Annotated in this window: 46 protein-coding genes (1 of these 46 running past the window's edge); 25 read left to right on the forward strand and 21 right to left on the reverse strand. The window is 36.2% G+C overall.

What is annotated here, in order from left to right; genetic code table 11:
• Positions 1–136: 136 nt before the first annotated feature.
• From proC to B6A10_RS09390, 10 genes are all read right to left on the reverse strand, one after another.
• The gene (proC, locus tag B6A10_RS09345; protein ID WP_026714317.1) at positions 137–916 is read right to left on the reverse strand and encodes a pyrroline-5-carboxylate reductase; all 780 of its coding nucleotides are present in this window, start codon (positions 914–916) and stop codon (positions 137–139) included.
• Between the two features lie 12 nt (positions 917–928).
• A complete protein-coding gene (gene mgtE / locus B6A10_RS09350) occupies positions 929–2,278 on the reverse strand; it encodes a magnesium transporter (RefSeq protein ID WP_055094962.1) in 1,350 nt (449 codons plus the stop codon).
• Positions 2,268–3,047: a 16S rRNA (adenine(1518)-N(6)/adenine(1519)-N(6))-dimethyltransferase RsmA gene (gene rsmA / locus B6A10_RS09355; RefSeq protein ID WP_188220672.1), complete on the reverse strand. Its 780-nt coding sequence runs from the start codon at positions 3,045–3,047 to the stop codon at positions 2,268–2,270. Before rsmA ends, mgtE begins: the two co-directional genes overlap by 11 nt.
• A gap of 53 nt (positions 3,048–3,100) precedes the next feature.
• Positions 3,101–3,412 (reverse strand): DUF4286 family protein, encoded by a 312-nt coding sequence (locus B6A10_RS09360; RefSeq protein WP_055094966.1) that lies wholly within the window; start codon positions 3,410–3,412, stop codon positions 3,101–3,103.
• A gap of 66 nt (positions 3,413–3,478) precedes the next feature.
• Positions 3,479–5,287, reverse strand: a complete 1,809-nt coding sequence (locus B6A10_RS09365) for a tetratricopeptide repeat protein (RefSeq protein ID WP_188220673.1) — start codon at positions 5,285–5,287, stop codon at positions 3,479–3,481.
• Between the two features lie 130 nt (positions 5,288–5,417).
• Positions 5,418–6,689, reverse strand: a complete 1,272-nt coding sequence (serS, locus tag B6A10_RS09370; RefSeq protein ID WP_188220674.1) for a serine--tRNA ligase — start codon at positions 6,687–6,689, stop codon at positions 5,418–5,420.
• A 185-nt stretch (positions 6,690–6,874) separates the two neighbouring features.
• On the reverse strand, positions 6,875–8,272 hold the full coding sequence (locus B6A10_RS09375; protein WP_188220675.1) for a sensor histidine kinase: 1,398 nt from the start codon (positions 8,270–8,272) through the stop codon (positions 6,875–6,877).
• Positions 8,273–8,392: 120 nt separating this feature from the next.
• Positions 8,393–8,944, reverse strand: coding sequence for a DMP19 family protein (locus B6A10_RS09380; RefSeq protein ID WP_188220676.1), 552 nt, complete (start codon positions 8,942–8,944; stop codon positions 8,393–8,395).
• Between the two features lie 102 nt (positions 8,945–9,046).
• Positions 9,047–9,220 carry a hypothetical protein gene (locus B6A10_RS09385; protein WP_188220677.1) on the reverse strand — a complete coding sequence of 58 codons (174 nt, stop codon included), beginning with the start codon at positions 9,218–9,220 and terminating at the stop codon, positions 9,047–9,049.
• 249 nt (positions 9,221–9,469) lie between these two features.
• On the reverse strand, positions 9,470–10,378 hold the full coding sequence (locus tag B6A10_RS09390; protein ID WP_188220678.1) for a hypothetical protein: 909 nt from the start codon (positions 10,376–10,378) through the stop codon (positions 9,470–9,472).
• A gap of 253 nt (positions 10,379–10,631) precedes the next feature.
• On the opposite strand from B6A10_RS09390, the gene metG reads away from it, so the two are divergent.
• The 5 genes from metG to B6A10_RS09415 all read left to right on the forward strand — a co-directional run bounded on the left by metG (position 10,632) and on the right by B6A10_RS09415 (position 15,303).
• Complete coding sequence (metG, locus tag B6A10_RS09395) at positions 10,632–12,701, forward strand: methionine--tRNA ligase (protein WP_188220679.1); 2,070 nt, start codon at positions 10,632–10,634, stop codon at positions 12,699–12,701.
• A gap of 138 nt (positions 12,702–12,839) precedes the next feature.
• A complete protein-coding gene (locus B6A10_RS09400) occupies positions 12,840–13,712 on the forward strand; it encodes a DMT family transporter (protein ID WP_188220680.1) in 873 nt (290 codons plus the stop codon).
• A 4-nt stretch (positions 13,713–13,716) separates the two neighbouring features.
• A complete protein-coding gene (locus B6A10_RS09405; protein WP_188220681.1) occupies positions 13,717–14,403 on the forward strand; it encodes an HAD family hydrolase in 687 nt (228 codons plus the stop codon).
• A gap of 116 nt (positions 14,404–14,519) precedes the next feature.
• On the forward strand, positions 14,520–15,038 hold the full coding sequence (locus B6A10_RS09410) for a ferritin (RefSeq protein WP_188220682.1): 519 nt from the start codon (positions 14,520–14,522) through the stop codon (positions 15,036–15,038).
• 79 nt (positions 15,039–15,117) lie between these two features.
• Entirely contained in the window at positions 15,118–15,303 is a 186-nt protein-coding gene (locus B6A10_RS09415) for a hypothetical protein (protein ID WP_188220683.1), read from the forward strand.
• Positions 15,304–15,650: 347 nt separating this feature from the next.
• On the opposite strand, the gene B6A10_RS09420 is transcribed toward B6A10_RS09415, so the two are convergent.
• Positions 15,651–15,986 (reverse strand): single-stranded DNA-binding protein, encoded by a 336-nt coding sequence (locus tag B6A10_RS09420; RefSeq protein WP_188220684.1) that lies wholly within the window; start codon positions 15,984–15,986, stop codon positions 15,651–15,653.
• A 199-nt stretch (positions 15,987–16,185) separates the two neighbouring features.
• Between B6A10_RS09420 and B6A10_RS09425 the strand changes: the two genes are divergently transcribed.
• From B6A10_RS09425 to B6A10_RS09445, 5 genes are all read left to right on the forward strand, one after another.
• Positions 16,186–17,715 carry a carbon-nitrogen hydrolase family protein gene (locus B6A10_RS09425; RefSeq protein ID WP_026714332.1) on the forward strand — a complete coding sequence of 510 codons (1,530 nt, stop codon included), beginning with the start codon at positions 16,186–16,188 and terminating at the stop codon, positions 17,713–17,715.
• A 2-nt stretch (positions 17,716–17,717) separates the two neighbouring features.
• A complete protein-coding gene (locus B6A10_RS09430) occupies positions 17,718–18,065 on the forward strand; it encodes a hypothetical protein (protein ID WP_055094990.1) in 348 nt (115 codons plus the stop codon).
• A 21-nt stretch (positions 18,066–18,086) separates the two neighbouring features.
• Positions 18,087–20,504: a M28 family peptidase gene (locus tag B6A10_RS09435; RefSeq protein WP_188220685.1), complete on the forward strand. Its 2,418-nt coding sequence runs from the start codon at positions 18,087–18,089 to the stop codon at positions 20,502–20,504.
• A 127-nt stretch (positions 20,505–20,631) separates the two neighbouring features.
• A complete protein-coding gene (locus tag B6A10_RS09440; protein ID WP_188220686.1) occupies positions 20,632–22,632 on the forward strand; it encodes a sensor histidine kinase in 2,001 nt (666 codons plus the stop codon).
• Complete coding sequence (locus tag B6A10_RS09445) at positions 22,632–23,396, forward strand: LytR/AlgR family response regulator transcription factor (protein WP_188220687.1); 765 nt, start codon at positions 22,632–22,634, stop codon at positions 23,394–23,396. Before B6A10_RS09440 ends, B6A10_RS09445 begins: the two co-directional genes overlap by 1 nt.
• Positions 23,397–23,455: 59 nt before the next feature.
• Here B6A10_RS09445 and radA read toward each other — a convergent pair whose 3' ends face one another.
• The 4 genes from radA to panC form a co-directional block, all read right to left on the reverse strand.
• Positions 23,456–24,817, reverse strand: a complete 1,362-nt coding sequence (gene radA / locus B6A10_RS09450; RefSeq protein ID WP_188220688.1) for a DNA repair protein RadA — start codon at positions 24,815–24,817, stop codon at positions 23,456–23,458.
• Positions 24,818–24,819: 2 nt separating this feature from the next.
• A complete protein-coding gene (locus tag B6A10_RS09455) occupies positions 24,820–25,965 on the reverse strand; it encodes an alpha/beta hydrolase (protein ID WP_188220689.1) in 1,146 nt (381 codons plus the stop codon).
• Between the two features lie 133 nt (positions 25,966–26,098).
• A complete protein-coding gene (gene panD / locus B6A10_RS09460; RefSeq protein ID WP_055094998.1) occupies positions 26,099–26,449 on the reverse strand; it encodes an aspartate 1-decarboxylase in 351 nt (116 codons plus the stop codon).
• Between the two features lie 14 nt (positions 26,450–26,463).
• Positions 26,464–27,342: a pantoate--beta-alanine ligase gene (panC, locus tag B6A10_RS09465; protein WP_188220690.1), complete on the reverse strand. Its 879-nt coding sequence runs from the start codon at positions 27,340–27,342 to the stop codon at positions 26,464–26,466.
• Positions 27,343–27,421: 79 nt separating this feature from the next.
• Between panC and B6A10_RS09470 the strand changes: the two genes are divergently transcribed.
• The 12 genes from B6A10_RS09470 to B6A10_RS09520 all read left to right on the forward strand — a co-directional run bounded on the left by B6A10_RS09470 (position 27,422) and on the right by B6A10_RS09520 (position 42,057).
• A complete protein-coding gene (locus B6A10_RS09470; protein ID WP_055095002.1) occupies positions 27,422–28,225 on the forward strand; it encodes a glycogen/starch synthase in 804 nt (267 codons plus the stop codon).
• Between the two features lie 23 nt (positions 28,226–28,248).
• Entirely contained in the window at positions 28,249–29,964 is a 1,716-nt protein-coding gene (locus tag B6A10_RS09475; protein ID WP_188220691.1) for a DUF4270 domain-containing protein, read from the forward strand.
• Positions 29,965–29,973: 9 nt separating this feature from the next.
• Entirely contained in the window at positions 29,974–31,818 is a 1,845-nt protein-coding gene (gene glmS / locus B6A10_RS09480; RefSeq protein WP_188220692.1) for a glutamine--fructose-6-phosphate transaminase (isomerizing), read from the forward strand.
• A 218-nt stretch (positions 31,819–32,036) separates the two neighbouring features.
• The gene (locus tag B6A10_RS09485; protein ID WP_188220693.1) at positions 32,037–34,922 is read left to right on the forward strand and encodes a TonB-dependent receptor; all 2,886 of its coding nucleotides are present in this window, start codon (positions 32,037–32,039) and stop codon (positions 34,920–34,922) included.
• Between the two features lie 277 nt (positions 34,923–35,199).
• Positions 35,200–36,711, forward strand: coding sequence for a F0F1 ATP synthase subunit beta (atpD, locus tag B6A10_RS09490; protein WP_026714342.1), 1,512 nt, complete (start codon positions 35,200–35,202; stop codon positions 36,709–36,711).
• 73 nt (positions 36,712–36,784) lie between these two features.
• Positions 36,785–37,066 (forward strand): F0F1 ATP synthase subunit epsilon, encoded by a 282-nt coding sequence (locus tag B6A10_RS09495; RefSeq protein ID WP_055095011.1) that lies wholly within the window; start codon positions 36,785–36,787, stop codon positions 37,064–37,066.
• 63 nt (positions 37,067–37,129) lie between these two features.
• Complete coding sequence (locus B6A10_RS09500) at positions 37,130–38,305, forward strand: aminotransferase class I/II-fold pyridoxal phosphate-dependent enzyme (protein ID WP_188220694.1); 1,176 nt, start codon at positions 37,130–37,132, stop codon at positions 38,303–38,305.
• 41 nt (positions 38,306–38,346) lie between these two features.
• Complete coding sequence (locus B6A10_RS16395) at positions 38,347–38,604, forward strand: GxxExxY protein (protein ID WP_262891626.1); 258 nt, start codon at positions 38,347–38,349, stop codon at positions 38,602–38,604.
• A gap of 20 nt (positions 38,605–38,624) precedes the next feature.
• The gene (locus B6A10_RS16400; RefSeq protein ID WP_262891627.1) at positions 38,625–38,744 is read left to right on the forward strand and encodes a GxxExxY protein; all 120 of its coding nucleotides are present in this window, start codon (positions 38,625–38,627) and stop codon (positions 38,742–38,744) included.
• 38 nt (positions 38,745–38,782) lie between these two features.
• A complete protein-coding gene (gene bioD, locus B6A10_RS09510) occupies positions 38,783–39,400 on the forward strand; it encodes a dethiobiotin synthase (RefSeq protein ID WP_188220695.1) in 618 nt (205 codons plus the stop codon).
• 103 nt (positions 39,401–39,503) lie between these two features.
• Positions 39,504–40,775 carry an adenosylmethionine--8-amino-7-oxononanoate transaminase gene (bioA, locus tag B6A10_RS09515; RefSeq protein ID WP_188220696.1) on the forward strand — a complete coding sequence of 424 codons (1,272 nt, stop codon included), beginning with the start codon at positions 39,504–39,506 and terminating at the stop codon, positions 40,773–40,775.
• Positions 40,776–40,902: 127 nt separating this feature from the next.
• Positions 40,903–42,057, forward strand: a complete 1,155-nt coding sequence (locus B6A10_RS09520; RefSeq protein WP_188220697.1) for a beta-ketoacyl synthase N-terminal-like domain-containing protein — start codon at positions 40,903–40,905, stop codon at positions 42,055–42,057.
• Positions 42,058–42,207: 150 nt separating this feature from the next.
• Here B6A10_RS09520 and B6A10_RS09525 read toward each other — a convergent pair whose 3' ends face one another.
• Entirely contained in the window at positions 42,208–42,684 is a 477-nt protein-coding gene (locus tag B6A10_RS09525) for a regulatory protein RecX (protein WP_188220698.1), read from the reverse strand.
• Between the two features lie 313 nt (positions 42,685–42,997).
• Here B6A10_RS09525 and B6A10_RS09530 point away from each other — a divergent pair, with 313 nt between their 5' ends.
• Positions 42,998–47,350, forward strand: coding sequence for an Ig-like domain-containing protein (locus B6A10_RS09530; protein ID WP_188220699.1), 4,353 nt, complete (start codon positions 42,998–43,000; stop codon positions 47,348–47,350).
• A 266-nt stretch (positions 47,351–47,616) separates the two neighbouring features.
• The gene (locus B6A10_RS09535) at positions 47,617–50,928 is read left to right on the forward strand and encodes a glycine-rich domain-containing protein (protein ID WP_188220700.1); all 3,312 of its coding nucleotides are present in this window, start codon (positions 47,617–47,619) and stop codon (positions 50,926–50,928) included.
• Positions 50,929–50,973: 45 nt separating this feature from the next.
• Here B6A10_RS09535 and bioB read toward each other — a convergent pair whose 3' ends face one another.
• From bioB to B6A10_RS09555, 4 genes are all read right to left on the reverse strand, one after another.
• Positions 50,974–52,059: a biotin synthase BioB gene (gene bioB, locus B6A10_RS09540; RefSeq protein ID WP_188220701.1), complete on the reverse strand. Its 1,086-nt coding sequence runs from the start codon at positions 52,057–52,059 to the stop codon at positions 50,974–50,976.
• A gap of 95 nt (positions 52,060–52,154) precedes the next feature.
• Positions 52,155–52,592: a hypothetical protein gene (locus tag B6A10_RS09545; protein WP_055095030.1), complete on the reverse strand. Its 438-nt coding sequence runs from the start codon at positions 52,590–52,592 to the stop codon at positions 52,155–52,157.
• Positions 52,593–52,667: 75 nt separating this feature from the next.
• Positions 52,668–53,105, reverse strand: a complete 438-nt coding sequence (locus B6A10_RS09550) for a hypothetical protein (protein WP_055095032.1) — start codon at positions 53,103–53,105, stop codon at positions 52,668–52,670.
• 113 nt (positions 53,106–53,218) lie between these two features.
• Positions 53,219–54,148, reverse strand: a complete 930-nt coding sequence (locus B6A10_RS09555) for a bifunctional riboflavin kinase/FAD synthetase (RefSeq protein WP_188220702.1) — start codon at positions 54,146–54,148, stop codon at positions 53,219–53,221.
• Between the two features lie 209 nt (positions 54,149–54,357).
• Here B6A10_RS09555 and B6A10_RS09560 point away from each other — a divergent pair, with 209 nt between their 5' ends.
• The gene (locus B6A10_RS09560) at positions 54,358–57,033 is read left to right on the forward strand and encodes a reprolysin-like metallopeptidase (protein WP_188220703.1); all 2,676 of its coding nucleotides are present in this window, start codon (positions 54,358–54,360) and stop codon (positions 57,031–57,033) included.
• A gap of 43 nt (positions 57,034–57,076) precedes the next feature.
• Here the strand turns inward: B6A10_RS09560 and pth are convergent, their stop codons facing one another.
• Positions 57,077–57,671 carry the 3' portion of an aminoacyl-tRNA hydrolase gene (gene pth, locus B6A10_RS09565; protein WP_188220704.1) on the reverse strand. 32 nt of this gene lie beyond the right edge of the window, so the window shows 595 of its 627 coding nt (coding positions 33–627); its start codon lies beyond the right edge, outside the window; the stop codon is at positions 57,077–57,079.

Raw genomic sequence — 57,671 nt, forward strand, 5'->3', positions numbered from 1 at the left:
ATAAAGCTGAATTTAAAAGGAATGAGCCCGATACAATATCGAGCTCATTATTATCAAAATTAATTATAAATTTGTCTAAACTTTTGGGGGCAGTCTAAATTTACAATTGGTCCTTTTTTATTTTTTTTCTTAAAAATTAAATATCTTTAATTTTCTTAACTGCGGCTTTAATTCCGCGGATTAATGACGAACTAAATCCGTGTGATTCCATTTCGCTTAGTCCGGTAATCGTACATCCCTGGGGCGTTGTTACACGGTCAATTAACTGTTCCGGATGGATTTGTTCTTCCATCACCATTTCGGCAGCTCCTTTAACGGTTTGTGCGGAGATTGCCAAAGCCGTTTTCCAGTCAAACCCAATTTCGATTCCTGCCTGCATTGAAGCTCTGATGTAGCGCAAAGCAAAAGCAGTTCCGCTGGCAGCTAAAACCGTTGCAGCATCCATTAATTTTTCATCAATAACCGGTGCAGTTCCTAATTCCTGAAAAATAGTTACTAATTTCTGACCTTCAGCAGCGTGTTTTTCATTGAAAGTAATACAGGTTGCTGATGCGGCATACTGTGCGGCAATATTTGGCATGATACGAATAGCCTGATGGTCTTCGCCAATTTTTTTCTGTAAAGTTTCCGTGGAAAGTCCCGTTACAGCCGAAGCGATAGTTTTATTGGAAATTACAGGTAAAATTTCAGCTAAAACGGTATCTACCTGATACGGTTTGATAGTTAAAATAATAACATCCGCTTCCTGAATATTGTGTTTGTTATCTGAAGAAACGGTAACGCCTAATTTTTCCAAATAAAGAATGTTGGCGGTATTTCTTCTGGTAACTGTAATTTGGTGTTCGCTGGCATTTTTAGCCATTCCCAGAGCGATGGCAGCACCTAAGTTACCACCTCCGATGATATGTACTTTCATTAAATAATTTGTTTAAATTCCTAAAATCATTTTGGCTACTGCAAAATAAAGGATAATCCCGAAAATGTCATTGGCAGTAGTTATAAAGGGTCCTGTTGCAATAGCAGGATCAATTTTGTTTTTGTGTAGAAAAAGCGGAACTAATGTTCCTAAGGTAGCAGCAAATAAAATTACTACCAACATCGAAATGGAAATCGCCAGACCAACTAAATATTGTTGGTACATAGCCGAATGATAACCTAGCAAAAGCAGGGAAATAATCGTTCCCGAAATCATCGCTACCGAGACTTCTTTGCTAAAATACACACGGCTAAATTCTTTCAGCGAACCATTGGCCAATCCCTGAACTACGATTGCCGATGCCTGAACTCCAATGTTTCCGGCGGTTGCCGAAAGTAGCGGTACAAAAATAATTAAGGTTTCGTACTGTCTGAAAGCATCTTCGTTTCCTTTTAAGACTATCGAAGCAATCAATTCGATGACCATTCCGATAAGAAGCCAAGGCAAACGCGCTTTGGTTAATTCTAAAACGCTGTCATTAGTCTCTACGTCCTGCGTAATACCCGCTGCTAACTGGTAATCTTTCTCAGCTTCCTCTTTAATCACGTCTACGATGTCATCGATGGTAATACGTCCTACGAGACGACCTAATTCGTCTACAACCGGAATGGCCTCTAAGTCGTATTTTTGCATGATACGGGCTACTTCCACATCTTTATCGTCAACTTTTACCCAGTTTAATTTTCGGATATAAACATCACTAATGTGGGTTTTAGTTGAAGTAGTTAATAAGTCTTTTAGTGAAAGTCGGCCTTTTAAGCGGTTTTCATCATCTACCACATAAATCGAATGTACTCTGGAAACATTTTCGGCCTGAATGCGCATTTCTTTCACGCAGGTCAAAACATTCCAGTTTTCGTTTACTTTTACCAACTCTTTTCCCATCAAACCTCCGGCCGTATTCTCGTCGTAACGCAACAAGTCCACAATGTCCTTGGCGTGTTCCACGTCCTGAAGTTCCGAGATTACCTCGGCTTTGATGTCCTGAGAAAGTTCGGCGATAATATCGGCCGCATCATTAGTGTCCAGCTCGTCCAGCTCTTCGGCAATTTCCTTTGGAGAAAGACGGCTTAATATATTTTCACGCAAATCATCTTCCAGTTCCAGAAGAATTTCTGCGGTTTGTTCGCTGTCTAATACTTTAAAAATATAGGTAGCTTCGTCAAAATCAAGTTCGTCCAAAACCTCGGCTATATCAGCATGGTGCATGTCATTCAGCAAGGATTCCAGTTCCTTGTCACGATTGTTTGCAATGTGCTGTTTTAGTTCGAGAATTAAGTCTTTACTGATTTTAAATTCCATCGGCTTCTATTTTTTGAGTAAGTTCGATAAATTGTGCAACATCCAATTGCTCCGGACGGAGGTCAAAGATACTATCTTCTCTTAAATTATCCGATAAATTCAGCGTTTTTAAACTGTTACGTAAAGTTTTGCGGCGTTGTTGAAAAGCCGTTTTAACTACCGTAAAGAATAATTTTTCGCCACAAGGCAAACTAAAATTTTCTTTTCTGCGCATGCGCATTACTCCAGATTTTACTTTTGGCGGCGGATTAAAAACATGTTCGCTAACGGTAAATAGATATTCGGTATCATAAAATGCCTGAGCTAAAACGGATAAAATTCCGTAAGTTTTGCTTCCTTTTTTCTCGCAAATACGTTCGGCAACTTCTTTTTGAAACATGCCTGAGAATTCCGGAATTTGTTCCTTCAAATCCAAGACTCTGAAAACGATTTGGCTCGAAATATTATAGGGGAAGTTACCAATAATAGCAAATTGTTTGTTTTCAAAAACCTCGTTGATATTGTATTTCAGGAAATCTTTAGAAATGATTTTTCCGTGTAATTTTGGATAATGGGCATTTAAATAGTCTACCGATTCGGTGTCAATTTCAATTACATAGGTGTTAATAGGTTTGTCTAATACATATTTAGTCAAAACACCCATTCCCGGACCTATTTCCAGTACATCATCATATCCTTGTAAACTCAAAGTATCGGCAATGTCTTTTGCTATACTTTCGTCTTTTAAGAAATGTTGTCCGAGGTGTTTTTTGGCTTTTACTTTATCCATGTTTGTTGCTTTTTTATACGAAAACAGAAAGAAACTGCTTTCTGAATACTAGATTAGTGTTCTGAAATTAGCTGTAGTTCGGTCTTGAAAGTGAGCATTTTTTCGCCAAAAAGTTTTTGTCCTTCTGCTTGAAAAACAGCCTCATTCTCCTGATAGAATTTTTCTAAAGTAGCCAGACTGTCGGTAGTAAACTGAGCCGAATAAGTAACTCCGCCCATTTCTTCTTCAACTAAAACACGAACCAGTTTGGCATTAGTAAATTTTCCCGTTGCCAGCATTTCCGGAATGTGTTTGTGTTGCATCCAAATCATCCATTGGTCGTGAACGCTTTCGTGTATATTAGTTGTTACGTTGTAAATTATCATTCTCTATTGTTTAATCGTTGATTTGTTTAACCGCTTAATCGAATCAACGATTAACCGATTAAACTTTTATAAGTTTTTATCGCCTCTTAATTCCCGGAATTTTTTTCTGGCTTCTACAAAATAAATGCTGTCCTGATGATTAAAAATAATCTTTTCGTACAGTGATTTGGCTTTTCCGGCGTCGTTTAATTTTTTATTGTAAATCTCCGCCGAAAAAAACAAAGCTTCGTCTATGTAAATTCCGTCACTGTGATTTTCTATAATTGCCTGATATTGGCTTAAAGCCAAATTAAATTCTCCGGTTTTTTCGTAAACTTTCCCCAATCGTAACTGGGTTACTGCTTCGATTTGCTTCGCCTGTTCGGGCATAGCCCTCGAGTCCTGATTTTTAAATGTTTTTAAAATCAACTGAAATTGTGTGATAGCTTCGGTATTTCGGTTTTGATATAACAAATAATCGCCTTTGGCAAAGGCTTTTAAAGCCGTTTGTGTCGAATCGGCAACGGTGTTGTCATTGATCAATAAAAAATATTCCAGCGCATCATTGGCTATCAACTGCGTGTTAGCCGATTTTAATTCTTTAAATTGCTTTAAAGCCCAGTCAAAATCTCCTTTGAAATAACTCGTTTTGGCCGCTTTTAAACTGGCTTCGTGCGCTACGGCATCATTCTTTAAATCCATTTCTATTTGCGAATAATACAACAACGCCTGATTGAATTTTTCTTCGAAAAGGAAAATATCAGCCAGTTCCATTTTGGCTTTTGCCACTTCGTAGCTGTTCAATTGCAAATCCAAAGCTCTTTTTACAATTTCTTTTCCCTGCTCCGGTTTTTTTAAATGAAAAGTCACAAAATGCGCCTGAATCAGCTGCAAAGATAAGGTAAAAGGAGATATTTCAAATTCTTTCAGCAAAGCTTCTATTTCGCCGTTGATAGCGGCGTAATCTTTGTCGGTGGCTTTGTCGATTTTGATTTGTATCAAATAGGTGTGCGCCTGAACCAGTAGTCCTAAATCTTTAGTGTTTTCAAGGATGAAATTCAGAATTTCTCCGGCCACTTCCTGATTTTCTTCTTCAATAGCCAAATTAGCTAAGTTTAAAATGCCGGTCAGTGATTCCGGATTGCGCTTGTATATGGCTTTTTCCTGAATGAATGCTTTTGAGAATTCTTTTTGTTGCACATAAAACCAACTTAAATAACGGTTCCAAAATAAATCCTGACTTTTTTGCACTTTTAGAATCAAGGCTTTTCGCAAAGCATCGCTAAAGGAATTGTCGGCTTCATCGGTCATGAAACGCGATAATTGATTTTGAATTATAATCGAGTTATGAGGATTCGTATAAGCTTCGTCCAAAAAAGTACTAATCATTTTGTCGAAATTGCCCAGTTGTCCGTAAATCAGCCCTTGTTGGTAATTAAAGTTAAAATTGGGTTGTATTTCAGTGGCCGTTTGATAGGCTTTTAAGGCAAATTCTAATTGAACTTTTCGTTCAAAAGAATTGGCAATTCCGTATACTTCATTCGGGTTTTTGCGAATGCGTTCTATGGCTTGTTCGTAAAAATTCTTTGCTTTAATGTCGTTTTTTTGCAATTGGTAATTATAGCCTAATTCGACTAAAAGACTACCCTGATTGTATTTAGTCAATCGGGCTTGAATGGCTTTTTCAGCCAGATCAAATTGTTGTAATTGCTGGTAACAATCAATGGTTCTCAGGAAATATTGGGTGTTTTGGGGAATGTTTTCTAGCAATTCCTCATAGCTGATTTTAGCTTTTTCAAAATCGCCTTTGTCGTAGTAATACTCCGCTAATTGTTCGTTTTGACCAACCGCAAACAGCGAGAATAACAAAGTGATATAAAGAAAGAGCTTTTTCATAACCGAGTAATGGTTTGAAATTAAAATATTAAGATTTCTCTTTTTTAAACCATTAAGAAATTAAGGTTATTAAGCTTAATGTTTCTTAATTTCTTAATGGTTTATTAAGGTTAATTCTGGTTCAACAGAATTAATTGATAATATCAAAACCACAGTAAGGGCGTAAAACCTCTGGGATTACGATTCCTTCCGGAGTTTGGTAGTTTTCTATAATTCCTGCTAAAACTCTAGGCAAAGCCAAAGAACTTCCGTTTAGGGTGTGAGCCAATTGATTTTTACCTTCTTTGTCTTTGAAACGCAATTTCAAACGATTCGCTTGAAAAGTTTCAAAGTTAGAAACCGAAGAAATTTCTAACCAGCGGTCTTGTGCGGTTGAAAATACTTCGAAATCATAGGTCAATGCTGAGGTGAATCCCATATCACCACCGCAAAGGCGCAAAATTCTATATGGTAATTTCAATTCATCTAAAATTCCTTTTACGTGTTCTACCATGCCGTCTAAAGCCTCATAAGATTTTTCAGGATGCTCGATGCGTACAATTTCAACTTTGTCAAATTGATGTAAACGGTTTAGTCCTCTTACGTGCGCTCCGTAAGAACCAGCCTCACGACGGAAACAAGGTGTGTAAGCCGTAGTTAAAACAGGTAAGTCATTTTCGCTTAAAATAACATCTCTGAACAAGTTGGTTACCGGAACTTCAGCCGTTGGGATTAAATATAAATTATCCACGGTTGCATGGTACATTTGTCCTTCTTTGTCAGGTAATTGTCCTGTTCCATATCCTGAAGCTTCGTTTACCAAGTGTGGTACCTGAACCTCATTATAACCTGCAGCTGTATTTTTGTCTAAGAAATAATTGATTAACGCACGTTGTAAACGCGCTCCTTTTCCTTTGTAAACCGGGAAACCAGCACCTGTAATTTTATTTCCTAATTCAAAATCAATGATGTCGTATTTTTTTACCAATTCCCAGTGCGGTTGCGCGTCATCGTGCAAAACAGGGATTTCACCTGCCTGAAAAACATTCAGGTTGTCATCGGCTGATTTTCCTTCTGGAACAATATCTGCCGGAAGGTTTGGTAAAGTATATAGTTTTTCAGTAAGCTCGGCAGCAATAGCATCGGCAGTTTCGGCCAGTTGTTTGCTTTTTTCTTTGTTGCTAACTGTTTTTTCTTTCAAGATGGTGGCTTTGGCTTTTTCGCCGGCTTTCATTAATTCGCCTATGTCCTTGGATAATTTATTAGATTCAGCTAAGATGTTGTCTAATTCTACTTGCGTAGCACGACGACGCTCATCAAGTTCGACCACTTCTTCCACAATGGTTTTGGCATCCAAATTTCTTTTGGCCAAAGCCTGGATTACTTTTTCCTGATTCTCTCTAATAAATGCAATTTGTAACATAGTTGGATTTTTATAACTATAAATTTTCTAATAACGGAAGCAAATTTAAGGAAATGTTTATTAGTAACACGACAAAGTTTGGATTGTAGGCTAACAAATGTGTAAAAAAGAGTTGAAGTCTTTACAATGTTGCCATTGATACTAAGAATGTGGAATCAGAGCGGGCTGTTTTGTTTTTTGAAAAACTACAATTTATGGCTGTCTGGAATGCTGAAAATAAAAGTACTTCCTTTGCCGGGATGGCTTTTAACCCAAATTTGACCGCCGTGTTTTTCGACAAAATCTTTGCAAAGCATCAATCCCAGTCCGGTTCCGGTTTCGTTATTGGTTCCCGAAGTGGTTTGTCTGTGGTTGATGTTAAAAAGCGTTTTGATTTTTTCCGGGGCAATCCCAATGCCGTTGTCCTGTACTGAAAATACAAACTGACGGTTTTCTTTTTGCATCGAAAGACTCACTTCTCCATTGTTTGGGGTGAATTTAATAGCATTGGAAATTAAATTTCTAAAGACTGTTTCGAGCATGTTTTTATCGGCAAAAAGATACTGGTCGGTATCAATTGCAGTATTTAAGGTGATATTTTTATTCTTAGCAATATTGGCTAATAAATTGATACTTTTGTTAGTAATGGTTTTTATTTCCAGGTTTTTAGGATTGAATTCCAGATTTCCGGTTTGCGATTGCGACCAGGTTAGCAGATTGTCTAGTAACGAAAAAGTATTTTTGGATGATTGATGAATGAGTTCAATAAATTCGTTGGTTTCTTCCTGGTTTAATTGATTGTCTTTTTCTAATAATAGTTCGGACAATCCTATAATTCCGTTAAAAGGGCCTCTTAAATCGTGGGCAATGATGGAAAAGAAAGTGTTTTTGTCGTCCAGTAATTTTTTGATTTGATTTTCCTTTTTTTCCTGTAACAAAAGCAAATAACCCACTCCGCTTATCGTCATCATCAGAAATATAATTAAAAAGATGATTTTTTGTGTGTAATCTGTTGAATATAGACTGGTAGAAGTTTTAAATAAAGGATAAAAGATTCTGAAAATAAGTGTTACCAATAAGATAATATAGTTAAAACCAAGAATTCTTCTGAATGTACTGCCATTGGATTCCAATAAAAAAAGTGTTGTGGGAACAATAAGCAGTAAAAATATATTAACCGATGCTAAAGAAACACGGATATTGGCAGGAGCTTTCATAGCAACAGCAATATAAAAGCTTAAAAGTGTTGTAACAAAAAGAATAAATTGGTTTTGAAATGATTTTTTAGATTGGTTTTTTACAATCATTAGCATGGCTACTGATTCTAAATAATAGCCAGAAAAAACCAAAGTATTAGTAACGATAAACTTTATTGGGTTGTAGGAAACAGTATCCACTCGCAAAAAAAAGGCTAGCCAGGCAAATGCTAGTAAAATCTTAGAACAACCAAAAACCAGTAATTGATTATGCGATTGTTTACTCATGAAGGTAAACCGAAAAGTAAAAACAAGAATAGCTAATATGAAATTTCCCCAAAACAAAATTCCCATTGTATTGCGAATGTCTAATACAAATAATTTCGAAAATTGGTAAAATAGCTCCATAAATTAATTCTAGTGCTTTTTAGTATAAAGTTATACAAGTTATACCTACAAAAATAAATTTATTTTGGGAGTAAACTAAAAAACAAGTAACTAATTTTGAGTAAATTGCTTTAAATAGTTTTAGCTTCTTTTGATTTCGCGTTCCAAATAATCTTCCAAAAGTTCAAAAATAGCTTCTACCGGAAGGATTTGAGTGTCTGGATGGTTTTTTAAGAAATTAGCGTTCAATGTCACAAGGTTTTCATCACCTAAAACTTCCGGATTAAAAGCAGTTCCGGTGTTTAGAGCATCTCTTAAAGGATTTACACCTTCTAATTTTCCTTTCAGGAATTTGGCCAATTTGACACTACTCATTAAACGCAATTTTTTACTTTGTTCTTGGAAAAGTTCCAGGTGTTTTTCAGCTCCAATAATTTGGAGACCTTCTTCAATAAGCTCGTTTAATTCCTTATTCCATCCGGAATTGTACACAAACTGAGCAAAATTGCCCTGAATACATAAAGAATGATAATAATCCAGATAGTAACTCATTAAGGCATCTTCGTGAATGTTTTCATCGTCGATTTTTTCTTCGCGCATCAGGTTGACAATCGAAATGTTGGAATTGATAATGTCTTGAGGATTTTCGCTGTTAGCCGCGTTTTCTGAGATTAAAATACTTCCAAATTCCATGAGTTTGTTTTAAGAATGGACTGCAAATTTCGGTTTTTTTGCCACAGATTACACGGATTGCTACTGATTTTTTTGAAGCTGCTATTTTGTTTAACCGCAAATTTATTCAACAGCAGAAGAATTGTTGTTGTCCTTTTGCTGATTCATTTTAGTTACTATAGCTTTCAAACGAATGGCTCTTGCTGCTTTCTCTTCCTGCAATTTAGTTTTTTTTCGATTGAGCAATTTGGTGTGTAAAGCTTTGTTTTTACCGTCTTTTTCAGGTCCTTTGGGCATGGTTTAATATTTGAAATTAAAGAAAAGGTTTTTGAATTTATATTAATGTAATCCGTTGGGTGAAATTAGTTTTTGATGGTGATTTTTCGTCAGTTCAAGTGATTTTCGGTAGAAAATCGTATCGAGAACAAGAAAAATTGCATTAAAAACTGTTCTCGATACATTTTTTGTTTCGTTTCACTACACAAAAAACACTCGAACAGACGTTTTTAATAATTTCACCCAACGGGTTAATGTAATAATATTGAATCATGTAATTTCGTCAAATGGAGGAATGTTTACAAAACGGTCAAAACTTACTCCAACCCCAAATTTTTTAATTTCTATTAGAGGTAATTTATTAAACTCAGCAGAAATTAATTTTGCTTTTTCGGGTCTTAAAACTTTTAAATTCGAAATTTCATTTTCAAAAGGCTCAAAATATTTTTCAAATTTATTCATTATAGCTTGATATAATATTATTCCGCTCTCTTCTTTAGTTTTAAAAAAAGATTTTATTGTCTTTTTTATTATTACTAAATCAACAGGAGGTAGAATGATTGGAATGTGTTCGGGCCATACACAACCAGTATAAAGTTTTCCATCTGTATTGCCCTTTATCATAAAATAACTAGGAATAAAAATATCCTCAATTAAGTTATTTTGAAGTTTTTCTCTATTACTCAAATATCTCCATATAAAGTTTGATTTATCCAATGGATAATATTCAAAATTCATTTCTTCATAATGCTCTCTAATTACTTGCTCATTATGATTAATCCATTGGTTTTTTAAATAATTGGGTTCGAATTTTTCAGGAAAATCTGTGTTTTTGTCATCTTGTGGATTAAGTACCCATAAATTATTTTCTTCAAGAATTTTTTCAAGTATTGGAAAAGTTTCCATGCCAAAAAAATTGGCTCTGAAAAAATTTATTCCAAAGTTGAAATTTAGATTTATAAAGTCATCAAATTTGTCGAAAAGTTGAATATCTGCTTCCTCGGTGTTTGGTTCGTTCCAATCAAACCAAAAGCATACACCTGTTTCTGGATTTTCATAAATCCATTGATGAGGATTATCACTAATGTTGTGTTTTAGATTTTTGGTTAAATATTCTGAAAATAAGTCTTCTGTTAAGCCACTATTTTTGTGCTTGTATAAATATAAATCGTAACTCATTGCTTTAATAAATCTAAAAGAAACTTAATAATGTTTTTAAAATTAAGAAAATAATCTAATAAATGAGATTACTTTTACTTTTGAATATCAAATATTGTGAAAAACTCAAATCCCTAGCCCTGATCGCAGCAACATCCTTTTCTTGCTTTCTTTAAGCAAGAAAAGATAAAGCGAAGAGCAGGAAAATGCTCCAAATAAAATCCGTACGATTTTCAATTGGATTCCTTATTTTTGCGCTCTATAAAATTGAATTATGCTACAAAATCCAGAAAGATATACGATTACGGCTGCTTTGCCATATACAAACGGACCTATTCATATTGGGCATTTGGCGGGTGTTTATGTTCCTGCGGACATTTATTCGCGTTATTTGCGTTTGCAGGGAAGAGATGTTTTGTTTGTTTGCGGAAGCGACGAACACGGGGTTGCCATTTCTATGAAAGCCAAAAAAGAAGGCATTACTCCGCAGGAAGTAATTGACAAATACGATGGAATTATCCGTAAATCTTTTTCTGATTTTGGAATTGCATTTGATAATTATTCCAGAACTTCCTTGCCTGTTCACCATGAAACGGCTTCGGATTTCTTTAAGAAATTATATGACAATGGTGATTTTATCGAAGAGGTAACCGAACAATTGTATGATGCCAAAGCGAATCAGTTTTTGGCTGACCGTTTTGTGACAGGAACTTGTCCTAAATGTGGTAACGAAGAAGCCTATGGCGACCAATGTGAAAAATGTGGTTCGACTTTGAACGCTACCGATTTGATTAACCCAAAATCGACTATTACTGGTGAAACACCTGTGTCGAAATCAACAAAACACTGGTTTTTGCCTTTAGACAGATATGATGCTTTCTTGAGAGAATGGATTTTGGAAGGACATAAAAACGACTGGAAACCAAATGTTTACGGACAAGTAAAATCTTGGATTGATGGCGGTTTGGAGCCTCGTGCGGTAACCCGTGACTTGGATTGGGGAATTGATGTTCCGGTTGAAGGTGCTGAAGGGAAAAAATTATATGTGTGGTTTGATGCGCCTATTGGTTATATTTCTTCTACCAAAGAATGGGCAGCCAGAGAAGGAAAAGATTGGGAGCCGTATTGGAAAAATGAAAACACCAAGTTGGTTCACTTTATTGGGAAAGACAATATTGTTTTTCACTGCGTAATTTTTCCAGCGATGTTGAAAGCGGAGGGAAGTTTTATTTTACCCGACAATGTTCCGGCTAATGAGTTCCTGAATTTAGAAGGAAACAAATTATCGACTTCTAAAAACTGGGCGGTTTGGTTACACGAATATTTGGAAGAATTCCCAGATCAACAGGATGTGTTGCGTTATGCCTTAACTTCTAATGCACCGGAGACAAAAGACAATGATTTTACCTGGAAAGATTTCCAAGCCAGAAATAACAATGAATTGGTCGCAATTTTTGGTAATTTCATCAACCGTGTGGTGGTGTTGACCAATAAATATTACAATGGAATTGTTCCTGCACCTAACGAATTTACTGAAGTAGACGAGCAAACTTTAGCCGAACTACAGGCGTATCCGGAGGTGATTTCAAGTTCACTGGAAAGATATCGTTTCCGTGAAGCTTTGGGCGAAATGATGAATGCAGCTCGTTTAGGAAATAAATATTTAGCTGATGAAGAGCCTTGGAAAGTGATTAAAGACAATCCGGAGCGTGTGCAAACGCAAATGTATGTGGCTTTACAAATCGCTGCTGCTTTGAGCTCGCTTTGTGAGCCTTTCTTACCGTTTACTGCGACTAAATTGAAACGGATTTTGAATGTCACATCGAGCGCAGTCGAGATGAGTTGGAAGTCAATTTCTGAATCAACTGATTTATTAGCAGCAGGACACCAAATTGGGCAAGCAGAATTATTATTTGCTAAAATTGAAGACGAAGCCATTCAAAAACAAATAGATAAATTGGAAGCTACAAAAACAGCCAATCAGGCAGAAAATAAAAAGGCGGAGCCTCAAAAAGATTTGATTCAATATGAGGATTTTGCAAAAATGGATCTTCGTGTTGGAACCATTATTGAAGCCGAAAAAATGCCAAAAGCGAATAAGTTATTGGTCTTGAAAGTAGATACCGGAATTGATGTTCGTACAATTGTTTCGGGAATCGCCGAGAGTTTCAAGCCCGAAGATATTGTTGGAAAAAGAGTTACTGTTCTAGTTAATTTGGCTCCAAGAGCTTTACGTGGTGTAGAAAGTCAGGGAATGATTTTGATGACTAATAATGCTGAAGGCAAACTGGTTTTTGTTAATCCGGATGCTGAAGGTGTGATGAACGGCGAGACTATTAATTAATTGAATACCGCAAATTCGCAAATTTTATTTTAAAGTTTTAAAAGGTAATTTGCGAATTTGCGGTTAAAAATAACTTCAAAGCTTTTGCTTTTATAAACAGATAAGCTACTTTTTAAGCAAAATTATTTTCTTTAGACAATGAAAATTAACAAACCTCAATTTGCTTTATTTGCTGGTATTGTCTGTATTTCCATTTTTCCAATTTTGGTGCGACTGCATTTAACCGGTGGGCTGATTTCGGCGTTTTATCGTATGTTTATTGCGGCTCTTTTATTGTTACCGTATGTTTTTCTTTCAAAGAAATTCCGATTGCCTTCAACCGAATTATTGTTACTTTCCTGTGTTTGCGGAATTATTTTCGCCACCGACATAGCCATTTGGAACATCGCCATTCAAAAATCGAGTGCCACTCAGGCGACTTTGTTGGCGAATCTCTCTCCGGTTTGGGTAGGAATTGGTTCTTTCTTTTTTTTGAAAAATAAGTCTGGGGTCAATTTTTGGCTAGGAACGGCTGTTGCGCTTTTGGGAATGATTGTTTTGGTAGGGTTTGAAACTTTTAGTGAACTCAATTTTGATTTAGCTTTTGTATTGGCTTTGCTGTCAGGAATGTTATATGCAACTTATATTTTGATAAGTAAAAATATATTGGAAAAAGCAGATGTACTTTCCTTTTTGAGTATTGTTTTAATATCGTCCAGTATATTTTTGGCTATTGTTTGTGGCTTTTCCAGAGAAAATTTTGCTGGTTTTTCTAATACCGCCTGGTTAGTTTTATTTGTTCAGGGAGCCGTTTGTCAATTAATGGCCTGGTTGCTGATAAGTTATGCTACACAACATTTACGAGCTACCCGTGTTTCGCTGAGTTTGTTAGGACAGGCAGTGCTGGCCACTTTTCTGGCTTGGTTTTTTTTAGGAGAAACTATGAGTTGGGATAGGATTTTGGGTGCTGTTTTTTTACTTTTAGGTATCCGAATTACTTTTTACAATAAATCTGTTTTGATAAAATCATAAAATTATGTCTTTTAAAGTTATAGCTTTTGATGCCGATGATACGCTGTTTGTAAATGAAACTTATTTTCTGGAAACTGAAGAGAAGTTTTGTGAATTAATGAGTGATTATCTGTCGCATCAGGGGCTTTCTCAGGAACTTTTCCGAATTGAAATTGCCAATTTGAAAATTTACGGATACGGAATCAAAGCCTATATTCTTTCAATGATTGAGGCCGCGATGACGATTTCGGATAATACGATTCCTGTGAGTGTAATTGAAAAAATTATTCAGTACGGTAAAGAATTATTAGAAAAACCTATTGTGCTTTTGGATGGAGTGGAAGAAACTTTGGAAGCTTTATACGGTAAGTACAAACTGGTTGTGGCGACTAAAGGTGATTTGTTAGATCAAAGAAGAAAACTGCATAATTCCGGTTTAGGGAAATATTTTCATCATATTGAAGTGATGTCCGACAAGCAGGAGCAGGATTATCTGGATTTGATAAAGCGTTTGGAAATTAAACCTGCTGAATTTTATATGATTGGGAATTCTTTAAAATCGGATGTTTTGCCGGTTTTAAATATTGGCGGTCATGCGGCTCACGTTCCGTTTCATACTACATGGGCTCACGAGAAAATTGACCATGAAATCAAACATGAAAATTTTAGTGCTTTTGAAAATATAAAGGAGGTTTTGAAAATTATTTCTTAATCAGGTTGCTTTAGGTGATTTTTGTTCTTTATCAAATGAGTTACAATTTGGTTTATGGAGAATTGCTTTATTTTCTTTAACTTTACTCAAAGTCTAATTTTAAAAATACTGAATATATGTTATCAAAAAATATAGAAACTGCCTTAAATAATCAAATTCGAATTGAAGCCGAATCTTCTCAAACCTATTTGTCAATGGCTTGCTGGGCTGAAGTGCATGGATTGGAAGGGATTTCACAATTTATGTATGCACAGTCCGATGAAGAACGTGCTCATATGCTTAAATTGATTAAATATGTAAACGAGCGTGGCGGACATGCTCAGGTTACCGATTTGAAAGCGCCAAAAACGACTTATACCACTTTTAAAGAAATGTTTGAAGCTTTGTACGAACATGAAGTTTTTGTGTCGAATTCGATTAACGAATTGGTGCATATTACGTTTTCTGAAAAAGATTATGCAACGCACAACTTCCTGCAATGGTACGTTTCGGAACAAATTGAAGAAGAAGCTACCGCAAAAACCATTTTGGATAAAATCAACCTGATTGGGGATGACAAAGGAGGTTTGTATTTATTTGATCGCGATATTCAGCAAATCTCGGTAACGAGTTCGGTTGCAATCAATCCGAAATAAAAAAGTTAAAGTTTATTTAGAATATATAAAAATAATATTTTTTGATTTATATTTGCTTCAGTTTTAAACTGCTAGCAAGATGGGCAAAAAAGAAAAGGAAAAAGACAAGAAAAAGAAGAAGAAAGACAAAAAGAAAAAAGAAGCTCTTGTTGTTATTAAGAAGGTAGAAAATTGTAAATCTTCCTGTTGTGAAAAGTTCAAAAAATCGGAAAGTAAGCGTTGTAAACGTTGCCCAATGTACGATTTGATTCAAAAAGTAGCCTAATGTCCAGTCCTGAAAAAGTGATACAGGATTAATAAAAAATATTAAAACCCATCTCGTTTTAAAAATGAGATGGGTTTTCTGTTTTATCTAAATCCTTACTTAACCGCAAAGAACACAAAGTTTTTCGCAAAGTCCGCAAAGTTTTTAAAAGAAACCATTAAGACATTAAGTTTATTTAAGAACTCTTTCTTTTGTTTTTGCTTTGCGTAAAAAAATGCATCCTTTGCTGTTAATTTTAAAATTAAAAACCGCAAATTCAAATCGAAAAATCTGTTAATCTGCGGTAAATAATTCAGTGAGCTTTGCGTAAAAACTTAGCGAACTTAGCGGTTAAAAATCCATTTAACTCATGGTTTTCCTAGCAAAAGTAAATCAGAAACCACCACTTCCGTTACATAGCGTTTTTCACCGTTTTTGTCTTCATAACTGCGATGCGTTAGTTTGCCTTCAATGGCAATTTCTCTGCCTTTGGTTACATATTTTTCAATGATTTCAGCGGTTTTTCCCCAGGCTACTAAACGATGCCATTGTGTTTCTTCCACTTTTTCTCCTTTGTCATTTTTGTAAACTTCATTGGTGGCTAAGGTAAAATTGACTAATTTTTTTCCTCCTTCAAAATTTTTAATTTCTGGTTCATTTCCTAAATGACCGATCAACTGTACTTTGTTTCTTAATGCATTCATGGCGTGTAAAATTTAATTGTTAATATTTTTTTATTGCTATTGTCATTGAAATTGGCAATGTTGTTTCTTTTCGACAGTACAAAGTTGCATCGGTTGTCAGGCTTTATTCGGTTATTAGCTACTTACTTTCGGTTGTAAATATTTGTAAACGTTTGTAAACGGATATTTTTTTGTATCTTGCAGTAAATCAAGATATTTTATGAAATCAGAAATTAATAAAGTCGAGTTACGCAATCTGAAAATTCAGGATTATAAAGATTTAAAAGCGTCAATGATTGAATCCTATCCTGAAATGGTTGACGATTATTGGAGAGAATCGGATATTAAAAAATTACTCAAAATATTCCCCGAAGGACAATTGGTTATTTTAGTAGATGATATTGTGGTGGGAGCTGCTTTATCACTTATTGTGCCGGAAGATTTGGTAGATCAAAACCATGATTATGCTAAAATTACCGGAGATTATACTTTTTCGACCCATACTTCAAAGGGGGAAGTCTTGTACGGAATTGATGTTTTTGTGGTGCCAAAATACCGCGGTTTGCGTTTAGGACGCCGATTGTATGATGCCCGAAAAGAAATTTGCGAACAGCTGAATTTAAAATCCATCGTTTTTGCAGGACGAATTCCAAACTACGGGAAATATGCTAACGAGCTGACGCCAAAAGCTTATATTGATAAAGTAAAACGCAAAGAAATTCACGATCCGGTGTTGTCGTTTCAATTGAGTAATGAGTTTCATGTGATGCGCGTGATGCGCAATTATTTGGAAGGTGACCGAAAATCCAAGCAATTTGCGGTTCTCTTAGAATGGAATAACATTTATTATGATGAAAGTCCACAGATTATTAATACGACTAAAAGTGTTATCCGATTAGGATTGATACAATGGCAAATGCGTTCGCTGAACAATTTGGAAGCATTGTTTGAACAAGCCGAGTTTTTCATCGATGCCGTTTCGGGTTACGGAAGCGATTTTGCTGTTTTTCCGGAATTGTTTATTGCGCCGTTAATGGCCGATTATAATCATTTGTCCGAGGCTGATGCTATAAGAGAATTAGCTAAATATTCGGAACCTATTCGAAAAAGATTTCAGGAATTGGCCATTTCGTATAACATAAATATTATCACAGGAAGCATGCCTACTTTGGTTGACGGAGTGCTTTACAACAGTGGTTTTTTATGCAGAAGAGATGGAACCTACGAAACCTATACCAAAATTCATATTACACCAAATGAAGTATTTCATTGGGGGATAACAGGAGGAAATTCCATTCAAACCTTTGATACCGATTGTGGAAAAATTGGAGTTATCATTTGTTACGATGTCGAATTTCCGGAACTTTCCCGATTAATGGCCGATGAAGGGATGAATATTTTGTTTGTTCCTTTCCTGACCGATACGCAAAATGCCTTCACCAGAGTGAAACATTGTGCGCAGGCCAGAGCCATAGAAAATGAATGTTATGTGGCTATTGCCGGCTGCGTAGGGAATTTACCAAAAGTAAATAATATGGATATTCAATTTGCGCAATCGGCTGTGTTTACCCCGTCTGATTTTGCCTTTCCAAGTAATGGAATTAAGGCCGAAACAACTCCGAATACCGAAATGACCTTAATTGTGGATGTCGATTTAGATTTACTCAAAGAATTACATGAACACGGAAGTGTTAACATAATGAAGGACCGTCGTCATGATTTGTACCGAATCAAAAAACTAAAAAGTTAGTTATGAAAAACTGTTTAGAATGTGGTGAAAAAATTATAGGTCGCGAAGACAAAAAGTTTTGCAGCGATGGTTGTCGCAATGCCTATAATAACAAGATGAATAAAGACAGCAATAATATTATGCGTAACATTAATAATAAATTGCGCAAAAATTATCGCATTCTCAGCGAACTGAACACGGACGGAAAATCAAAAACAAGTCGGACCAAATTATTAAGTAAAGGTTTCGATTTTGATTTTTTTACCAACATTTTAAAAACAAAAACAGGAAATACATACTATTTTCTGTATGATCAGGGTTATATGTTATTAGAAAATGATATGTATATCCTTGTCAAAAAAGACAACTAAAAAAATCCCAATCTGCTTAAAATGAAAAAAGATCTCTCATCCATAGTTTATGTGCTGTTTTTTTCGGCCGTTCTCGCTTTCGTTTATCTCAGCATCATGCCACGATGGACCGTTAATGATACGAAGCCACTTGCTGAGTTTTCGACCAAAAGAGCTTTGGTACACATAAAAAAAATCAGTCAGCAGCCACATTATGTGGGCTCCAATTATCACAATCAGGTGGCTAATTATTTACGATACGAATTGACTAAATTAGGTCTCGAAGTCAGTTATCAGGATGGTTATACTTTGACAGAATGGGGAAATCTAACCAAGTCACATAATGTTATTGCCAGATTAAAGGGAAGTGAAAATGGAAAAGCTTTGTTATTGCTTTCCCATTATGACAGTGCACCGCATTCGGCTTCCAAAGGAACCAGTGATGATGCCACCGGAGTAGCTACTATTTTAGAAAGTGTGCGCGCTTTTTTGTATGCCAAAACCCCTCATAAAAACGATATTATCATTCTGTTTTCCGATGCAGAAGAATTAGGTTTGAACGGAGCGGCTCTTTTTGTAACCCAGCATCAATGGGCTAAAGAAGTAGGATTGGCGCTGAATTTTGAAGCCCGGGGAACTTCCGGACCTAGTTATATGCTGATGGAAACCACAGATGGAAATGCGGCGATGGTGAAACATTTTGCGGAAGCGAATCCGAATTTTACAGTATCTAATTCTTTGATGTACAGTATTTACAAAATGCTGCCTAATGATACCGATTTGACGGCTTTCAGAGAACAGGGCGGAATTCCCGGTTTTAATTTTGCGTTTATTGACGGACATTATAATTATCATACGGCGCAGGATGATGTGCAACATTTAGATATCAATTCCTTAGTGCATCAGGGTTCTTATTTGATGCCTTTATTGCATTATTTTTCGAATGCCAATTTGGATAGTCTGAATACAGCCGATGACGATGTTTATTTTTCCATTCCCTTTGGTTTTATCAATTACCCTTTCAGTTGGGTGATTCCAATGTTGTTGATTGCTTTTGTGTTGTTTTTGTTTTTTATCTTTTTAGGAATTGCCAAAAGAATTTTGACTGTCCCAAAAATGCTTTCGGGTTTTGTTCCGTTTTTGGGTTCATTATTTGCTTCCGGTTTGATTACCTTTTTAGGTTGGAAATTAGTGTTGCAAATTTATCCGCAATACCAGGATTTACTTAATGGTTTTACTTATAACGGACATGATTACATTGCGGCTTTTGTGTTGTTAAGTCTGGCGGTTTGCTTTGTATTTTATCGCTTTTTTGCTCCAAATAAAATCAGCGCCAATGATTTTGTAGCGCCATTATTGGTGTGGTTACTTTTAAATTTCGGAATTGCCTTTGGCTTAAAAGGCGCTGGTTTTTTAATTATTCCGGTTTATTTCGGAATTTTTACATTCGGATTTTATATTCTTACCCAAAAATACAGTCCGATACTTAACCTGATTTTTTGTATCCCGGCTTTGTTAATTATTGCTCCTTTTATCGAAATGTTTCCAGTTGGATTGGGATTGAAAATTCTGTACGGAAGTGCCATACTTACGGTGCTTTGTTTTGGCTTGCTGTTGCCGGTTTTTGGGAATTTTGTTCAAAAAGGAAGCTGGTCGGTTTTGTTTCTTTTAGTTGCGATTGGATTTTTTATCAAAGCAAATTCCGAATCGGATTATGAAAAAGGAAAAGCCAAATCGAATAGTTTGGTTTATCTGTTTGACGCCGATGCTAATGCTGCACAATGGCTGACGTATGATAAAAATTTAGATGTTTGGACAAAAAACTATTTGGGTGAAAATCCGCAAAAACCCAAGGGGCTTGAAGCGATTCCACTTTTTAGTAAATACGATTCCGGATTTACCTTTGCTGCCAAAGCGCCTTTGAAGAATATTCCGCAACCTGCAATTGATTTTTTAACCGATAGCATTGCCGATAATCAACGTTATTTGAAGATTCGAATTTCCCCCAATCGGAAAGTGAATCGCTATGATATTTTTGCCAATGAGAAAATGGATTTGTACAATATCAAAGCGAATGGGGTTTCTCATTTAGAACAAAAAGGAAAAATTTACGAAAGAGAAGGAAAGCGGTTGTTGAGTTATTATGTGGTGAACAATGATCCTTTGGTTTTAGAGTTTAATATCAATGCGGCAACCGTTATGGATATGACTTTGTTGGAAAGTTCCTTTGATTTGTTGCAAAATCCAATGTTTCACCTTCGCAAAAGAGCCGATTGGATGATGCCAACACCTTTTGTATTGAACGATGCCATAGCGATTAAAAAAACAATCCGTCCGAGTCCGAGAGTGGTTCGGGATACGGTTCCGGTTGTAGTTCCTAAAGCCAGATTTGTGAAACCTCTTAAAGTGGAAGCAACGCCCGACTTCGAAAGTGCCGTTGTAAAAGATAGGGTTAAATGATATGGTTAAATGATATGGTTTGGAATTAGTAGTTCAATCTTCAAAAATGCAGTTCGTCGGAAAAATGTTTTTTCAAATGACTTGGTTTAGTTCATTTGCCTAAAATAATTAAACCAACCAAATAACTATGAAAAAACTAATCGCATTAATTCTCATTTTGGTAGTTACAAGTTCTATTTTTGTTTCTAAAAATGACACATCTTTAAATATAAATATAGCAAACGATAAAAGTAAAAATCCCAATCAATACAATAAAAATTGGGAATATGTAAAAGATCGATTGTTTGATGGAGAAACTGAAATAGTATATAAGCGTGAAGGGCCAATACTTATATCGCTAAAATATGCTTCAAAACAAGATAGCCTGATTGTAAACGAAATTATTCGGGAATTACGAACGGTTATTCCAAATAAAACCATTGATTACTTTGATAATTTTACCGGAGTATCTGTTGATATTGCTTTTCGTAATGGTTATAACGAAAAATACAAGGGAATCTCTTTATGGGATTTATTAAGATCAACAACTGAGTTGGGTTTTTACAAAAGTTCAGGAGTTGACAATAGACTTGAATCTGAAAAACACATATGGTACCTTATGCCTCCTAAGGTAGATTCTGAAAGAAATATAGATTATCGATTGCCAAATGAAATTGGGACAATAACAAGAGAAGTTTTTGATTCAAAATCACAAAATATTTATAAGCCGATTTCTATTTCTTTTGACATCAATAAAGAGATATCTTATAATGAAAGAAAAACATACATTCAATATGAATTATTAAGGTCGCTTTGTTATATTCAAGATGCTAATTTTATTCCTGTCGTCTATGGGAAAGAGAATGTCAATAGTGTTTTTAGGTCTGCACGAGACAATCCGGAAAATTCAAAATTTACAGATAGTGATAAATTTTTATTGCAAAAACTTTATTCAGATGACTTTATAGAGCAATTTGAAACCTATATGTATGCCAATTATCCTTGGCGTTATGCCAGTAGTTTTACCAATAAAAAAATGCATGAATTTAAGGTTTGGGGAATTATTATTGGTGAAGGTATTATTGTTTTTATTTTAATGTTTAGCTTTTTTCAAAACAGAAAATTTAGGTATAATTATCTTAATTACTTATTTTCAATTTTCATTATACTAATGGCTTTTATAAGTTTTAGTAATTTTCATAAATTGATGACAGATTTTAGAGTTTTTGTTAGTTGGTGGAATGCACTTTTCTCGCTCTTGGTGGCTCCGATTTTATTTGCTCTGTTAATTTCCTTTGTGTTATGGGGATTAGAAAAAATTAGTTTAAAAAGAAACGAAAGTTTTAGCTATCAATTGATTATCAAAGTAATTTTTACATTTATTTCTTTTATAGCACCACTTACTTTAATATTTTTAGAATCAGATAGAGAAGGATTTTTTGAATTTATTTTGCCTTATGTTTTTTTCTCAGCTGCATTGGCAATTGGTAGGGGATTGTTGTTGTATTTGAATCATTTTTCAGCATCTTTGGTTAAAGAAAAAGACGTTGAATTAAGTCGTTTGAGGGAAGCCAAAGCAGAAGCTGAGTTCAAAACATTGCAATCACAAATCAATCCGCATTTTTTGTATAATGCGTTAAATTCAATAGCCGGTTTAGCACATATTGATGCAGATAAAACCGAAAAAATGGCTTTGTCCTTGTCGGATTTGTTCAGGCATAGCATCAATCGAAAAGGGGCAAAAGTAAATACCTTGGGTGATGAGTTAAGTTTGGTTCAAAATTATTTGGAAATTGAACAAATCCGTTTTGGCGACCGATTAGATTTTAGTATTGATGTTGATGCTGAATTGTTAACTATAGAAATTCCAAGGTTTATATTGCAGCCTTTGGTAGAAAATGCCATCAAACACGGAATTTCTAAAATTGAAGGACATGGAAAAATATTGCTGAAAGTAAGTAAGAAAGATAATGGTATTTTGATTTCAGTACAAGATAACGGTCCCAATTTTCCGGAAGGATTAGTCAGTGGTCATGGATTACAAACAGTTTATGATTTGCTGAAATTTAGCTATGCAGAAAAAGCTGAAATGAGTTGGCACAATGAACCTCAAAAAGAAATTATAATTCGTATAAATGCTATTTTATAATGAAAAGTCAAGCGTATTCCTCTTTGATTATAGATGACGAACCGCCTGCAAGAGCTCGTTTACAAAAATTACTGGAGCATTTTCCGGAGACTTTTAGGGTGTTAGACGAAGCTAAAAATGGAATTGAAGCCGTTGAGAAAATCAATAAATTCAAGCCGGATGTAATCTTTCTGGATATTGAAATGCCAGGATTGAACGGTTTTGAATTATTGGAGCGTTTGGAGAAAATTCCCATTGTGATTTTTTGTACTGCTTTCGATCAATATTCTTTGAAAGCTTTTGAAACCAATAGTATTGATTATTTGTTGAAACCGGTTCGCTTGGAGCGTTTGCAACAAACGGTTGAGAAATTGAGTAGTTTGAAAACGAATCTTTCTTCATCTGATATTATGTCGGTTTTGAAGGCTTTTTATGAGCAAAAAGAAGAAAAAAAGATGACTTCTATAACCATCAAAAAAGGGGAAAAACTTATTTTTATAAAATTGGATGAGGTTACTCATTTTGAAGCCGATGAAAAATATGTTACGGTTTATACCAACAAAGAAAACCATTTGATTGAGCAATCCTTATCTCAATTAGAATCGAAATTGCCACAGGAATTTATACGGGTACATCGTGCCGTAATTTTAAATAAAAATCTGGTGCAGGAAGTTCAAAAGTACTTTAATAGTCGTTTTGTGATTACGTTGAATAACAATAGAAAGACCAGTATTACTTCTGGAAGGAGTTATAATACGGCTATTAAAGATTGGATTGGGATTTAAGAATTTAATCAAACTCGACAGATATTTAAAAATCTGTCGAGTTTGTATTTTCAAATAATTTACCCAAATAGCATACTGGCTACATCTTCAATTTTGGCGACTAGTTCAATTTTAATCCCTGTATTTTTTAAGGCAATTTTATTGTATTTCGAAACAAAAATGGTTGAGAATCCCAGTTTTTCGGCTTCCTGAATGCGCTGATCGACACGGTTCACGGGGCGTATTTCTCCTGAAAGTCCAACTTCACCGGCAAAACAAAAACCTTTGTCCACCGGAATGTCTTCATTGGAAGATAAAATTGCAGCTACGACAGCCAAATCAATTGCCGGATCATCAACTGAAATTCCTCCCGTTACATTCAGGAAAACGTCTTTCGCACCGAGTCTGAATCCGGCTCTTTTTTCTAAAACAGCAAGAATCATGTTCAGTCTTTTGGCATTGTAACCCGTGGTGCTGCGTTGCGGTGTTCCGTAAACTGCTGTACTCACTAAAGATTGAATTTCTATCATCAACGGGCGCATGCCTTCGAGAGTGGTGGCAATGGCCGTTCCGGATAATTCTTCGTCTTTGTGTGAAATCAATATTTCGGAGGGATTCGAAACTTCACGTAATCCGCTGCCCAGCATTTCGTAAATACCAATTTCGGAAGTAGAACCAAAACGATTTTTTAACGAACGAAGGATTCGGTAAATGTGATTTCGATCGCCTTCAAATTGCAAAACGGTATCAACCATGTGTTCCAAAATCTTTGGACCGGCAATATTTCCGTCTTTGGTAATGTGACCAATAAGAATGACCGGAATGTTAGTTTCTTTGGCAAACTTAATCAGTTCGGCAGTAGTTTCTCTGATTTGCGAAATGCTTCCCGCTGTCGATTCAATATAATCGGTATGCAGGGTTTGAATCGAATCGATAATGACGATTTCGGGTTCAATGGTTTCAATTTGTTTGAAGATATTTTGGGTTTTGGTTTCTGTCAGAATGTAGCAATTATCGTTGCTTGGCGTAATCCTTTCCGCGCGCATTTTTATTTGTTTCTGACTTTCCTCACCCGAAACATATAGGGTTTTATAAGGTAGTTTTAAGGAAATTTGGAGTAAAAGGGTACTTTTTCCAATTCCGGGTTCACCGCCTAAAAGTGTCAGAGAGCCGGGAACAATTCCGCCACCCAATACCCGATTCAATTCGGCATCTGTAGTATCCATTCGAATTTCCTGGGTCGAATCGATTTCGGTAATTTTTAAAGGTTTTGGCGCTCTGTTAGCGGGTGTTGGTTCGCTTTTCCAGGCTACCTTGTCTTGTTTTTGAATGATTTCTTCGGCAATGGTATTCCATTCTTTGCAGGCGTTGCATTGCCCTTGCCATTTGGCATAAGAAGTTCCGCAACTCTGGCAGAAAAAAGAGGTTTTAACTTTCGACATTATTATTTAACGGTTAAACTTTTCATATCATCGTACTTGTTGTACATCATTTCTTTGGTCAAATTGCCAATTTCTTCTAATTGAGAAGCACGTTGGTATTTTTGGGCGGCTCTTTTAGCATCGCCTGTTTTTTCATACATCAACCCCAATTCGTAATCGGCAAGCATGGTTTTTGGATAATTTTTATTGGCTAATTGTGCTAGTTTTTCCAATTCGTCGTAGGCTTTGTTTTTTAAAATAGCAGCTTCGATGGCTTTGAAATCATTAATTCGGATAGGAACCTGTAAGCCTAGTTTTTCTGTAGTGTTGTCGTATTTTTTAGTCAAATAATCCACGTATCCTGAAGGCAAAATAGCGATTTTTTCGGTGAATTCGGTTGAAGAAATTGGTTTGTAGCTATCGAAAATCTGATACAAAGCGTTTGGAATGGAAAATAGAACTAACGAATAATGCGAAGCATTGTTGAATTTGTCGTATTGGTAATTGATTAAAGGGTTGTTGGCTGCCGCCGCTTTGATATTGCTGTCCAATTCTTCAATGGGTTGCCGTAATTGTTTAATATCGCCGTCAGCAGAAGACTGATAGTAAAACAGATTTTTTTTGGTATTGGTCAAAGTGGTGGTAATCTGATTGCCCATTCCAGGGGCGAGTTCCGGACTTAAGGAAATATAAGCGTTGAAAAACGGATTTTCTTTGTACAAAAAGAAATTTAAAAATCCGGCAGTGGTGTCGTGTCCGGCAATGATTCGGAAAGGAGCTGTGCGGTATTTTTTTTCGACAAAAGGCATTAGTTCTTCTCCAATAAAATTATAAAATGCTGCCGATCTTTTGGTTGGCATTCCTTCAACTTCATCGATGCCGCAATCGCTCATGCGGCTGCTTTTTTGTTTGATGCCGATGATGATAATTTCCGGCAAATCGTCCCAGTATTCACCATAATCCAGTGCGCCCTGAAACGGATTCATCAAATAATCACCGTCCAATAATAATAAAACGGGATATCTTTTGGCAGGGTTTGTTTCGTAAGAAGGAGGGAGGCTCACGAGAATTTCACGGGTTTCAGCCAGTTTGGTCGATTTGATTAATTCGGTTTTTTGTTGTGCAAATAATGAAATCGTAAGAAAGAATAAAAGTAGAGCTTGCTTCATAATTTGGAGATTTAGGTTGGAATGCAATCGGTACAGCAAGATACTAATTTTTGATGAAAGTAAAATAAAGACTATAAAAACAAGAAGCGTTTCTTTTGGAAACGCTTCGAAATTAATTTTTTTGAATTTTCATTTATGTTAATGAATTGTTTTTTTCATTTGGAAAAATAATCCATGGTTTGAAAGTTTTGGCTTCTTCAAAGTCCATCGAAGCATACGAAATAATGATGATAATGTCATCTCTCTGTACTTTTCTGGCTGCCGGACCGTTAAGTGTGATTTCGCCGGAATTTCTTTCTCCTTTTATGGCATAAGTGTCAAAACGTTCTCCGTTGTTGATGTTAACAATAGAAACTTTTTCTCCTTCAATGATATTAGAGGCTTCTAATAAGGTTTCATCGATGGTAATACTGCCAATATAATTTAAATCGGCTCCTGTTACTTTTACCCGATGAATTTTCGATTTTAAAACTTGAATTTGCATGGTGCAAAAGTAAATTATTTTAATGAAATGGTATCAATTAAACGAATATTATTAACAAATACGGCAATAAATGCGCGATAATTTTTATCTTTTAATTTTGCTTCACAAGGGGTCAGTGTTTCTTCGTTGGCGATTTCAAAGTATTCTAAATCAAACATTTCGTTTGTTTTGAAAGTTTTTTCAACCCATTGTTTTACTTCCTCGCAGTTTTGGGTTTTGAATTTTTCTTTGGCTGCTGTCAGTATTTTATAAATCACAGCTGCCTGTTCTCTTTCGGTTGCCGAAAGACGCTCGTTTCGGGAGCTCATGGCGAGTCCGTTAGCTTCTCTAAAAATAGGACAACCGATGATATTGACTTTCAAATGGTTTTTGTGAACCATTTTTTTGACAATTTGTAATTGCTGAAAATCTTTTTCTCCAAAATAAGCATTTGTTGGAGTTACAATTTCAAATAGACGTTTTACAATAGTTCCTACACCGTTAAAATGTCCGGGTCTGAACTTGCCTTCCATTTGGTTTTCCAATCCGTCAAAATCAAAATCCTGTGAAGTGACATTGCCTTCGTAAATATCTTCGACAGATGGTGCATAAACAATAATGTTTGGGTCTAAAGAAGCTATTTTTTGAGTGTCTGCTTCCAGAGTTCTTGGGTATTTTTCCAGGTCTTCCGGATTGTTAAACTGAGTAGGATTGACAAAAATACTCACTACAGTATGTTGGTTTTCTGTTAGTGATTGTTGCATTAAGGAAAGGTGTCCCTGATGTAAGGCACCCATTGTAGGAACAAAACCAATAGTGGAATTTGACGTTTTAACAGAATTTAAAAATTCGGTCAAAGTTGCTTTTCCATAGAAAATAGGCATGATCGTTTTATTAAAATTGAGTGCAAACATAATATATTAGTTAATAACTGCATAAAATTTTGTAATTTTGCATGGTTTTTATTACCAACATAACTAACTAAATTACAATATGAAAGATAAGAGGATATTATATGTATCATCTGAAGTGGTGCCGTATTTGGCTGAAAATGAGGTTTCTTTAATGTCTTATGATGTGCCTAAAATGGTCAATGATCAGGGGGGGCAAATTCGAATTTTTATGCCGAGATATGGTAATATTAATGAAAGAAGACATCAATTACACGAAGTTATTCGTCTTTCCGGAATGAATTTGGTAGTAAATGACTTAGATATGCCATTGATTATTAAGGTAGCATCTATTCCAAAAGAAAGAATTCAGGTATATTTTATTGATAATGACGAATATTTTAAAAGAAAAGCCACATTTGCTGATGAAGACGGAAAATTATATCCGGATAATGACGAGCGGGCTATCTTTTTTGCAAAAGGTGTCGTTGAAACGGTAAAAAAATTAAACTGGGTTCCTGATATTATTCACGTTCACGGTTGGATGGCAGCGATGTTACCAGTGTATATGAAGCATTTTTATAAAAATGAAGCTTTGTTTTCGGATACAAAGATTGTGACTTCGGTTTATGGTCAGTCTTTTGACGGGACTTTGGATGTTGAAATGATTAATAAAGTTAAAATGGATGGTGTGCCTCAGGAAGCGGTTGATATGCTTTCGACTCCTGATTATGAGAATATTATTAAAGCTACCGTAATGCACTCAGATGCGGTAATTGTGGCTTCATCAAATCTTAGTTCAAGTTTAACAAAATTTATTGAAACTTCCGGTAAACCTTTTTTACCTTACGTCCCTAAAGATGCTTTCGCTGACGCGTACAGCAATTTTTATAAAGAAATGCTTTAACCCTCAATTTTTAGGTATTTAATATGCGTAATACTTCTTCTTTTTTTAAGATCATTCTATTATTTGTAACTATTGTTTTTCTGGCATCCTGTGATAAAGACTATAACTCCATTGGGGGCGATTTAATTGGCGATGAACATTTTGGTTTGGAAAGCGAAAGTTATAATGTGCTTTCATATAATCAAAAAGTCGGGGCAGTACAGTCCAGTAATTTGCCGGTTAATGCTTTAGGTGTTTATGAAGACGCTGTTTTTGGGACTACTACGGCAAGTTTTGTGACTCAGGTCGTTTTGAATTCTCCTAATCCAACAATAGATATGAGTCTGAATCCTTTGGTTGATAATGTAGTTTTGTCAATTCCTTATTTTAGTCATATTGATTACAACGCAGTGAATGAGGTTGAAGGAGATAATACTTATATTTTGGATTCTATTTATGGTCCAGAAACAGGGAAAATAAAATTAAGTATCTATGAGAGTGGTTATTTTATGAGAGATTTAGATCCTGCAACGGGTTTTTTAGAGGCGCAAAAATATTATTCTAATCAAGGAAGTGACTTTGATGGCTTGAAAAAATCGACATTGTTGAATGATAGTATAGTTTCTCAAAATGAGGAATTTTTCTTTGATGGAAATGAAATAAGAAAAACTACCACAACTACAACAGATGGTGTAGAAACAAAAACGACAACGCGTACAGCTCCTGCTATGCAATTGGCTTTGAATAAAAGTTATTTTCAAACAAGAATTATTGATGCGGCAGCATCTGGTGTATTGGTTACTAATGATGTTTTTAAAAATTATTTTAGAGGATTGTATTTTAAGGTAGAAAAGAATGCTTCTTATCCAGGGCGTTTGGCTATGATGAATTTTAAAACAGGTACGGTTACTATTAATTATAAAGAAGATTACCATTATACTGAAAAAGACGAGAGTGGTAATAATGTTGATAAGGTTAAAAGAGTTCTTAAATCTATTGTCCTTAATTTGACTGGTAATACTGTAAATTTGTTATCAAATAGTAATAATACAACTTATGAAACCGTTGTTAACAATCCGAATACGACTTCGGGAGATGAAAAGTTGTATTTAAAAGGAGGAGAAGGGGCAATGGCTGTTTTAGATCTTTTTGATAAGGCGGATGTTTTAAGTTATGATGAAAACGGGAATGAAGTTTCCGTTGCTAATGGAGTTCCGGATCAATTGGACGAATTAAGACGTAAAGATCCTGTAACTGGAAAGAAAAAGTTAGTGAATGAAGCTAATTTAGTTTTTCATATGGATCATACGGCGATGGGAACAAATAGAATACCAAGCAGAGTTTATTTGTATGACTTGACGAATGCGACTACGGTTTTGGATTATTTGTATGATGGAACAACCGGAACAAATGCTAAAAACGGATTGTTGATTTACAGTGGATTGTTAGATAAAACGAAAACAAGCGATTACACTTATAAAATCAGAATTACGAATCATATTAAAAACTTAATAAGAAATGCTGATTCCACCAATGTGAAATTAGGAGTGGTAGTTACTGAAGATATTAATAACAGTGCCATGAATAAGTTGCGTACATCAGTAGTCTTACCGGATGGGACGCCAAGCGGAACAGTATTGTCTAAAGTGCCTCAGGCTTCGGTGATGAGTCCGATGGGAGTGGTGCTGCACGGTGGAAACTCTTCTGTTCCGGATGATAAAAGATTAAAATTAGAAATATATTACACAAAACCGAATTAATAGAATTATATGTGTGGAATAGTTGGTTATATAGGTCATAGAGAGGCTTATCCTATTGTTATCAAAGGTTTGAAAAGACTGGAGTATCGTGGCTATGATAGTGCCGGAGTAATGGTTTATGATGGTTCGATTAAAGTTTGTAAAACCAAAGGAAAGGTAGCCAGTCTGGAAGAATTAGCTGCAAAACAAATTAGTACCAACGGAACAATTGGAATTGGACACACCCGATGGGCAACTCATGGGGTTCCGAATGACGTGAACTCGCATCCGCATCTTTCTAATTCCGGTGAATTAGCTATTGTTCACAACGGAATTATAGAGAATTATGCTCCTTTAAAAGAAGAGTTAATCAAGCGTGGTTATGTTTTTCATTCGGATACGGATACCGAAGTATTGGTCAATTTGATTGAAGAAGTTCAGAAGAAAGAAAAAATAAAATTAGGAAAAGCGGTTCAATTGGCATTAAATCAGGTGGTTGGTGCTTATGCGATTGCTGTTTTTGATACTAAAAATCCGGATGAAATTGTGGCGGCTCGTTTGGGAAGTCCTTTGGCAATCGGAGTTGGAGAAGAAGAGTATTTTATTGCTTCGGATGCTTCGCCTTTTATTGAATATACTTCTAATGCGGTTTATTTGGAAGATGGAGAAATGGCTAATATTAGTTTGAAAAAGCCAATCAAAATCAGAAAAATTAAAGATGATAGTTTGGTGGATCCTTATATTCAGGAGCTTCAGATGAATTTGGAGCAAATTGAAAAAGGAGGTTTCGATCATTTTATGCTAAAAGAAATCTACGAACAACCAAGTGTTATTAAAGATACTTATAGAGGACGTTTGCATGCTGATAAAGGGATTATTCAGATGTCAGGAGTGGAAGATCATTTAGAGAAATTCCTGAATGCCGACAGAATTATCGTTGTTGCCTGCGGAACTTCCTGGCATGCCGGTTTGGTAGCAGAATATATTATCGAGGAATTTGCAAGAATTTCGGTAGAAGTAGAATATGCTTCTGAATTTAGATATAGAAATCCAATTATTAAGAGTACGGACGTGGTTATTGCAATTTCGCAATCAGGTGAAACTGCCGATACTATGGCGGCTATTAAGTTGGCTAAAGAGCAAGGTGCTTTTGTTTTCGGAGTTTGTAATGTAGTTGGTTCTTCGATTTCCAGAGAGTCTCACGCAGGAGCTTATACGCATGCCGGACCTGAAATTGGAGTGGCTTCAACAAAGGCTTTTACTACTCAAATTACAGTATTGACCATGTTGGCACTGCGTTTGGCAAAAGCCAAAGGAACGTTGTCGCATTCTGATTTCCACAGGTATTTGTTGGAGTTAGAATTGATCCCTGAGAAAGTAAAAGAAGCTTTGGGGACTATCGATAGAGCCAAAGAAATTGCAGCTGCTTTCAAAGATGCGCCAAATTGTTTGTATCTAGGACGTGGTTATAATTTCCCGGTTGCTTTAGAAGGAGCTTTAAAATTAAAAGAGATCTCTTATATTCATGCAGAAGGTTATCCGGCTGCGGAAATGAAACACGGGCCGATTGCTTTGATTGATGAGCAGATGCCGGTGGTTATTATTGCACCGAAACAAGGGCATTATGATAAAATTGTAAGTAATATTCAGGAAATTAAATCCAGAAGCGGAAAAATTATTGCTGTGGTAACTAAAGGAGATACTCAGGTTAGGGAATTAGCCGATTATATCATAGAAATTCCGGAAACTTCGGATGCGTTGTCGCCTTTGATTACAACAATTCCATTGCAGTTATTGTCTTATTATATTGCAGTTTACAGAGATTGTAATGTAGATCAACCACGTAACCTGGCTAAATCAGTAACGGTAGAATAGTTTATATAAAAACATATTTTTTAGAAAAGCGGGATGAAAGTCTCGCTTTTTTTTGTTTGTAATTTTAGGTAAACAAGCAGGTTATCAATGGTGTTGAATTGGTAATTTGATAATGGAAGTTGGTTTTTTTGGTTGAATTTTTAAAAAGAGGGCTTTATATTATTATTTTGTTAAAATTAGTATTATTTTAGTAGTCCAAATCATAAACTTAACCAATTATGAAAGCTTATCTATTTTTCTCGTTTCTGTTTTTTTGTAGCGTAAATTTTGCTCAAAATACAGTTGAAGGTTCAATTGTTGAAAAGAACAATTTGCCAGTTGTAGGTGCTAATATTCGTGTTGTTGGTGAAACTGCTGCGACAGTAACTGACAGCGATGGAAAGTTTCTTTTAAGTACGTCTTTGCGTTTTCCTTATGAACTTGAGGTAAGTAGTGTAGGTTTTAAAACCAAAAAAATTACGATAACTTCTAAAAAACAGTTGATCGGGATTTTTCTTGAAGAAGAGCAAAATGTGTTGGATGAAATTGTAGTTTCGGCTTCCAGAACTCCGGAACGGATTTTTGAATCGCCGGTTACTATTGAAAGAATGGGGATTTCGGATGTGAAGAAAACGGCTTCGGCAACTTTTTATGACGGTTTGGAAAATCTGAAAGAAGTACAAATGAATACCAGTAGTTTGACTTTTAAATCGATTAATACCCGTGGTTTTGCTACGGTAGCTAATACTCGTTTTATGCAATTGGTGGATGGCATGGATAATTCTTCTCCTTTATTGAATTTTGTTCTGGGAAATATGGTTGGTATTTCTGAAATCGATGTGCAAAGTGTCGAATTGTTACCTGGAGCTTCTTCGGCTTTGTATGGGGCGAATGCATTTAACGGAATTCTGTTTATGAATAGCAAGAGTCCGTTTAATTATCAGGGAATTACCGCTTATGCAAAATACGGACAAACGAGTCAAAAAGCGGCCAGAACTAATGATTTTGTAGATTATGGGATTCGAATGGCGCATGCCTTTGATAAACATTTTGCTGCCAAAGCTAATTTTGCTTACATGAGAGGTACAGATTGGTATGCGACAGATTATAGAGATAGATTTGTGGATGGAAGAGATAGAACAAGCCCTAATTATGATGGAACGAATGTTTATGGTGATGAGGTGAGTACCAATATTTATAATGTAGGACAAAAAATGATTACGAGCGGTGCCTGGGCAATGACAGGTTTGCCGGATAGTTTTGCGGAATATTTGCCTAAGGAAAATGTGTCGAGAACCGGATATAACGAAGTCGATTTAACCGATAATAAAGCCAGTAACACTAAAATTGATTTGGCACTTCATTTCAGACCTTTTGGGAATGAGAATTTTGAAATTATCTGGTTGAGTAAGTTTGGTTTTGGGAATGCCGTTTATCAGGGAGCGAATCGTTATTATTTGAATAACTTTTTTATGCAACAACATAAATTAGAATTCAAAGGGAAGAACTTTTTTCTAAGAGGGTATACCACTTCTGAAGATGGAGGGAATTCCTATGATATGCTTTTTACAGGGATTAATGTAAACAGAGCATGGAAATCGGATGAAACCTGGTTTGGGACTTATGCAGCAAATTATGCCGGGGTTTATGGGAATCCGGCGAGTCCTTTGTATAATAATGCTGCCGGCGCACATGTTTATGCGAGAGCTCAGGCTGATGTAGGTAGATTGATGCCGGGAACTGCGGCTTTTAAAGCGGCTTTTAATAGTGTTATTGCTGAACCGGATGTTTTGACGGGCTCGAGATTAGTAGATAATTCTAAAATTTATCATTCGGATGCAAATTATAATTTTAAAGATTTAATCCAATTTGCTGAAATTCAAATTGGAGGTTCGTTTAGAGAATATCAGTTGAATTCTCACGGAAGAATTTATACGGACGACAATGGGCCAATTCATTATAATGAGTACGGCGCTTATACACAATTGATGAAAAAGTTTATGGAGGAGCGTTTGAAATTTACAGGTTCCATACGTTATGATAAATCGCAAAATTTTGATGGGAATTTTTCGCCAAGACTTTCATTGGTTTACGCAGCTGGTGAAAATAAACAGCATAATTTCAGAGCTTCGTTTCAAACCGGTTTTAGAAACCCGACAACGCAGGATCAATATATAGGTTTTAATATTGGAAATGCAGTTTTAATTGGTTCAGCTCCGGATAATTTATCTAGATATTCGGAAACATTACCGGTTAGTACAGCTGCCGGGCAGTCTTACGCCGGTGGGACTTCGGCTATTATGACGGGAAATGAGGCTTATAATAATTCGTATACCGCAAGTTCGGTGCAGGCTTTTGAAGCTTTTGCTGCTGCTAATCCCGGAAATAAACCCGGAGCTGCTGCATTATTGCGAAAAACAGCCATTAATTATGTGAAGCCAGAAGAAGTGAAGGCATTTGAATTGGGTTATCGTTCTAGGGTTAAAGAGGTGATAATTGATGTTAGTGCTTATTATAACATTTATAATAATTTTATAGGAAATGTAAATGCTGTTGCGCCTTTGTATGGTAAGGCGTCTAATACTTTTGATTTTGCTTCCGGAGCGCCTACTTATGGTACAAATCCTGAAGTGCAGTCTTTACACGCTTTGGCAAATGGTAATTATCGCATTTATCAGTTGTATACCAATACGAATGTAGAAATTAAATCATTTGGATTGGGTGTTGGGCTTTCGCGAAAAGTTTATAAAAATTTCGAATTAGGAATGAATTACAATTATGCTGAGTTTGATTTTGATCAGGCAAAAGATCCAAGTTTTGAAGCTGGCTTTAATACACCGAAACATAGAGCGAAAATTTCTTTAGGCAATGAAGAATTATTTAAAAATTTTGGATTTAACATCAGCGGTCGATGGAATTCTGATTATAAGTGGGAATCTTCAATGATTGATGGTATGGTAAAATCGGCTACGGTTGTCGATGCTCAAATGAATTACAGAATCCCTTCACTTAAATCGACTTTAAAAGTTGCGGCTTCTAATATTGGAGGAAAAGAGTATATGCAGGTTTTAGGAGCGGGATTAATCGGGCAGCAGTATTTTGTTTCCTGGACGGTAAATCCGTAGTTTTTGGAGGGTTTGGAAAAACCAAATTTCTATATTTTTTGAAAAAATTGATAATTGTTCCAAAATCATATCTGATTGTTTTAAGGTAATATGGCTTTCAGAAGCGGTTTTTAAAGCGGTTTTTAGGGATGGTTTTATTTTTTTATGTTTTTTAAATAAAATTGTTGATTTTTTATTTTAAAAAATTATCTTTGCGCTCTGAAAAAACACCTAAACAGTAAATTTTAAAGGTGTGTATTTCATAAACCTAAATAGCTGTTTAATAAATACATAAGTAATGTCTAGAGTAATAGGAAAAGTTGCCCAAATCATTGGCCCGGTAGTTGACGTTGTTTTCAACGGTAAGGATGTTGAACTTCCAAAAATTTATGATTCATTAGAAATCGTAAAAAAAGATGGTACTAAATTAATCCTAGAAGTACAATCTCACATTGGTGAAAATACTGTTCGTACCATTTCGATGGATTCAACAGATGGTTTGAGCAGAGGTTATGAAGTAATAGGAACAGGAAATCCTATTCAAATGCCGATTGGAGCAGATGTTTACGGACGTTTATTTAACGTTGTTGGGGATGCTATCGATGGTTTACCAGAATTACCTAAAACAGGTGAGAACGGAATGTCAATCCACCGTCAGGCTCCTAAATTTGAAGATTTATCTACATCTTCTGAAGTTTTATTTACAGGTATTAAAGTAATCGATTTGATTGAGCCTTATGCAAAAGGAGGTAAAATTGGATTGTTCGGTGGTGCCGGAGTAGGTAAAACAGTATTGATTCAGGAGTTGATTAACAATATTGCAAAAGGTCACGGTGGTCTTTCAGTATTCGCTGGAGTAGGTGAAAGAACACGTGAAGGAAATGACTTGCTTCGTGAGATGTTGGAGTCAGGAATTATTAAATACGGTGAGGAATTCATGCACTCTATGGAAAATGGAGGATGGGATTTGTCTAAAGTAGATTTGCCAGGAATGAGAGAGTCTAAGGCTACTTTCGTTTTCGGACAAATGAATGAGCCACCAGGAGCTCGTGCTCGTGTAGCACTTTCTGGATTATCTATTGCTGAGTATTTCCGTGATGGAGCTGGATCAGACCAAGGAAAAGATGTATTATTCTTCGTTGATAACATCTTCCGTTTTACACAAGCAGGTTCTGAAGTATCTGCTCTTTTAGGACGTATGCCATCTGCGGTAGGTTACCAACCAACATTGGCAACTGAAATGGGTGCGATGCAAGAGCGTATTACTTCTACAAACAAAGGATCTATTACATCTGTACAAGCGGTTTACGTACCTGCGGATGACTTAACTGACCCTGCGCCAGCTACAACTTTCGCGCACTTAGATGCTACAACGGTATTGTCTCGTAAAATTGCTGAGTTGGGTATTTACCCAGCGGTAGATCCACTAGATTCTACTTCTCGTATTTTAACTCCACATATCTTGGGTGACGATCACTACAACTGTGCTCAAAGAGTAAAAGAGATTCTTCAAAAATACAAGCAATTACAAGATATCATCGCCATCTTAGGTATGGAAGAGTTGTCTGAAGAAGATAAATTAGCGGTATCTAGAGCACGTCGTGTTCAACGTTTCTTGTCTCAGCCATTCCACGTAGCAGAGCAGTTTACAGGTATCCCAGGAGTATTAGTTGATATCAAAGATACTATCAAAGGATTTAATATGATTATTGACGGTGAATTGGATCACTTGCCAGAATCAGCATTCAACCTTAAAGGGACTATCGAAGAAGCTATCGAAGCTGGGGAAAAAATGTTAGCGGAAGCGTAAAATCAGTAAGCAGTTTTCAGTTGGCAGTTTTCAGACTTCTAACTTCTAACTTCTAACTTCTAACTCAAAAAATATGATTTTAGAAATAGTATCACCAGAAGCATCTTTGTTTAAAGGAGAAATCACATCAATCACTTTGCCGGGTGTGGATGGTAGTTTTCAGATATTAAACAATCACGCTCCAATAGTTTCCTTACTTCAAAAAGGAACTGTAAAAATTACAGCTCCTAGTTTTAAGTTCAACAAAGAAACAGCAGCATTGTTTACTAAAGTAAATGATCAAAACTATACGTTGGCTATTTCTTCAGGAACTATTGAAATGAAAGACAATAAAGTAATTGTTTTAGCCGACTAAGACAATCAAGGTTAATATAAAAACGTCAAGCATTGCTTGGCGTTTTTTTTTACTTTTGTTTTTATGAAAAAATTACCCAACAATCTTAAAGCAAAGTTAGAGGCTAGAATAAAAAACAATGCCTTGCGGCAGTTGCCAAAACCTAATGGTTTAATCGATTTTGCTTCCAATGATTATCTTGGTTTTTCAAAATCAGAGGCGATTTTTAATGCTGCGCATCAGTATTTATTAGCGAATAATTGTACCCAAAATGGCGCCACAGGTTCACGTTTAATATCTGGAAATCATCAAATATATCAAGAAGCAGAAAACTATATTGCTCAATTCCATCAATCGGAGGCGGCATTGATTTTTAATTCGGGATATGATGCTAATGTTGGGTTTTTTAGTTCGGTGCCGCAAAAAGGAGATTTGATACTTTATGACGAACTTTGTCATGCTTCCATTCGTGACGGTATTCAGCTATCAAATGCTAAATCATATAAGTTTAAGCACAATGATTTTGAAGACTTAGAAAGACTTATTTTACGGTCTAATGGTAACGAAATTATACCAAATGAAGCTGAAGTGCAACTCACAACTGTTTACATTGTTACTGAATCTGTTTTTTCAATGGATGGTGATTGCCCAAATATTGAAGAATTGCTTGCAGTTTCCGAAAAGTATGGTTGTTATGTTGTGGTTGATGAGGCGCATGCTTTGGGGGTTTTTGGTATTAATGGATCTGGATTGGTGCAGCAGTTTGCTCTACAAAACAAGGTTTTTGCTAGAATTGTGACCTTTGGAAAAGGATTGGGATGTCATGGTGCAGCAGTTGTAGGGAGTGAGGAATTAAGAGCATATTTGGTCAATTTTGCTCGTTCTTTTATATATACCACAGGGCTTTCGCCTCATTCAGTTGCGACAATTTTAGTTGCGTATCAGCAATTGGAAACCGAACAAAATGATGTTCATTTGTTGAGAGAAAATATCGTTCATTTTAATCAGCAAAAGAATTTGTTGGGTTTAAAACCGCTTTTTGTTAGATCTAAGTCAGCAATTCAAAGTGCGATTATTCCAGGGAATGATAAGGTAAAATCGATTGCTAATAAGCTTCAGGAAAAAGGATTTGATGTGAAACCGATACTTTCACCAACAGTTCCAGAAGGACAAGAGCGTTTGCGTTTTTGTTTGCATGCTTTTAATTCTAAAGAAGCCATTACTGAAGTTTTAACTTTGTTGAGTACTTTTGTTTTTTAGCCACGGATAATACGGATATAACTGATTTACACAGATGAAATATGGTAGACCTTTTGCATAAATCTATAACGGATTCAATTTTAAAAGTTTATTATGAGGTTTATAATGAACTCGGTTCAGGTTTTCTCGAAAAAGTGTATCAGAATGCGATGTATTTTGAATTGATTGCAAGGGGTTACAAGGTTGAAGCACAAAAGCAAATCAAAGTTTATTTTAAACAACAGCTTGTTGGGGAATACGTTGCAGATTTGTTAGTTGAAAATAAAGTTATAAACTTAAGGCTTGCGAATTACTTATGAATGTTCACGTGGCACAAACAATGAATTATTTAAAAGCTACAGAAATTGAAGTTGGCTTATTATTAAATTTCGGGGAAGAACCAGAATTTAAAAGGTTTATATATACAAATGATAGAAAAATAAATTTAAAAAATCAGTGATAATCCGTACTATCCGTATTATCCGTGGCTAAACATACATGAAATTATTTATAACAGGAATTGGTACCGATGTAGGTAAAACGATTGCTTCAGCAATAATAACGGAATCCTTAGAAGCAGATTATTGGAAACCTATTCAGGCGGGCGATTTAGAGACTTCTGACAGTCATAAAATAAAGGGATATTTATCAAATGATAAGACAGTAATCCATCCAAACAGTTATGCTTTAAATACACCGGCGAGTCCACATTTGGCAGCCGAATTGGATAATGTAATTATTGATTTGGAAAAAATTATCGAACCAGTTACAGCTAATCATCTTGTGGTGGAAGGTGCAGGAGGAATTTTTGTTCCGCTAAATGATACCGATTGTGTAGTTGATTTGATAAAACCCGATTATAAGGTGATTGTTGTTTCCCGACATTATTTAGGAAGTATCAATCATACATTGCTAACTATTGAAGCTTTAAAAGCCAGAAATACTGCCATTGCAGGAATTCTTTTTAATGGTAAAGAAAATGAATCTTCTGAATCTATTATTTTGAATAAAACAGGATTAAACTGTATTGGCAGAATTGACGAAGAACCTTATTTTGATCAAAATGTAATTCGGGAGTATGCCGATTTGTTTCGTGAGAAATTATTGAATTTATAACAGAGAATAGAGGGTAGAACAAAGAGAATAGACTTTCTTATCTTTGTTCAAAATTATAGCGTTTAGTCTTTATTCTAATCTCTATTTTCTATATTCTTAAAACATGACTTTAACAGAAAAAGACAGCCAATACCTTTGGCATCCTTATACCCAGCACAAAACCGCTCAAACTCCAATTGCAATAACCAGAGGGGAAGGCGCTTTGCTTTGGGATGAAAATAACAAACAATATATTGATGCAATAGCATCCTGGTGGGTGAATCCTTTTGGGCATTCCAATAAATTTATTGCCGATAAAATATACAAACAACTTACAACCTTAGAACATGTGCTATTTGGTGGTTTCACCCATGAGCCAGCTATTCAGGTTGCTGAGAAATTGATGAAATTATTGCCAGAAAATCAGCAAAAAATATTTTTTTCTGATAATGGCTCGACTTCAGTGGAAGTAGCAATCAAAGTAGCTTTGCAATTTTTTTATAACAAAGGGGAAAAACGAACCACGATTATTGCCTTTGAAGATGCCTTTCACGGTGATACTTTTGCGGCAATGGCTGCCAGCGGAATTTCCTTTTATACACAGGCTTTTCAGGGGATGTTTATTGATGTGGTACGTATTCCGGTTCCAATAAAAGGAAAGGAACAACTTAGTTTTGATACTTTAAGAAGAGTCATTTCAGAAAATAATTGTGCCGGATTTATTTTTGAACCTTTGGTACAAGGCGCCGCTGGAATGGTGATGTATGAGCCAGAAACTTTGGATGAGCTTATAAAAATTTGTCGAGAAAATAATGTGTTGACTATTGCCGATGAAGTAATGACGGGTTTTGGTAAGACCGGAAAAACCTTCGCAATGGATTATTGCGCTGAAATTCCAGATATGATGTGTTTGTCCAAGGCATTGACTGGAGGAACCATCCCGATGGCAATTACCACTTTTACTCAGGAAATATTTGAGGCTTTTTATGATGAAGATATCAATAAAGCCTTGTTTCACGGACATACTTTTACCGCCAATCCTACAGGTTGTGCAGCTGCTTTAGCCAGTTTTGAATTGTTGCAAACTCCTGAAATGCAAGCTAATTTGGTTCGCATCAATCAAAAGCATTTGGATTTTCAGGAATATATTAAAAAGCATCCAAAGGTTACGACGACCCGAGTTTTAGGTACTATTTTCGCCTTAGAAATAAAGAAAGAAAATGAAGAAACCTATTATGGAACAATGCGTACTAAGCTCTATAATTTCTTTATCGAAAATGGTGTTATTCTGCGTCCGGTAGGGAATATCGTTTATATCCTGCCTCCATATATCATCAGCGATGAGCAATTGGATAAAATATACGAAGTAGTCGAAAAAGCACTAGAAATAGTTTAAATTTGTCAAAAAAAATTTCAGCAAAGATTCACAAAGGAAGTTTAAAGTTCCGCTAAATTATTTTATTGATTTTGTGTGTCTCTGCGAAAATTCTTTGTGAATCTTCGTGCAATAAAACAAAAAAGTCTTGTCACAAATTATATCAATTACAGGTCTAGCCTCCATTTCTCCATTAGGAAATAGTTCTAAAACCATTTGGGAAAAATACCTTAGTCCGGAACATAGTTTTTCTAAAAAAAAGTTGGACAATCAGGAAACATGGGTGGCGGAATTGGATGAAACCTCTCAAAAAATAGTTGCCGAATTACAGCATTCGGATGTGAAATACAAGACTTTGGATAAATCGGTTTTGTACGCAATGGCAGCTTCGCGTGAGGCAGTTGCTCAAGCCGGATGGGATAAAAATTCGGTTTTCGGAATTAATATTGGTTCTTCACGAGGCGCAACCGAATTATTCGAAAATCATTATAAAGAATATTTGGAAACCGGAAAAGCACATACTTTGGCTTCTCCAACGACTACTTTGGGAAATATTTCATCCTGGGTGGGGCACGATTTGCAATGTACGGGGCCACAAATTTCGCACTCTATAACCTGTTCAACAGCTTTGCATTCTTTATTGAATGCTGTGGCTTGGTTGCGTTCTGGGATGGCTGATAAATTTTTGGTAGGAGGCAGTGAAGCTCCTCTAACTGATTTTACTATTGGACAAATGCGGGCCTTAAAGATTTATTCGCATAGCGAAGAAGCCTATCCTAATCAAGCACTGAATTTGGATAAAAAACTCAATTCGATGATTTTGGGTGAAGGAGCAGCAGTTGCCTGTTTAGAGCTGGGGAAAAAGGACAATGCTCTGGCTTTTGTGGAAGGTGTTGGCTACGCTACCGAAATTTTGGAACATAATATTTCGATTTCGGCAGAAGCGATTTGTTTTCAAAAATCGATGAAAATGGCTTTGCAAAATATAAATCCTGAAGAGGTAGATGCGATTGTAATGCACGCTCCGGGAACTAAGGCCGGAGATTTAACTGAATATAAAGCCATTCAGAAAATTTTCGGAGAAAAGCTGCCGTTACTGACTACTAATAAATGGAAAATCGGGCACACCTTTGGTGCTTCGGGCATATTGAGTGTGGAATTGGCCGTTTTGATGCTGCGACACAATCAGTTTGTGGGAGTTCCTTTTGCGAAAGCGCAAACACAAACAAAGCCTATTCGAAAAGTATTGGTAAATGCAGTTGGTTTTGGTGGAAACGCGGTGAGTGTTTTGTTGAGTTTGTAAATTGGTTTTAACCACAAAGGGCACAAAGTTTTTTCGCTAAGTTCCGCAAAGATTATAACAAAATGCATCCAGATAGTTTCGGGATTGCCATAAAATCATTTACAGAGGGCAAAATTTAAGCTGGTTTTGCTCTCTGAATACTGCTACTGATCACTGAATACTGTTTTCTAATTCCCTGACTTTCTCATAAACAAGATTGCTTTCGAAACCTTTGCGAAGCATAAAATCGCAGAACTTCTTTCTTTTTTTAAGTGCATTTGTTTCGCGAATGGATTCCCAATTTCTATTGGCTAAAGTCTCGAAAGTTTCGTAGTATTCTTCGGGGCTGATTTCTTTTAAAGCGGTATTAATTAGTGTTTGATTGATCCCTCTGAATTTTAATTCATTAGTAATTCGGATTTTTCCCCAATGTTTGATGCGGTGTTTTCCTCGGGCAAAACTACAGGCAAAACGTTCTTCGTTAAGGAAATTATCGCTAATCAATTGACTGATAATTTGGTCAATTTCTTCCGAATTCATTTTCATGCTTCGTAATTTTTGAATTACTTCTTCATGGCAACGTTCCTGATAGGCGCAGTAATGTTCGATTTTTTGAACGGCTTCTTTAATGGAAAAAACGTCTTTCATTATTATTTTAATTATTCGTCATAAAGATACTTGTTTTCGGTAAAAAGTATGTTTTTGTCTGTGAAATAGCTGTTTTTCTGTGGAAAAACCAAATTAGAAATTACGGTCTTAGATATGAAATTTCGCTTGTTAAAGCCTTATGAATAAAGAGGTTTGAGAAGAAAAATGTACTTCAACGAGAAAATAAGTACATCAACGTTTTTACTTTTTCGAATAAAAAAATACAATTAATCTTGCCTCATAATTACTGTTTTTATCAGTTGAGGATTAAAGTTTTAAAGACTTGTATGCTCCCAAATCTAAAGCGTTTTTTATGAGATTGAATTTTACTTTTAATAGCTTTTTGTTTTCTATATTAAATACTTTTTGTAAAAAAGTAGTTTTAGCATCTGTTTTGTTTTTGTTCCAAGTGGTAGTGTTTGCAGCTACAAACACCTATACTGGTTCAACTGGTGGTAATTGGAATACAGCTTCAAACTGGTCTTTAGGAACAGTTCCTACGAGTACTGATGATGTTGTAATCCCGTCAGGAAAAACAGTTGTGCTTAATGTTTCTTCGGTTAATGCTAAAAGTGTAACAGTCTCGGGAGAAATTGAAATCCCTTCTGATAGTAATATTAGTATAAATTCATTATTAATTGTTGTTACGTCTCCTTCAGGAAGGATTTTTTTTAACAAAAAATCTATAATTACATTACCTCAAGATGCTGCTTTATATCTTCAAAATGGTTCAAATAGTTTGGATACCTCGGATAACGGAGTTTGTAGTAATAACACAGAGATTCATGTAGGTACAACTAACTATGCTGTTTGTACAGGTGGAGGTGCTTTGTATTCATTTGATCAAGTAGAGACTGCCGGAGGTATTAATATTGTAAGTGCCGGAGAAATTGGAAGTTCGCAAACTATCTGCAGTGGTTTTGTTCCAAATAGTTTAACATCAACTACAGCGGCTACAGGAGCCGGAATAAAAACGTATGAATGGCAAACGAATGCCAGTGGTAATTATGTTGCGATTGGGGGGGCAACATCAGAAACTTATTCTCCTCCGGTTTTAAATACGACTACTAGTTATAGAAGAAGAACTGTTTCTGTAATTAATGGGCAAACATTTTATTCTCAATATACTTCAGCTGTTACAATAACAGTCAATCCAGCAAGTGTAGGAGGGAGTATTGCGGGAAGTACTTCTGTGTGTGCAGGAACTAATAATTCAACTTTAACATTAAACGGTTACACCGGATCTGTTGTTAAATGGCAATCCTCAAATTCGAGCAGCTTTTCATCCTCAGTAACAGATATTGCTAATACAACTACGACTTTAACAGTTACTAATTTAGGGGCAACTACTTATTATAGAGCTGTTGTAGTTAATGGGACATGTAGTGCTGCTAATAGTTCAATAGCTACTATTACTGTTACAGCTAATAATACAGTAAGTACAGCCTCGTTAACTTCAGCATTATGTTTTAATACAGCAATGCCTAATATTACTCATACAACTACCGGTGCTACCGGGATAGGTTCAGCTATAGGATTACCAACAGGAGTTACGGCATCATGGTCGTCAAATACCATTACTATCAGCGGTACACCTACGCAAACGGGTACTTTTAATTATAGTATCCCTTTAACAGGTGGATGTGGAAGCGTTAATGCAACGGGTGTGCTAACCGTTAATAGCTTGCCTAATAATATAACGAATGGTTTTTCGGCAACTACTATTTGTGCCGGTGGTAGTCCGGAACTGACTTTTGATGCTGAAGATGCTACTTTTTCGACACCTTATAGTATTACTTATAAAAACGATGACACTTCTGTTCAATATACTGTTTCAATTCCATCTGCAGCACCTTATAGCTTTACTCCTGGGGATAATCCCACATCGAATACGGGTTATACTTTAGTTTCTATTTCGAATGCAACTTGTGTCAGAACGAGTGGTTTTGCAAATCCCGGAGCAAATTTAATTGTTCGTCCAATACCTACTGCTACTGTAAGTGGTACAACAAGTGTTTGTGTTGGTGCTTCGTCTCCAAATATTACATTTACGAATCCTCAAACAGTTGCTATAACCATAACTTATAACATAAATGGAGGAACAAATCAAACGGTAAATGTTGTAGGAGGAGGAAATAGTTCGACAAATGTAGCGGTTTCAACAGCATCAGCAGGTGATTTTGTTTATAATTTAGTTAGTGTGGTTTATCAAAGCACACCCAATTGTTCGAACACACTTTCTGGTAGTGCAACGGTAACTGTGAATAGTAATTCTGTTGCGCCAACAAGTATCACTGGAACAACGACTATTTGTAGTGGAGATTCTACAATTTTGACTTTGAGTGGAGGGACAGCGGGAACAGGGGCTGTGGCCAAATGGTATTCTGGTTCTTGTGGAGGGACTTTAGTTGGAGCTGGAAGTAGTATAAATGTTTCGCCAACTTCAACGACTACTTATTTTGTTAGATATGAAGGAACTTGTAATACAACTTCTTGTACTTCTGCAACTGTAACTGTGAATGATAATAATACAGTAAGTGAAGCCTCATCAAGTCCAATATTATGCGCTAATGCTACTATGACTAATGTTACGCATACTACTACCGGAGCAACAGGAATAGGTGTAGCCAGTAATTTGCCGGCAGGAGTTACAGCTTCTTGGGCTTCTAACACAATTACTATCACTGGAGTTTCTACTGAATCAGGGACTTTTAATTATAATATCCCTTTAACAGGAGGATGTGGAAATGTTAGTGCTACAGGAACGATTGTTGTTAATCCTCTTCCAACGACTCCAATAGCAGGTACCCCAACGAATCCAACTTGTACAAGACCAACAGGTAGTGTGCCTTTGAGTGGGTTGCCTTCATCAGGGACTATTGTTCAAACAGGATACAAAGAAGATACTTATGCAATTACAGGAGGTGGGACACAAACAATTTCAGGGCTTTTGCCGGGAACTTATTATTTTGCAATTGATAATGGAAGTTGTGTTTCTGGTACAGTGACTGTTGTTATTATTGCTCCGGTTACTAATACCTGGTCAACCGGTTCCTGGTCGGATGGGACACCTACAATTAATCAAAGATTAGTTTTTGCTTCAGATTACACCAATGCAAATGATGTTGATATCGAAGGTTGTTCCTGCCAGGTTACGGGTTCAACAACAGTTACCATAAAATCAGGGCGTACATTGAAAATTGAAAATGGGGTTGAAGTTCAGTCAAATGCAAAATTGATTTTCGAGAACGATGCTAGTTTAGTTCAAATGAATGATGCTGCTGTAAACTCTGGAAATATCAATTACCATCGTCATACTGGCTTTGTAAAACGCTATGATTTTACCTATTGGTCATCACCTGTTGCGGGACAAACTCTAAAGGCTTTATCTCCCAATACACTTTACGATAAATATTACAGTTATAATCCAACTTCGGGATGGAAAATAGAATATAATGGAGCTGCTATAATGGAAAAGGGACGTGGGTATATTATTAGAGCGCCGCAAACATTTAGTATTACTGTGCCGGCTGTTGATACAGCTCCTGAGTTTGTTGGGGTGCCTAATAATGGATTAGTTTCTTATGCTGTGCTCCCTAATTTGGTAAACCTTGTAGGGAATCCTTATCCATCGGCCGTTGATGCAGATAAGTTTATTGCTGCAAATTCAGCTTCATTGGAAGGGACACTTTATTTTTGGACTCATAATACATCGCCAAGTAAAAATATCGAAGGAGATGCTATTTATAATTACACTGCCAATGATTATTTTGTTTATAATAAAACAGGAGGTGTTGGTGTTTCTGGAAAAATAGCAGCAGGTCAAAGTTTTTTTGCACCATCAAGTACAACTGGAGGAACAGTACTATTTAATAATGCGATGAGATATACTGAAGGACAACCTAATTATGATAATTCACAGTTTTATAAATTGGGAAGCACTTCTAAAACAACTACTAAAGCCGAGGTCGAAATTAAAAAAAGCCGTATTTGGTTGAATTTAACTAATAAAGATGGTGCTTACAAGCAAATGTTAATAGGTTATATTGACGGAGCTACTAATAATTATGATGCAGGTTTTGATGGTGTGACTTATGATGGAAACCAATTTGTTGATTTTTATAGTGTGAATAATGCGGTAAATTTGGCTATTCAGGGTAGAGCTTTGCCTTTTGTAAAACAGGATAGTATAGCTTTAGGGTATAAATCAACAATTGCGGGTGATTTTCAAATAAGTATTGATCATGCCGATGGTGTTTTAGAAACTCAGAATGTGTTTTTAGAGGATAAAACACTAAATGTGCTTCATGATTTAAGAAAAGGAGCATATACTTTTACAACAGCAAAAGGAGTCTTTAATAATCGTTTTATATTGCGTTATGTAGATAAAAATGCGGTAGAGGAAGTTGCTGCTCCGGTTGTATCAGAGGAATTAAGTAATGAAGTTCTAGCCTCAGTTAAGGATGGAGTAATTACTGTGAATTCGACAGTTGGAGCTTTAAAAACAGTTGTTATCTATGATGTTTCAGGTGGAATCTTGTATCAAAAAGATAATGTTGATTCGAATGAATTAGTGATTCAACAATTAATTTCCAGCCATCAGGTTTTGGTGGTTACCATAGTTTTGTCGGATGGGACAAGTTTGAGTCGAAAAGTGATTTATTAGTCAATTAAGAAATAGTTTTAAAAATCCCGATTGTAGTTTGTAATCGGGATTTTTTTGGTTTAGAAAATTTTATAAGCTATTGGTTTAGCGATTGTTTGTATTGAGAACAATAATTTTTTCGAATCATAACTGTATTTTAACAGTAAAAAACTACACTTAATCGATTTTTTACCTACTTTTAGTACGGATTTTTTTACCCCCAAAAAAGTCGCTCTCAACCGAATATAAGGTATTCGGCGGTTTGTCTATTTTTTTAATTGAAGGGTATGCGTCCAAATTTTTTTACTTTCCAATCCTTGCTACAAAAGCCCGTACATACTGGTTTGCTATTGTTTCTTTGTCTTTTTCAATCCTTTTTTTTATTTAGTCAAACGACTAAAACATTGACTTCGTCAGGTACATTAGAAGTGCCGGCTGGTGTTACTAGTTTGTCTGTTCAATGCTGGGGAGCCGGTGGCGGTGGTGGTGGTGCGAATGTGTTAAGTGGTGCTGGTGGAGGCGGAGGCGGAGGAGCTTTTGAAAAAAACACCAATTTTATAGTTGGTACGGATAAGAACAATGTAAGAATACCATACACCGTGGGTGCTGGTGGTGCAGGTGGAACTTATTCTTCAACAAATGGACAGAATGGTGGTACTACTACTTTTGGTTCTGTTTCGGCTGCTGGAGGTGAAGGAGGTGGCGGAACGTCTTTAAGTGTTAGTTTGGGGATTTTTGGAAAAGGAGGAATAGGTGGAGTAGGAGGTTTTTCCGGAGGAAATGGGACTACTGCTAATAATGTTCTTGTGGGGTTAGGAAGTGGAAGTGGTGGTGGTGGCGCAGGTTCCGGAGGTAATGGAGGAGTAGGAGGGTATAGTCTTTTATTGTTGCCGTATGCCGGATCTGGTGGTATTAGTGATGCAAGTGGGACAGGAAGTGGTGGTAATGGAGGTGTTGGCTCTTTATTAGCTGGTTCAGGAAATAATGGAGTGGCTCCCGGCGGTGGTGGCGGTGGCGGTGTAATTTTGGCGAGTTTGCTTGGAAATGTAGTAGGAGGAAACGGAGGAAATGGTCAAATAAAAGTAACGTATACCTGTCCAACGTACAGTGTTTCTGGTGTTTCTGCTGCAAGTGCATGTACTACTTTTGGAACTACTTTAATTACGTTAACTTCTTCAGCTGCTGGATTACCGGTTGGGACTTATACGGTAACTTACGACAGAAGTGCGCCTGTGGCTACTGGACTTACCGCAACTATGGTAGTCGAAACAGCCGGAACGGGAACTTTTACAGCCACAGGATTAACAGCGGCAGGAACAAGCAGAATAACGGTTAAAAGATTAACTTCTGTCGATTGTTTTACGGATATTAGTAATCAATATGTTGATTTGACTGTGAATACTGTGCCTGCTCAACCGGGAACGATAAGTGGTTATAATAGTCAATGTGCTGGAAATACTTCACAGACTTATAGCATAGCAACTGTTGCTAATGCTTCGTCATACAATTGGACTGTCGATACGGCTTCAGGATGGGCTATTACTTCGGGACAAAATTCGAATTCGATTACAGTTACTGTTGGTACTGCTGCTGCCAATATAAGTGTGGTAGCGGTTAATGAATGTGGCAATTCGACTGCGAGTACATTGGCAGTCAATTTAAATATTCCGGCTCCAACGGCATCTGTTACCTTGCAGCCTACTTGTTTAGTAAATACAGGAACAATCACGGTAACGAGTCCTGCTCCGGCTGCCGGTATTAGTTATAGCCGGGACGGAATTGATTATTCAAATACCAGTGGGGTTTTTACTTTGGTGCCTATTGGTGATTATAGTATAACTGCAAAATATCCTTCCGGCTGCATCTCGGAAATAGCTACTATTGCGATGGAATCTTCGGTTGTTGTAAGAACATGGAACGGTTCCTGGGATTCTGGAGTGCCTACTATTGAAGAAAAAGTCGTTTTCGAATCCGATTATGATGAAGATGAAAGTATTGAAGCCTGTTCCTGTGAGGTGAACTCAGGAGCTGATGTGGAAATAAAATCAGGACGGTATATGAAACTTCGCAATGAATTAGTGGTGGAGGATGGAGGTTCTTTAACTTTTGAGAACAATGCCAGTTTGGTTCAGATTAATGATGACAGTGAGAATTCAGGTGAAATAATTTACAAAAGATATACGAAACCTGTAAAGCGGTATGATTTTACCTATTGGTCTTCTCCTGTTGAAGGGCAGACATTAAAAAAGCTTTCGCCAACTACTTTAGCGGATAAATATTATAGTTACAACCCTAATACAGGTTGGGTGATTCATTATAATGGAAATAAGATTATGGAGCCGGGAGAAGGTTATATTATCCGCGCACCTCAAACTTTTAGTATTACCGCTGCGACCATTGATTATAATCCTAAGTTTGAAGGGCCGCCAAATAATGGAGAAATTACTAAAACTTTAGAAGGGAATAAAGTGTATCTTCTCGGAAATCCCTATCCGTCAGCCATTGATGCCGATGCGTTTTTGAATCTAAATTCGGATTTAGAGCTTGATGCAGAGGACAGAGTTTTAGAAGGAACACTTTATTTTTGGACGCATAATTCGCCACCAAGTGACAATGTTGGTACTTTTCCGGGGAATGACCCTGCAATTTACAATTATACAAGTAGTGATTATGCTGCCTATAATCGTACCGGAGGTGTAGCAACCCATGCGGCTGTTGTAGATGATGATGAAAATGATCCAAATGATAATAATAATTTAAGTGAACCGACAGGGAAAATAGCCTCTGGACAGGGCTTTTTTGCGCCCACAACTAAGGGAGGAGAAATTGTTTTTAATAATAGTATGCGACTTATTGATGATGTGGTGATTGACAATTCGCAGTTTTTTAAATTGGCAACTACTGCAAAATCAGCTAAAGCATTAGAGAAAAACCGACTTTGGCTGAATTTATCCAATGCTCAGGGCGCTTTTAAGCAGACTTTAATTGGTTATGTGACTGGCGCGACTAACGGATATGAAGGAAGTTTTGATGGTGTAAGTTATGACGGAAATCAGTATGTAGATTTTTATACTGTTAACCAAGGGGCAAATTTTTCTATTCAGGGAAGAGCTTTGCCTTTTCAGAAAAAAGATAGCATTGTTTTAGGTTATAAAACGGCTATTGTGGGTGAATTTCAAATTAGTATCGACCATGCTGATGGGAAGTTGGCTTCGCAAAAAGTATTTTTAGAAGATAAAATGCTGAATGTATGGCACGATTTGAAAGAACCTTACGTTTTTACCACTGAAAAAGGAATTTTTAACGACCGTTTTCTATTGTTTTATCAGGATAAAAATGCGGTGGAAGAAGATACAGTTGATACGGAAGTTGCGGGAGTAGTGATTGCTGTAAAAGACAAAACGATTACCATTAATAGTGCTGATTCATTAATAAATACCGTTGCTGTTTATGATTTTTCAGGACGCTTAGTTTATTCTAATTCTGTTATTAATGCTAATAGTACAGCAGTTAGGAATTTGTTTGTCAATCATGCGGCTTTAATTGTGCAGCTTGAATTAGAAAATGGTAAAAAAGTAAACCGGAAAATAATTTATTAAAGAAAAAAATCCATTAGAAATACCTAATGGATTTTTTTGTTGTTATTATTTTTCTTTGACAGAAGCTTCAATATTTCGTTCAATTACGTGTCCCGGGCGTGACCATTTTGGTTTTTCGCCTAAGGAAGCAAATTGAGAATCTTCGGCTTCAACTGTTTTTGGCTGAGAGATTTTTGTAAATGGTTTTTGTGGATTTAAACCAAGCATTTCAAACATTTTCATGTCTTCATTAACATCCGGATTTGGAGTAGTTAAAAGTTTGTCTCCTGCAAAAATCGAATTGGCGCCGGCAAAGAAACACATCGCCTGACCTTCACGACTCATATTTGTTCTTCCTGCTGAAAGACGTACCTGAGTTTCCGGCATCACGATACGGGTAGTAGCCACCATACGAATCATTTCCCAGATTTCTACTGGTTTTTCTTCTTCTAACGGTGTCCCTTCCACGGCAACTAAGGCATTGATTGGCACAGATTCCGGTTGCGGATTTAAGGTAGAAAGAGCCACTAACATTCCAGCGCGGTCTTCAATACTTTCTCCCATTCCGATGATTCCTCCGCTACAAACCGTAACATTGGTTTTACGAACGTTTTCAATAGTTTCCAAGCGATCTTCAAATCCTCTCGTTGAAATCACTTCTTTATAATATTCTTCAGAAGTATCTAGGTTGTGGTTGTAGGCGTACAATCCGGCTTCGGCTAAGCGTTGCGCTTGGTTTTCAGTAAGCATACCTAAAGTACAGCACACTTCCATGTCTAGTTTGTTAATAGTACGCACCATTTCTAAAACCTGATCAAATTCAGGTCCGTCTTTAACGTTTCTCCAGGCTGCTCCCATACATACACGGGAAGAACCACTTTCTTTAGCACGCAAAGCCTGCGCTTTTACCTGACTTACCGACATTAAATCATTTCCTTCAACCTTAGTGTGGTAACGTGCTGCCTGAGGGCAATACCCACAATCTTCCGGACAACCTCCTGTTTTGATAGATAATAAAGTAGAAACCTGAACCACATTTGGATCGTGGTGTTCTCTATGAATTGAAGCTGCTTCAAAAAGCAAATCCATCATAGGTTTATTATATATAGCGATAATTTCTTCTTTTGTCCAATTGTGTTTTGTAATACTCATTGTACTGTTTTTTTTGATGGCTCAAAAGTAGTCAAATTGTTCAAAATGACAATACAATCGCTTTAAAAAGGATGGATTAGAAAGAAGTTGATTTTTTAATCAGTTGAAAATCGATTGTTCCAATACAGCATTAGCATTAAGGTTACAATTACCGATGAGGCAAGTCCTTCAAACAATAATGAAATGGAGTACATGTCAATAGACGGATTTCCGCCAAAAAGGAAGGTTTCTGATAATGACTGTACAAAGGCATCGCCACCCTGTAAATAGCTGTAAATGACCAGTGCGATGATGCTCAAAAAAACACTAACTACGGAGGTGTATAGTGCTGATACGGCATTTGAAACAAATTTTTTCTTTCCTTCGATGAGGTTCATCTGAATGGTTCGGTTAACTCCGTAAAAAACAAAAATAATGTTTAAAAATCGTAAATAAAATAAATGTGCTAAGCCTAATGCTTCCATGAGTAAAAAGTAAATAGCAATGGCAATGAAGATGATAAATCCGTTAGTGATTTCTTTAGGTGGTTTCATTTTGGCAGGATTAAGATTAATGGTTTAATTTTAAAAAAAAATGGTTGGTTTTAGAGATGCTGTACTTTGTTTTTTCTAGTCTGAAGGATATTTCTTTTTCCAAAATAACATCAGTGAGAAAGTAACAATTACCGCCGATACAATTCCTTCAAAAAGTAAAGAAATGTTATAGGTCATTACGGAAGGGCTTCCTACGAATAATAATGTATCCGATAAGGTTTTAATGTAGTCGTCTCCTCCTTTGGCGTAGATATAGGCAACTAAGCCTGAAATACTTAAAAATACACCAAATAATGCAGTTAGTAATGCCGAAATGGCGTTGTCTGCAAAATTAGTTTTGCCTGCTGCAAAATTAGATTTCAGGGTTTTGTTTACACCATAATAAACAAAAACAATGTTGAATAATCGCAAGAAGTAAACATTAGAAAGGTGAAGCGCCTCCATCAACAAAAAGTAAAGAGCAATACCTATAAAAATAATAACTCCATTGTAAAATTCTTTTGAGAGTTTCATACGCTTAATTTTTTAGGGTTAAAAAATAATAGTTTGATAAACAGGGTATTGTCTATCAAATTTACGTAAAATACAGGAGTTATTGTAAAAAAAGTAGTTGTTTTTTATTAATTCTAAAGATTTTCCAGGTAAGAAAGGGTCTGAATTTTGTCTTTCTCAATTTGTGCTTTTAATAAATCTACAGAATCAAATTTTTCTTCGCCACGAATGCGTTTCAGGATAGAAACACTGACTTGTTGGTTGTATAAATCGGCGTTAAAATTTAAATAATGAATTTCTACCGACAGTTTTTCACCACCCACGGTAGGATTGAGTCCGATATTCATCATTCCAAAAACTTTTTCACCGTTGAGTTGACTACTCACAATATAAACACCTTTTTGAGGAATTAGTTTGTAATCTTCCTCAATGTTGAGGTTGGCTGTGGGAAAACCAATCGTTCGTCCCAGTTGTTTGCCTTTGATAACCGTTCCGGTCAGGAAATAATCGTAACCCAGATACTTGTTGGCCAGATACATATTGCCTTCCTGAATAGCATTTCTGATTTTAGTCGAACTTACCGAAATATCGTTGATTTCCTGTGCAGAAATTTGTTCGACTTCAAAGCCGTATTTTTCGCCAAATTCAATCAGATTGTGAATATCGGCGGTGCGGTTTCTTCCAAAACGATGGTCGTAGCCAATAATAATTTTGTGAATTTTAAATTGATCAACCAATACTTTTTTTACAAAATCTTCGGCTGTCAGTCTGGAAAAACTCTCGTCAAAAGGATGGATTACCAGATTTTGAATTCCTAATTGTTCCAGAAGATTGATTTTTTCAGTAATCGTATTGAGTAATTTGATTTCTGAACGTTCCTGTAAAATCATTCTTGGATGCGGAAAAAAAGTCAACACCAGACTTTCGTATTTTTCGTCAAGGGTGTTTTGAATTACTTTTTCAAGTATTTTTTTATGTCCAATATGAACTCCGTCAAAAGTGCCTAAGGTCAGGATAGTTTTTTTAGGAGAACTGAAATCTTTTATAGAATGAAAAATCTTCAAAGCAATTATTTTATAGTAGTGCAAATTTAGACTATCTGAATTAAATTTAAGCGCAAGCCGATTCTATTTTTTTGTCGGTTTTTAGATGATTCATACAAAAGTTTGTGTGTGTTGAATTAATGAATTGATTTTCTAGGGTTAATTCCTAATTTGTTGAATATATTTTGGTGGAAATGCTTTATTTTTGAAATGTAAAAAATAAACTGGTCATGAGGATAAATAGTCTGTTTGTAATTCTTTTGTTGTGTTTTTCAGTGGTTCGTGCTCAGGATAAAGAACCTTGGAAGCGAATGGATTCTTCAAAGGCTCAGGTTTCGGAAAAATTGCTAAGTGGAAAGGGAATTTCAAAGGCAGTTTTGTTTCAATTGAATGAGGAAGTTTTGCAAACAAGGCTGAAACCAATTCAGGACAAAAAGCAATCAGTGGCTCGTTTAGAGATTACTATTCCTAATGCGAATGGTGTTTTAGAACGGTTTTCAGTGCGTGAAGATTCTAATTTTGATCCCGAATTGCAGGCTAAATATCCCGAGATTCGCTCTTATTCCGGCGTTGGACTTACCGATGCTACTGCAGTGGTCAATTTCAGTATGTCTCCGTTGGGAATTCAAACGATGATTACCCGAAAAAACAGTCAGGTAGAATTTATTGAAAAAGATGCTGAATCGGCCAATTTATATGTCGTTTATAATTCTAAAAGTAAGTTAAAAGAGCGTTTTCTTTTTAGTTGTACTACGGCTGATGCAGTCAATTTAAGTCAAAAAATTAGCAGTCAGAGTGCTAAAATAGTATCCAGTGATAAAAAGTTCCGAACCCTGCGTTTGGCTTTGTCTTGTACGGGTGAATATGCGGAATATTTTGGAGGAACTGTAGATGGAGCTTTGGCGGGGATGAATGCTACGATGACCAGAGTAAATGGAATTTATAATCGGGATTTGGCGGTAAAATTAATTTTGATTGCTAATAATAGTCAGATTGTTTATACCAATGCTGTTACTGATCCTTATGATGACGCTGAAGCAGGTGTGGGGACTTCTACAGTTGAAGGAACTTGGGGAATGCAGTTGCAGAATAATTTGACTTCTGTAATTGGAAATGCTAATTATGATATTGGGCATTTGTTTGGTGCTTCCGGAGGTGGTGGAAATGCGGGTTGTATTGGTTGTGTGTGTGATGCGGGAAAAGGAAGTGGTTATACATCGCCATCTAGTGATAAGCCGGAGGGAGATACTTTTGATATTGATTTTGTAGCTCACGAAATGGGACATCAATTAGGTGCCAATCATACGTTTTCTTATGATATTGAAGGAACGGTGGCGAGTGTAGAGCCGGGAAGTGGTTCTACGATTATGGGTTATGCCGGAATTACAACCGATTATGACGTAGAGCAGCATTCGGATGATTATTTTTCTTTTATCAGTATTGCTCAAATTCAAGATAAGCTGGCAACCAAAAGTTGTCCTGTGGTAACTACAATTAGTACGGCTGCACCCACAGTGAATGCCGGAGCAGATTATACGATTCCTAAAGGAACTGCCTTTGTGTTGAAAGGAACAGGAGGTGCTTCGGAAGCAGTGACTTATACATGGGAAGAAAATGATCCGGCTACTTCGGCCAGTGGCGATTTAAGTTTGGCTGTAAGTACTAAAACGAACGGGCCGCTTTTTCGATCGCTTCCCCCAGAGAGTAGTGCTGTTCGATATATGCCAGGCTTTGATAATGTTTTGGCGGGAAGATTGAGAGGGAAATGGGAGTCGGTCTCGGACGTGAGTAGAACTTTACATTTTGTTTTAACGGCTAGAGATAATGGAGCGGAAGGTTTGGCTCAAACCTTATCAGACGAAATGGTCGTAACAGTAAATGCAAATGCCGGACCTTTCGAAATTACCTCTCAAAATATTGATGATTTAAGTTGGTTTCAAGGAACAGAACAAACGATTACATGGAATGTTAATGGAGCAAATGTTTTGCCGGGAGCTGCGAAGGTAAATATTAAACTTTCGACTGATAATGGAGAAACCTTTCCGGTTACTTTGGCTTCAGCGGTGGATAATGACGGTTCGGAGAAAATAACTGTTCCAAATGTATCTTCGCAACTTTGCAGAATATTAATCGAGCCTGTTGATAATATTTTTTATGCAGTTAATAGCAAAACTTTTGCAATAGGTTATACAGTGACATCTGATTGTCAAACGTATGCTTTGCCTGAGACGCCTTTGTCTATCCCGGAACAAGCAAATTTCAGGACTAAAACCATTACGGTTCCGGCTACTACGGCTTTAATCTCGGATGTGAATTTTAATATTGATTTTTCACATGATTATTTTTCGGATGTACAGATGGAATTGGTAAGTCCTCAGGGAACTGTTGTTAAGTTGTTTTATAACAGTTGCGGGACTGGTAGTGGAAGTTTGTTGTTAAAGTATGATGATGCCGGAGCTGATTTGTCCTGTGGAAATGCAGCTTTGCAAACGGTTAAAGCTTTAGGGGTTTTGAGTGATTTTAATGGGGAGAATCCTCAGGGGAACTGGACTTTGCGTTACAGAGATATTTATTTGACGGATACCGGAACTATTAATTCGGCTTCAGTTGAAATATGTACACAGAGCTTTACTTTAGTTCCTTATGAAGATATAAGTAAGGAGATAATAGTGAGTTCGGAAAAATATGACGGGAATTTCAATGTAAAATACATTAGTACTTCTGCTAATGATATTGATATTTTTGTTTTTGATCTTTCAGGGACAAAAGTTTTTGAACAACGATACGCCAATACGGGAGGTTTTGACAAGAATATAGAGTTGTCGGATTATTTGCAATCGGGGATTTACTTTGTTGTTTTAAAAGACGGAAGTGTAGAAAAAAGGGCTAAAATTATTATTAAGTAATAGTTGTTAAAATAAAAATGGCAGGAAAATTATCCTGCCATTTTTATTTTCCATTGAAAGTTGTCATCGTGTTTTCCAAGCCTGCTGTTCCAAAAGATTTAATGGCTTCAGAGGCGATTTCTAAACGTTCCGGAAGCGCATTGTTTTCGGCATCGTTCCATTCGCCAAGGACATAATCTACTTGCTTTCCTTTTTTGAATTCGTCGCTGATTCCAAAACGGAAACGCGTATATTGATTGCTGTTTAATACCAGATTGATGTTTTTTAATCCGTTGTGGCCGCCATCGCTTCCTTTGGGTTTGATGCGGATAGTTCCAAAAGGTAAATTCAAATCGTCAGTTATTACAAATAGATTTTCTAAAGGAATTTTCTCTTTTTCCATCCAATATTGAACTGCTTTTCCGCTAAGGTTCATGTAGGTGTTAGGTTTTAATAGAAAAAAGCTTCTTCCTTTAAATTTGTATTCTGCTAATGAGCCTAATTTTACGGTTTGGAAATCGAGGTTTTCTTTTTTGGCTAAATAATCTAATACTTTAAATCCGATATTGTGACGGGTATTTACATATTCGGCTCCAATGTTACCAAGTCCTACAATTAGAAATTTCTTCATATAATCTGTGTTCTCCTCTGTTTTTGAT

Origin of the sequence: Flavobacterium pokkalii (assembly GCF_014596575.1) — a bacterium.
In the GTDB taxonomy this organism is placed as follows: Bacteria; Bacteroidota; Bacteroidia; order Flavobacteriales; family Flavobacteriaceae; genus Flavobacterium; species Flavobacterium pokkalii.

Excerpts from the sequence above, each read along its gene's own strand:
- B6A10_RS09530 (WP_188220699.1), top strand. The coding sequence starts at position 42,998 with ATGAGATTGAATTTTACTTTTAATAGCTTTTTGTTTTCTATATTAAAT.
- B6A10_RS09485 (WP_188220693.1), top strand. The coding sequence starts at position 32,037 with ATGAAAGCTTATCTATTTTTCTCGTTTCTGTTTTTTTGTAGCGTAAAT.
- B6A10_RS09560 (WP_188220703.1), top strand. The coding sequence starts at position 54,358 with ATGAGGATAAATAGTCTGTTTGTAATTCTTTTGTTGTGTTTTTCAGTG.
- B6A10_RS09410 (WP_188220682.1), top strand. The coding sequence starts at position 14,520 with ATGTTATCAAAAAATATAGAAACTGCCTTAAATAATCAAATTCGAATT.
- mgtE (WP_055094962.1), bottom strand. The coding sequence starts at position 2,278 with ATGGAATTTAAAATCAGTAAAGACTTAATTCTCGAACTAAAACAGCAC.
- B6A10_RS09380 (WP_188220676.1), bottom strand. The coding sequence starts at position 8,944 with ATGGAATTTGGAAGTATTTTAATCTCAGAAAACGCGGCTAACAGCGAA.
- B6A10_RS09430 (WP_055094990.1), top strand. The coding sequence starts at position 17,718 with ATGAAAAACTGTTTAGAATGTGGTGAAAAAATTATAGGTCGCGAAGAC.
- B6A10_RS09415 (WP_188220683.1), top strand. The coding sequence starts at position 15,118 with ATGGGCAAAAAAGAAAAGGAAAAAGACAAGAAAAAGAAGAAGAAAGAC.
- radA (WP_188220688.1), bottom strand. The coding sequence starts at position 24,817 with ATGTCGAAAGTTAAAACCTCTTTTTTCTGCCAGAGTTGCGGAACTTCT.
- panD (WP_055094998.1), bottom strand. The coding sequence starts at position 26,449 with ATGCAAATTCAAGTTTTAAAATCGAAAATTCATCGGGTAAAAGTAACA.
- B6A10_RS09390 (WP_188220678.1), bottom strand. The coding sequence starts at position 10,378 with ATGAGTTACGATTTATATTTATACAAGCACAAAAATAGTGGCTTAACA.
- atpD (WP_026714342.1), top strand. The coding sequence starts at position 35,200 with ATGTCTAGAGTAATAGGAAAAGTTGCCCAAATCATTGGCCCGGTAGTT.
- panC (WP_188220690.1), bottom strand. The coding sequence starts at position 27,342 with ATGTTTGCACTCAATTTTAATAAAACGATCATGCCTATTTTCTATGGA.
- B6A10_RS09420 (WP_188220684.1), bottom strand. The coding sequence starts at position 15,986 with ATGAATGCATTAAGAAACAAAGTACAGTTGATCGGTCATTTAGGAAAT.
- B6A10_RS09525 (WP_188220698.1), bottom strand. The coding sequence starts at position 42,684 with ATGAAAGACGTTTTTTCCATTAAAGAAGCCGTTCAAAAAATCGAACAT.
- bioD (WP_188220695.1), top strand. The coding sequence starts at position 38,783 with ATGAAATTATTTATAACAGGAATTGGTACCGATGTAGGTAAAACGATT.
- B6A10_RS09405 (WP_188220681.1), top strand. The coding sequence starts at position 13,717 with ATGTCTTTTAAAGTTATAGCTTTTGATGCCGATGATACGCTGTTTGTA.
- glmS (WP_188220692.1), top strand. The coding sequence starts at position 29,974 with ATGTGTGGAATAGTTGGTTATATAGGTCATAGAGAGGCTTATCCTATT.
- B6A10_RS09500 (WP_188220694.1), top strand. The coding sequence starts at position 37,130 with ATGAAAAAATTACCCAACAATCTTAAAGCAAAGTTAGAGGCTAGAATA.
- B6A10_RS09495 (WP_055095011.1), top strand. The coding sequence starts at position 36,785 with ATGATTTTAGAAATAGTATCACCAGAAGCATCTTTGTTTAAAGGAGAA.
- B6A10_RS09365 (WP_188220673.1), bottom strand. The coding sequence starts at position 5,287 with ATGAAAAAGCTCTTTCTTTATATCACTTTGTTATTCTCGCTGTTTGCG.
- B6A10_RS09400 (WP_188220680.1), top strand. The coding sequence starts at position 12,840 with ATGAAAATTAACAAACCTCAATTTGCTTTATTTGCTGGTATTGTCTGT.
- B6A10_RS09435 (WP_188220685.1), top strand. The coding sequence starts at position 18,087 with ATGAAAAAAGATCTCTCATCCATAGTTTATGTGCTGTTTTTTTCGGCC.
- B6A10_RS16395 (WP_262891626.1), top strand. The coding sequence starts at position 38,347 with ATGGTAGACCTTTTGCATAAATCTATAACGGATTCAATTTTAAAAGTT.
- B6A10_RS09455 (WP_188220689.1), bottom strand. The coding sequence starts at position 25,965 with ATGAAGCAAGCTCTACTTTTATTCTTTCTTACGATTTCATTATTTGCA.
- rsmA (WP_188220672.1), bottom strand. The coding sequence starts at position 3,047 with ATGGATAAAGTAAAAGCCAAAAAACACCTCGGACAACATTTCTTAAAA.
- B6A10_RS09550 (WP_055095032.1), bottom strand. The coding sequence starts at position 53,105 with ATGAAACTCTCAAAAGAATTTTACAATGGAGTTATTATTTTTATAGGT.
- metG (WP_188220679.1), top strand. The coding sequence starts at position 10,632 with ATGCTACAAAATCCAGAAAGATATACGATTACGGCTGCTTTGCCATAT.
- B6A10_RS09385 (WP_188220677.1), bottom strand. The coding sequence starts at position 9,220 with ATGCCCAAAGGACCTGAAAAAGACGGTAAAAACAAAGCTTTACACACC.
- serS (WP_188220674.1), bottom strand. The coding sequence starts at position 6,689 with ATGTTACAAATTGCATTTATTAGAGAGAATCAGGAAAAAGTAATCCAG.
- B6A10_RS09375 (WP_188220675.1), bottom strand. The coding sequence starts at position 8,272 with ATGGAGCTATTTTACCAATTTTCGAAATTATTTGTATTAGACATTCGC.
- B6A10_RS09360 (WP_055094966.1), bottom strand. The coding sequence starts at position 3,412 with ATGATAATTTACAACGTAACAACTAATATACACGAAAGCGTTCACGAC.
- B6A10_RS09470 (WP_055095002.1), top strand. The coding sequence starts at position 27,422 with ATGAAAGATAAGAGGATATTATATGTATCATCTGAAGTGGTGCCGTAT.
- bioA (WP_188220696.1), top strand. The coding sequence starts at position 39,504 with ATGACTTTAACAGAAAAAGACAGCCAATACCTTTGGCATCCTTATACC.
- B6A10_RS09475 (WP_188220691.1), top strand. The coding sequence starts at position 28,249 with ATGCGTAATACTTCTTCTTTTTTTAAGATCATTCTATTATTTGTAACT.
- B6A10_RS16400 (WP_262891627.1), top strand. The coding sequence starts at position 38,625 with ATGAATTATTTAAAAGCTACAGAAATTGAAGTTGGCTTATTATTAAAT.
- B6A10_RS09425 (WP_026714332.1), top strand. The coding sequence starts at position 16,186 with ATGAAATCAGAAATTAATAAAGTCGAGTTACGCAATCTGAAAATTCAG.
- B6A10_RS09440 (WP_188220686.1), top strand. The coding sequence starts at position 20,632 with ATGAAAAAACTAATCGCATTAATTCTCATTTTGGTAGTTACAAGTTCT.
- B6A10_RS09445 (WP_188220687.1), top strand. The coding sequence starts at position 22,632 with ATGAAAAGTCAAGCGTATTCCTCTTTGATTATAGATGACGAACCGCCT.
- proC (WP_026714317.1), bottom strand. The coding sequence starts at position 916 with ATGAAAGTACATATCATCGGAGGTGGTAACTTAGGTGCTGCCATCGCT.
- bioB (WP_188220701.1), bottom strand. The coding sequence starts at position 52,059 with ATGAGTATTACAAAACACAATTGGACAAAAGAAGAAATTATCGCTATA.
- B6A10_RS09545 (WP_055095030.1), bottom strand. The coding sequence starts at position 52,592 with ATGAAACCACCTAAAGAAATCACTAACGGATTTATCATCTTCATTGCC.
- B6A10_RS09535 (WP_188220700.1), top strand. The coding sequence starts at position 47,617 with ATGCGTCCAAATTTTTTTACTTTCCAATCCTTGCTACAAAAGCCCGTA.